37 protein-coding genes are annotated in these 40,512 nt (G+C 47.8%); 16 read left to right on the top strand and 21 right to left on the bottom strand.

All coding sequences use genetic code 11. From position 1 onward, the window contains the following. The 5 genes from EOO50_RS15435 to EOO50_RS15455 all read right to left on the bottom strand — a co-directional run. The coding region (locus EOO50_RS15435; RefSeq protein WP_290841182.1) for a class I SAM-dependent methyltransferase at positions 1-968 on the bottom strand (968 nt) is incomplete at its 3' end. Beyond that, entirely contained in the window at positions 969-1,154 is a 186-nt protein-coding gene (locus EOO50_RS15440; RefSeq protein ID WP_290841183.1) for a hypothetical protein, read from the bottom strand. A gap of 602 nt (positions 1,155-1,756) precedes the next feature. Beyond that, positions 1,757-3,034, bottom strand: a complete 1,278-nt coding sequence (locus EOO50_RS15445) for an O-antigen translocase (protein ID WP_290841184.1) — start codon at positions 3,032-3,034, stop codon at positions 1,757-1,759. Positions 3,035-3,039: 5 nt separating this feature from the next. Then, positions 3,040-4,140: a DegT/DnrJ/EryC1/StrS family aminotransferase gene (locus EOO50_RS15450; RefSeq protein ID WP_290841185.1), complete on the bottom strand. Its 1,101-nt coding sequence runs from the start codon at positions 4,138-4,140 to the stop codon at positions 3,040-3,042. Then, positions 4,137-5,114 carry a GNAT family N-acetyltransferase gene (locus EOO50_RS15455; protein WP_290841186.1) on the bottom strand — a complete coding sequence of 326 codons (978 nt, stop codon included), beginning with the start codon at positions 5,112-5,114 and terminating at the stop codon, positions 4,137-4,139. Before EOO50_RS15455 ends, EOO50_RS15450 begins: the two co-directional genes overlap by 4 nt. 219 nt (positions 5,115-5,333) lie before the next feature. Between EOO50_RS15455 and EOO50_RS15460 the strand changes: the two genes are divergently transcribed. Beyond that, the gene (locus EOO50_RS15460) at positions 5,334-7,157 is read left to right on the top strand and encodes a gliding motility-associated C-terminal domain-containing protein (protein ID WP_290841187.1); all 1,824 of its coding nucleotides are present in this window, start codon (positions 5,334-5,336) and stop codon (positions 7,155-7,157) included. A gap of 229 nt (positions 7,158-7,386) precedes the next feature. Beyond that, on the top strand, positions 7,387-7,764 hold the full coding sequence (locus EOO50_RS15465) for a hypothetical protein (RefSeq protein WP_290841188.1): 378 nt from the start codon (positions 7,387-7,389) through the stop codon (positions 7,762-7,764). Here the strand turns inward: EOO50_RS15465 and EOO50_RS15470 are convergent, their stop codons facing one another. Together EOO50_RS15470 and EOO50_RS15475 are read right to left on the bottom strand one after the other, a co-directional pair. Further along, a complete protein-coding gene (locus tag EOO50_RS15470) occupies positions 7,765-8,370 on the bottom strand; it encodes a trimeric intracellular cation channel family protein (RefSeq protein ID WP_290841189.1) in 606 nt (201 codons plus the stop codon). It abuts the gene before it with no gap. A gap of 224 nt (positions 8,371-8,594) precedes the next feature. After that, on the bottom strand, positions 8,595-9,338 hold the full coding sequence (locus EOO50_RS15475; RefSeq protein WP_290841190.1) for an RDD family protein: 744 nt from the start codon (positions 9,336-9,338) through the stop codon (positions 8,595-8,597). 20 nt (positions 9,339-9,358) lie between these two features. Here EOO50_RS15475 and EOO50_RS15480 point away from each other — a divergent pair, with 20 nt between their 5' ends. The 10 genes from EOO50_RS15480 to EOO50_RS15525 all read left to right on the top strand — a co-directional run bounded on the left by EOO50_RS15480 (position 9,359) and on the right by EOO50_RS15525 (position 20,426). Next, positions 9,359-10,330 carry a stage II sporulation protein M gene (locus EOO50_RS15480; protein WP_290841191.1) on the top strand — a complete coding sequence of 324 codons (972 nt, stop codon included), beginning with the start codon at positions 9,359-9,361 and terminating at the stop codon, positions 10,328-10,330. Then, the gene (locus EOO50_RS15485) at positions 10,323-11,102 is read left to right on the top strand and encodes a DUF4129 domain-containing protein (RefSeq protein ID WP_290841192.1); all 780 of its coding nucleotides are present in this window, start codon (positions 10,323-10,325) and stop codon (positions 11,100-11,102) included. Before EOO50_RS15480 ends, EOO50_RS15485 begins: the two co-directional genes overlap by 8 nt. Continuing rightward, positions 11,102-12,178, top strand: coding sequence for a DUF4350 domain-containing protein (locus EOO50_RS15490; protein WP_290841193.1), 1,077 nt, complete (start codon positions 11,102-11,104; stop codon positions 12,176-12,178). The genes EOO50_RS15485 and EOO50_RS15490 overlap by 1 nt, the downstream gene beginning before the upstream one ends. After that, the gene (locus EOO50_RS15495) at positions 12,178-13,224 is read left to right on the top strand and encodes a MoxR family ATPase (protein ID WP_290841194.1); all 1,047 of its coding nucleotides are present in this window, start codon (positions 12,178-12,180) and stop codon (positions 13,222-13,224) included. Before EOO50_RS15490 ends, EOO50_RS15495 begins: the two co-directional genes overlap by 1 nt. A gap of 227 nt (positions 13,225-13,451) precedes the next feature. After that, positions 13,452-14,783, top strand: a complete 1,332-nt coding sequence (locus tag EOO50_RS15500; protein ID WP_290841195.1) for a DUF58 domain-containing protein — start codon at positions 13,452-13,454, stop codon at positions 14,781-14,783. A 49-nt stretch (positions 14,784-14,832) separates the two neighbouring features. Beyond that, positions 14,833-15,405, top strand: coding sequence for a hypothetical protein (locus EOO50_RS15505; RefSeq protein ID WP_290841196.1), 573 nt, complete (start codon positions 14,833-14,835; stop codon positions 15,403-15,405). Next, positions 15,402-16,190 (top strand): RNA methyltransferase, encoded by a 789-nt coding sequence (locus tag EOO50_RS15510; RefSeq protein ID WP_290841197.1) that lies wholly within the window; start codon positions 15,402-15,404, stop codon positions 16,188-16,190. The genes EOO50_RS15505 and EOO50_RS15510 overlap by 4 nt, the downstream gene beginning before the upstream one ends. A gap of 79 nt (positions 16,191-16,269) precedes the next feature. Beyond that, positions 16,270-17,793: a serine hydrolase gene (locus tag EOO50_RS15515; protein ID WP_290841198.1), complete on the top strand. Its 1,524-nt coding sequence runs from the start codon at positions 16,270-16,272 to the stop codon at positions 17,791-17,793. Between the two features lie 221 nt (positions 17,794-18,014). Beyond that, positions 18,015-18,965, top strand: a complete 951-nt coding sequence (locus EOO50_RS15520) for a hypothetical protein (protein ID WP_290841199.1) — start codon at positions 18,015-18,017, stop codon at positions 18,963-18,965. 252 nt (positions 18,966-19,217) lie between these two features. Then, positions 19,218-20,426 (top strand): aspartyl protease family protein, encoded by a 1,209-nt coding sequence (locus EOO50_RS15525; RefSeq protein ID WP_290841200.1) that lies wholly within the window; start codon positions 19,218-19,220, stop codon positions 20,424-20,426. Positions 20,427-20,657: 231 nt separating this feature from the next. On the opposite strand, the gene EOO50_RS15530 is transcribed toward EOO50_RS15525, so the two are convergent. Next, complete coding sequence (locus EOO50_RS15530; protein WP_290841201.1) at positions 20,658-21,572, bottom strand: helix-turn-helix transcriptional regulator; 915 nt, start codon at positions 21,570-21,572, stop codon at positions 20,658-20,660. Positions 21,573-21,656: 84 nt separating this feature from the next. Then, positions 21,657-22,661 carry an aldo/keto reductase gene (locus EOO50_RS15535; protein WP_290841202.1) on the bottom strand — a complete coding sequence of 335 codons (1,005 nt, stop codon included), beginning with the start codon at positions 22,659-22,661 and terminating at the stop codon, positions 21,657-21,659. A 760-nt stretch (positions 22,662-23,421) separates the two neighbouring features. On the opposite strand from EOO50_RS15535, the gene EOO50_RS15540 reads away from it, so the two are divergent. Beyond that, positions 23,422-25,644: a RelA/SpoT family protein gene (locus EOO50_RS15540; RefSeq protein ID WP_290841218.1), complete on the top strand. Its 2,223-nt coding sequence runs from the start codon at positions 23,422-23,424 to the stop codon at positions 25,642-25,644. A 139-nt stretch (positions 25,645-25,783) separates the two neighbouring features. Here the strand turns inward: EOO50_RS15540 and EOO50_RS15545 are convergent, their stop codons facing one another. Further along, the gene (locus EOO50_RS15545) at positions 25,784-26,014 is read right to left on the bottom strand and encodes a hypothetical protein (protein WP_290841203.1); all 231 of its coding nucleotides are present in this window, start codon (positions 26,012-26,014) and stop codon (positions 25,784-25,786) included. Positions 26,015-26,110: 96 nt separating this feature from the next. Here EOO50_RS15545 and EOO50_RS15550 point away from each other — a divergent pair, with 96 nt between their 5' ends. The 3 genes from EOO50_RS15550 (at position 26,111) to EOO50_RS15560 (ending at position 28,141) form a co-directional block, all read left to right on the top strand. Further along, complete coding sequence (locus EOO50_RS15550; RefSeq protein WP_290841204.1) at positions 26,111-26,590, top strand: YdeI/OmpD-associated family protein; 480 nt, start codon at positions 26,111-26,113, stop codon at positions 26,588-26,590. Between the two features lie 101 nt (positions 26,591-26,691). Then, complete coding sequence (locus tag EOO50_RS15555) at positions 26,692-27,270, top strand: HD domain-containing protein (protein ID WP_290841205.1); 579 nt, start codon at positions 26,692-26,694, stop codon at positions 27,268-27,270. Between the two features lies 1 nt (position 27,271). After that, complete coding sequence (locus tag EOO50_RS15560) at positions 27,272-28,141, top strand: YitT family protein (protein WP_290841206.1); 870 nt, start codon at positions 27,272-27,274, stop codon at positions 28,139-28,141. Positions 28,142-28,237: 96 nt separating this feature from the next. Here the strand turns inward: EOO50_RS15560 and EOO50_RS15565 are convergent, their stop codons facing one another. From EOO50_RS15565 to EOO50_RS15615, 11 genes are all read right to left on the bottom strand, one after another. Further along, positions 28,238-28,513: a hypothetical protein gene (locus EOO50_RS15565; RefSeq protein WP_290841207.1), complete on the bottom strand. Its 276-nt coding sequence runs from the start codon at positions 28,511-28,513 to the stop codon at positions 28,238-28,240. 110 nt (positions 28,514-28,623) lie between these two features. Further along, entirely contained in the window at positions 28,624-29,667 is a 1,044-nt protein-coding gene (locus EOO50_RS15570) for an adenylate/guanylate cyclase domain-containing protein (protein ID WP_290841208.1), read from the bottom strand. Further along, complete coding sequence (locus EOO50_RS15575; RefSeq protein WP_290841209.1) at positions 29,667-30,044, bottom strand: response regulator; 378 nt, start codon at positions 30,042-30,044, stop codon at positions 29,667-29,669. The genes EOO50_RS15570 and EOO50_RS15575 overlap by 1 nt, the downstream gene beginning before the upstream one ends. Positions 30,045-30,092: 48 nt before the next feature. Continuing rightward, positions 30,093-31,412 (bottom strand): ATP-binding protein, encoded by a 1,320-nt coding sequence (locus EOO50_RS15580; protein WP_290841210.1) that lies wholly within the window; start codon positions 31,410-31,412, stop codon positions 30,093-30,095. A gap of 355 nt (positions 31,413-31,767) precedes the next feature. Next, positions 31,768-33,324 (bottom strand): ATP-binding protein, encoded by a 1,557-nt coding sequence (locus EOO50_RS15585; RefSeq protein WP_290841211.1) that lies wholly within the window; start codon positions 33,322-33,324, stop codon positions 31,768-31,770. Between the two features lie 30 nt (positions 33,325-33,354). Next, positions 33,355-33,840: a hypothetical protein gene (locus tag EOO50_RS15590; protein WP_290841212.1), complete on the bottom strand. Its 486-nt coding sequence runs from the start codon at positions 33,838-33,840 to the stop codon at positions 33,355-33,357. 1 nt (position 33,841) lies between these two features. Further along, the gene (locus tag EOO50_RS15595) at positions 33,842-34,840 is read right to left on the bottom strand and encodes a hypothetical protein (RefSeq protein WP_290841213.1); all 999 of its coding nucleotides are present in this window, start codon (positions 34,838-34,840) and stop codon (positions 33,842-33,844) included. 183 nt (positions 34,841-35,023) lie between these two features. Then, positions 35,024-36,376: an ATP-binding protein gene (locus tag EOO50_RS15600; RefSeq protein WP_290841214.1), complete on the bottom strand. Its 1,353-nt coding sequence runs from the start codon at positions 36,374-36,376 to the stop codon at positions 35,024-35,026. An 8-nt stretch (positions 36,377-36,384) separates the two neighbouring features. Further along, positions 36,385-38,529, bottom strand: coding sequence for an ATP-binding protein (locus EOO50_RS15605; RefSeq protein ID WP_290841215.1), 2,145 nt, complete (start codon positions 38,527-38,529; stop codon positions 36,385-36,387). 68 nt (positions 38,530-38,597) lie between these two features. Beyond that, positions 38,598-40,094 carry a YfcC family protein gene (locus EOO50_RS15610; RefSeq protein WP_290841216.1) on the bottom strand — a complete coding sequence of 499 codons (1,497 nt, stop codon included), beginning with the start codon at positions 40,092-40,094 and terminating at the stop codon, positions 38,598-38,600. A 1-nt stretch (position 40,095) separates the two neighbouring features. Continuing rightward, positions 40,096-40,512: HAMP domain-containing sensor histidine kinase (locus tag EOO50_RS15615; protein WP_290841217.1), on the bottom strand; the 417-nt coding region annotated here is incomplete at its 5' end.

A 40,512-nucleotide genomic window follows, 5' to 3' on the forward strand; every position in this document is an offset into this window, starting at 1 on the left:
TCTTTATTTTTGAGCGCCTTGAGATAGTTGCTTCCGACGGCGTTTGCATCGACATCGGCCGTGATCACCAAATCGGCCATCGGCAACAATTCACGTGAAAATGTGCCGTCGTTTCCGCCCATGTCGATTACGGTTTTGCCGCCAATCGACGTAAACCAATCTTTGATGTACGTTTTTTTGACCGCAAGCGCGTCGGCCGAATAATTGGCAACCGCGTAATAATCGTCCCATTCGGTCTTGTTTTTCGCGTCGAGGTTTTCGATGAAATCGTACATCGCGTCAAGCATTTTGATTTGGGCCGACTTCGATAAGCGTTTTGCCGACGCTTTGCCATCGCCCGAAAATTTCTCGTCGTAACGCGCCAAGACGTGAATATTCGCGAACAAAAACGGATTCCATTTTGTTGTCCACGGCAGCAGTTTCGACAATTTTGAAAGTGGAACCCCGTCGATGTCATGTGCCAAAGTCTTCAGGAAATCATGCCCGAAGTAACGGCTCAGCATGAGCGGCCCGAGAAAATGCATGATGAATTGTTTGTACGCCATCCACGGTTCGCCTTCAATGTAAAAATCGAACGAAAGCGTATCGATGAAGATCGGTTTCGCGTTGTAAAATGTGATGTTGAACGCCGACGCATCCTTTAACGTGAATCCGTTTTCGAGGCACGACTTCTGGATTTTGAGCGTCAACAAAGCCGCGTGTTTGTATTGCGGGAAACTCCATTCGTACGGATAACTGATGAACGGGATTTTGTCGGCTTCGAGCACGATGGCTTCATCGGATTTAGATGAAACCGAATGTGAAACCAGATATTTTTTCGAGAATAAAAGTTCGTAAAAACCGCTCGTTGAAAGCGATTCGAACTGTTTGAAATAGATTGGATTTATTTTGCGCTTGACCGAATTGCCGTCGGTAAAGACATAACCAGACGGATCGCGGAACGACGACGTGTTCCTGGTTTCGCTCATTTATTCGGGCTTGGTAGTTTGATCGTCCTCGTCCATGAAATCAGTTTGCTGCTTTGGCTTCATGCCGAAAATCGAACGTATTTTCATCGTCACGGTCTTGTAGAAAAGCAGGACGCCCGCCACGGCCGCAGCAAAGAACTGCACGATGAGCGCGCCCGTTCCGGGATCGAAATACAATGGAATCATGATTCGTGTCGTTTACACAAAAATAGGAATTATTTGCTGGGGACGGCGTTTTTTGAGTTCTTAAGTTTCGCGGCTTATTCGGACGCAAGTATGATCGCGGAGAATAGTGAATAATGAAGACAAAGGGCGAAATTGAGTTTTACGTGTTTTTAACAGTTAAGATAGTTGAGAATAGTTAAGGCTGAATGTAAACTTAAATTTTTATACAGTTAAAATAGTTGAGATAGTTAAGGCTACGCGTAAATTCAAACTTTTTAAACAGTTAAGATAGTTGAGAATAGTTAAGGCTGAGCATAAATTCAAATTCTTATTCAGTTGAGAGAGTGAGATTGTTAAGGCTAAGCATAAACTTAAATTTTTATACAGTTAAAATAGTTGAGATAGTTAAGGCTACGCGTAAATTCCAATTTTTAAACAGTTAAGATAGTTGAGAATAGTTAAGGCTGAGCATAAATTCAAATTTTTATTCAGTTGAGATAGTGAGATTGTTAAGGCTAAGCATAAACTCAAATTTTTATACAGTTAAAATAGTTGAGATAGTTAAGGCTACGCGTAAACTCAACTACTCTTAACTATCTTAATTGTCCAAAAAAATCTACCTTTTAAAATGACCTTCGAAAAATGATTTTACGGAAATAGAAAACCAGTCCCACAAAATAAAACGCATACGTCACGAAATGCGCGACGGTCAATCCTTTGATTCCCATGACCGACAGGAAAAAAACGCTCGAAACGTAAAGGATCGCAAGCGATAAGACTTCACTCACGATGAATGCGACCGTAAGACGACTCGCGAAAAAAATACACGCCAGGATCAACGACGCGGCTTTGAGGAAATCGCCTGCGAGCTGCCACAAGAACAATTCGCGCGTCTCGACGAAATCGGGTGTGAAAAGTAAGTTTATCGCGAAATCCCTGAGTAAATATAAGATGACCAATGCGATGAAAAATAACGGTAAAATTCCTTTCGAATAACTTTTGACGACGGATTTCATTTCGGATTCGGTTTGGGACAGCACCAACTTCGGAAGGAAATACACCGTGAGCAACGTCGAGATGAACAACATATAATACGTCGAGATCCGATTGATCGCTTCCCAATGTCCAGCCGCGTCGATGCCCGAAACCGCGATCGCTTTCTGCCTGATCGCGAGATATACGACGGGCACGAAAACAGCCGAAAACAATGTCATCAAAGAATACGATCCGAGGTTTTTGAGCGTCGTTTTGTCAAAAGAAGCGAACGAGATATTTTGGAGCAGATTGATTTCCCTGCCGATGTAAACGAGCGAGACGAAAAACAACGTCGTGGGCGCGAGTACGATCGCGAGCATTGCCCCGAACAGTTCGTATCGGTAAATCAAAATGACCGAAACCGCGAGCCCGAGCACGTTTCCGATGATGTTCGCCCAAATCACCTGTCGGTATTTTTCCAAACCGTTCAGTACCGAAACGATGAAAATCGACGCACAATAAAACGGGAACGCGAGCGCCATGATCCGGAAGACTTTGCCGAAATCCTCGTTTCCTGAGAACACCGACGCGCTCCAATAGTTTGAAAGCCCGAATAAAAGCAGCGAACTGACGATGGTAACGGCGGCCAGACTTATGAAAATCGTGGAAAGCACTTTTTTGAGAGCCGATTCGTCCTGCTTGGCTTCGGCTATATATTTGACGATACCGTTTTGGAAACCCAATGTCGCGATTCCTTCGGCCGATGTCAAAAAGTTTCTCAAGTTCCCGACGAGCGCCATTCCCGCAGGCCCGACGAAGATCGCAACCACTTTCGACGTTACGAATCCGATCGCGATCTTCACGATCACACTCACGCCGTTGAGCGATGTCACGCGAAACAAAGGCGACCGCATTATGTTGCCCACGATCCTCAATTCCAGTCGTTTATTTTGCCGATGACCGTGGAGATTTCATCGTCGGTCATCGCTGGACTCAGCGGCAAACTCAGGACTTCTTCGTGGATTTTTTCAGTGATCGGAAAAGACAGGTGCGAGAATTCCGATAACGCTTGCTGTTTGTGCGGCGCCATTGGATAATGGATCAGCGTTTCGATGTCGTTTTGCTTCAGATATTCGGCAAGCGCACCGCGATGTTCGGTTCGGATGACGAACAAATGGAATACGTGATCTTCATTTCGGCTGAATTTCGGGAGCGTAATCCTTGGATTTTTTATCTCCGAAAGATAGCGTTTCGCGATTCGGATTCTCTTTTCGTTTTCACTGTCGAGACTTGGTAATTTCGTGTTCAAAAACGCGGCCTGAACTTCGTCGAGCCGTGAATTCACTCCTTTTACCTGATGCACGTATTTGGTTTCGGAACCGTAGTTTCGGAGTTTGGCGATCATCGCTGCGAGCTCGTCGTCGTTCGCCGTCACGGCTCCCGCGTCGCCCAAAGCGCCCAGATTCTTCGACGGATAGAACGAAAACCCGGCGGCATCGCCCAAACTTCCGGCTTTGCCTCTACGCGATTTCGCACCGTGTGCCTGGGCCGCGTCTTCTATGAGCAAAAGATTGTTTCGGGTCGCGATTTCGCGGAGTTTGTCCATGTCGGCGAGCTGTCCGTACAGATGAACCGCGAGGATGGCTTTGGTTCTCGGAGTAATTTTGTTTGAAACCAGACTTGGATCGAGGTTGAATGTCAGGCCATCAGGTTCGACCAAAACCGGCGTCAATCCGGCTTCGATTATGGCGAGAATGCTGGCGATGTATGTGTTTGCGGGCACGATTACTTCGTCGCCTTTTCGTAATTTTCCGAGTTCGATGTAGGCGCGAAATATCAGCACGAGCGCGTCGAGGCCGTTTCCGGTTCCGATGCAGTGCCTGGTTCCGCAAAATGCCGCGAACTCCGTTTCGAAACGCTTCGTCTCGTCGCCCAAAATAAGCCAACCTTTTTGGAGCACGTCGTCGAATTTCTTCTTGAAATCGGCTTCGTACGGCGCATTGACCTTTTTTAAATCGTAAAATTTGATCATATCAAAACGTTTTCGAGCAATTTGTGGTTCGCCGTCGCGACTTCGTAGAAATCCTGTACGACGGTTTTCGCGCCGAAACTTTCCTTCCAGAAAACCAGACCTTCGTTGAGTTTCCTGCCCTGGTCTTCGTTCGAAATCCCGAAGTCGAAGAAGGGCGCGTCCTTAAAAACGTCGGTTATCAAAAAATGGTACAGGTAATCGAGCGATCCGAGTTCGTTTTTGTGATCATTGCCCGAAATATATTGCGGATGTGCGACATTCTGCGAAACGAAAACCGTCGTGCCGGCTACGATCTTTCCGTTGTCGTAGACGTTGAAATGTCGGATATTTTCGGGAAAACGTTTGTGTAAAAGTTCGATCTCGGCAATTGAATGAACGGGTTTTACTTCGTGTTTTTTGTCAAGGTTCGGAATCAGGATTTCGTCCCAAAACAATTTGAAATTGCTTTCCTCGCGGATTTCGAGGTTGTTTTTCGCGCCTCGCCTAATGCTTTCGCGTCGTGTCTTTGAAATGGAAAACGGTTTTGTCAGGTCGATCACTGAAAGTGAGTCGCGCCGGTACAATTTCGCGTCGGCAACAAAAAGCGCGTACGGCAATTCGTCCGATGAAAACAAGTGATAGATCGACGGAATCAATTTGACGCGGAATGTCCCGATTCCGTTTTCGGACAAAAACTTCAGAACCGCCTGCAACGCCCAAATCACTTCTTTCAACTTGATTTTTTCGCCGAGCACGAAACCGCCGTACGTCAATCCGAAATGCGAATGTACTTTGTCGTCGATTTTGTGCGCTGGCAACAACGCGAGCAATTCGTTTTCGTCGTAAACCAACAGCGAAAAGTCTTGAAACCTGTCCGAATGATAGTCCATAAATCCTCGATCGAACAGGAAAGTGCCGTTTTTCGATTTGGAAACGAATGCGTTCCAAACGTTTGTGTCGGACGGTTCGAATTTTTTTATGGTGTAGTTGGGCACGCGGTTGGATTTGAGTGGAAAATTAATGCTTTTTTGTTGATTCGTTTATTTGTTGATTTATTTATTTGAGTTATTGCCTCCCGCTCGACCATCGGTTTCACGGAAAATGCGATTTGAAAACCGTGCGAAAATGGAAAGCACCGACTTCAAATAAACAAGTAAACAAATCAACGAATAAACTTCTTTCCCTATCTTTAAGCACAACAAACGCATCCTCTCGTGAAGGGATTTCTACTCTTGTCTTTTCTTTTCGCCTTGGTTTTTCCGACTGCTTCGTGCGCTCAGGAAATCGCGCTGTACGGCCAATACAACGGGCGGTACGACTTCACGTTCGCGGGCAACACGATGAATGTGGCCCCGAACGGCGCGAACGATCCGTGTGTGATCCTGACGCAATCGAGCGCGACGCTTTCGCTTTCAGCTTCCGACGAAATAAAATACGCTTTTCTATATTGGGCGGGTTCGGGTCCGGGCGATTTCGACGTGCAGCTCAACGGTCAAAACATCACTGCGGAACGCGAATTCGGCCTCGTGTTCGCGAATACGGGATTGCCGTTTTTCAGTGCTTTTGCTGATGTGACCGCTCAGATCCAGGCGACCGGAAACGGAAATTACACACTGTCGGAACTCGACGTCTCGCCTTGGCTGAACGTAACCGATTATTGCATCAACGGGACGAATTTCGCGGGCTGGACGCTTGTCGTGATATACGAGAACGCTGCGCTTCCGCTGAATCAACTCAACGTCTACGACGGGCTTAAAAACGTGCCGCTACAAATTGACATCACGCTTGAAAATTTGAACGTCATCGACAACGAAGGCGCGAAAATCGGTGTCGTGGCTTGGGAAGGCGACGCGAATCTGGCGAACAACGAGAATTTGAGCATCAACGACAATCCTTTGAGCGATCCGCCGCTGAATCCCGCGAACAACGCGTTCAACGGCACGAACAGTTTTACGGGTTCGGATACGCTGTACAACATGGACCTCGACGTGTACGACATCCAGAATAACATTGCGATCGGCGATTCGACGGCCCATATCCAGTTGACGTCGGGCATTCAGGTCGGCAATCAGGTCCAGGGCGATTTCGTGATGATCAACGTGATTGTGACCAAACTCAACAGCCAATTGCCCGATGCGACGATCGTGGCCGATAATGTGACGACGGCTTGTAATTCACGTGCGATTTCGGTCGACTTTACGGTGTCGAACTTAAACAGTACCGACGCGCTTCCGGCCGCGACCGCAATCGCGTTTTTCGCCGATGGAATATTGCTCGGAACGACCTTGACCACGACCGTAATCCCTATTGGTGGCAGCGAAAACGGCCAAGTGAATCTCGTGTTGCCCGATGGCGTTCCTGATACGTTCACGCTTACGCTGTCGGTCGACAACAACGGAACGGGAATCGGTTCGGTGACGGAACTAAATGAAGACAACAACGATTTTGCGACAAGCGTGTCGTTGCCGCTGCTGCCCGATTTCAATCAGCCTGAAAATCTGGTGTCGTGCAATGAAGGCCTGACTTCGGGAACATTTGATTTTTCGAATTTGGCCGACGCGATCGCCGTGAACCCGACCGACGCCGTGACGTTCCATCATTCGCAGCAGGACGCCGAGGACAATCTTGCACCGATCCTAAACACGTCGAATTATCACGCGAACACGACGCCTGAGACGATCTGGTTCCGCATCGTGAATGACGAGTGTTATAACGTTGGGTCGTTTTTACTGACCGTTCGGAACTGTCCGCCGATCATCTACAACTTCGTGTCGAACAACAATGACGGCATAAACGATTATTTTCATATCGTCGGGTTGCGCGATATTTTCCTGGATTTCGAACTGTCGGTCTACAACCGCTGGGGCATTCTGGTCTGGAAAGGCAACAACAACCTACCCGATTGGGACGGCGTCGCGACGAAAGGCCTGCGCTGGGACGATAAGGAAATGCCTGACGGGACGTATTATTATGTGTTGGAGTTACATGACCCGGGATATCAGAAGGCGTTTACGGGATTTTTGTATTTGGCGCATTGATTTTTATTTGTTGATTTGTTGATGCGTTGATTTGTTGATTTGAGTGCATGTCTTCCGTTTGAGAATTTGTTTTTATTGACGTATTCATCTTAGAAAAAAAGTCACTGGAAAGCATTGATTCAAATAAACGCATAAACAAATCAACCCAAAACGAAACCCAATCACAATCTTAACCCAAAACCAAATCTTTCCCTCTCCGAACGCCTACCTTTAAAAAAAGCAAAAAATTATGTCAGGAAAGAACAAGAAACAGTTTGGGGTTTGGATGGATTCGCATCACGCGACCATAGTTGGAAAAGAAGGATTCGACGGCGATGAGTTTACGATACTCGGCCACGTGAGCAACGATGGGCCCGATAAGAATTCGAACGAGAATGCCGCGAACAACCAGGAAAAGACATTGACCCAGAAATTTTTTAAGGAAATTGCGGCCACGATGCCCAACATCGACGAAATCCACATCACGGGAACGGGACAGGTCCAGGAGCAGTTCATCAAGTTTTTGAGCGATTCGGCCCAGTACAAGAATGTCGTGTCGACCGAAAGCACTTCGAATAAGATGAGCGACGAGAATTTCTCGGCTTTCATCGCGAAACATTTCAATTGATTATTTCTTCTCCAGTGGTTTGAGATACCATTTATATCGGACGGCCATCAGTCGCAACACGATAATGATGGCCGAAACGATCACGTATAACACTTCGGTATTTACATTAAAGTTGTCGCGAATCAAAAAGAAAATGATGCCGCCTACGATACACAGCGTCGCGTAGATCTCGCGCCTGAAAATCACGGGGATTTCGGTGCACAATATATCTCGGATCACGCCTCCAAAGCAGGCCGTCATCGTTCCCAAGGCCACGCAGATCACGGGATGCAAACCCGTCGCGATTCCTTTTTCAATGCCGATTAAAGTAAAAAGTCCAAGCCCGATCGTGTCGAACAGGAACAACGAAACGCGCAATTTGTCGAGCTTCTTGCGGAATACGATCGACAGGAAGAACCCGAAAATGATGCAATACACGAAATTCAAATCGCGCATCCAACCCACGGGCGTATTGCCTATAAGCACGTCGCGCAAGGTTCCGCCGCCGACCGAAGTCACGAACGCAATCACGAAAACCCCGAACGGATCGAGCTTTTTGTTCATGGCGGTTAACGAACCTGAGACGGCGAAGGCTGTGGTTCCGATGATGTTTAGGAGGTAGAACATGTTGGGAGTGTCTTTGACGGGACTATTTTGTTGATTCGTTTATGCGTTTATTTGTTTATTTGAATGCTTGGCTTCCGTGGTATGTTTGTGCTTTTAATTGGCGATTCAGCACCTTGATTTGAAATAATTGTCCTTCCGAAACTTCGAAATATCGGCCCGGCAAAAAACCCGCAACGGAAGACACTGACTCAAATAAACAAATAAACGAATCAACGAATCAACCACTAAACGCCTCGCGTATAAAAATTATAATCCTTCAAAACCGTCCTAATAAAATCCGGATTGTTCCCCGATTGGTTCTTCATTCCCGTTACGGTTTCGATTTTTCGGACGAGTTTGTGTATTGTTTCAAAATCGGAACGCGCCTGCGCCGTCGTGAACGTTTCCTTTATGATGCGCATGTCGTTGTCGGACAATTTGATCACGAGCGGATAGATCGGCACATATTCGCCTCCGATTTCCTCGAGGATCGTATGGCTGATGTTGATTTTATTCTTCAATGTAATCACCGACGTTCCGGCCGCCATATCCCCGAAACGCTGGCTTTTTCCTGTCACGGCCACGCTGATGATCGCGGGAATTCCGTTGAACATCCAAATATCGACGAGCCTGAAGAACCATCGGATCATGTATTCGGCGAACGAGGCCTGGTAACCGTCGATCTTGACGACCTTGATCTTTAGCAATCTCTTTCCGAGCGTCTGCCCCTCGAACAAACTTTCCTGTACCAACGTGTAAAAAACCCACGGCAACATGAGCGTCATGTAAATCGCCCCAGCCGACCAGTTGTCGAGTTGGGAAATCCTGTCGGTGATATCCAAACCATTGAGGATCACGATGAAAACAATGACGAAATACGCGACCTTCACCAACAAATCGGCAAGCGCGGCAAGAATGCGGTCGCCCACGCTGGCAGCCGTAAAACTGATGTTCACATTTTGCGTAGTGTTTATTGATAATTGGGTCATATTTTCTATTTTAGCCGTCAATGAGAGAAGTGGCGTTCATCCGGCAAAATAAAGAAAAATGGCTCGAATTTGAACGTGCCATCAATTCAAAAGACCAAAAAAACCCTGACGAGATGTCGAGTTTGTACATTCAACTCATGAATGACCTGTCTTTTGCCCAGACGTATTACCCAAAAAGCAAGACTGTCGTCTACCTGAACCATCTCGCCGCCCAGATTTACCAAAAAATCTACAAGACCAAACGCATCGAGAAGAATCGCCTCGTTTCCTTTTTCAAGACCGAAGTTCCGCTCGCCGTCTACGCCTACCGACGCTACGTTTTATACGCGTTCGTACTGTTCTTTCTGGCGGTTGCGATCGGAGTGGTTTCGGCGCGTAACGATGAAGGTTTCATGCGGCTCATACTCAGCGACGGTTACGTGAACATGTCGCTCGAGAACATCGAAAACGGAAATCCTGTCGCGGTGTACAAATCGGGAAGCAATTGGGGAAGTTTCATCGGGATTACGCTGAACAATTTACTCGTGGGCGCGAAAGCTTACATGTACGGGATTTCATTCGGGATCGGGACATTCAAGATCGCATTGTCGAACGGCGTCATGCTGGGCTCGTTCCAGTATCTTTTCTACGAGCACGATGTGTTTTGGGAAAGCGTCCGAGGCATTTGGATCCACGGCGCGATGGAGATTTTCGGCATCGTGATCACGACCGCATGCGGATTTATTTTAGGCGCGTCGATCCTGTTTCCGCGCACGTATTCGCGCATCGACTCGCTCAAGCGCGGTTTCATGGCGAGTTTCAAGATTTATTTGAGTACGTGGCCATTCATGATTTCGGCGGGATTCCTCGAAGGTTTCATCACGAGATATTCGGTCGACATGCCGATTTGGCTGAGTTCGGCGATCATCTTATCGACACTTTCATTGATTTCCTGGTATTATTTGATATATCCGTTCGTCGTACACAAAAAACAGCAAAAAGAACGTGTATAAATTCCTGCTGATACTGCTTTTACTGAGTCCGGCCGTTTTCGCCCAGGACAGCATCGCCGTGGATACGACCGAATACGTTTCAGACGACGAATATTCGGAACCGCCGGCGATCAAATACACGATTAAAGACATCAAGGTCGACAGTTCGGCAATCACCCAAGCGCATTTCAGGAAGAACTTCAAGAAGGATTACAAAGCCGAGGAATTCGACTACGCGCCCAAAGAAAAACAAAAAACCGCCCTCGACCGTTTCAAAGCATGGCTCGCGCGCTTGATAAGCGAATTGTTCAGCATGGGCGGCGAAGGTTCGCTCTCGTTGGTTACCTGGATTTTCAGGATCGTTTGCGGGCTCGTGATCCTGTTCGTGATCTATCTTATCGTGAAGGCGATCTTGAATAAGGAAGGAAAATGGGTTTTCGGGCGCAGTTCGGCCAATCGCATTTACGGTGCCGACGAAATCGAAAAAAACCTACAGGAAGCCGATTTCGAAAAACTCGTTTCTGAAACCATGAACGCCGGAGACAAACGCCTTTCGATCCGATATTATTATCTGTGGTTGCTGCAACGCATGTCGCGATCGGGCATCATCGAATGGGACGTCGAGAAAACCAATTCCGATTATCTGTACGAGATCCGAAACGAGAAAGACAAGGAAAACTTCGCATACCTGTCGTATTTATACAACTACGTTTGGTACGGGGAATTCGAAACCGACGATGCCACGTTCGACAAGGCCGTGCGCGCGTTCCAAAAAACCATTAAATCGACATAATGGGAAAACTCAAGATACTAATAGGATTTCTCGTGCTCGTTTTCGTGCTCATGATCGTTCTCGACGGCGGACAGCCCAAGGAAGTGAACTGGAAGCCGACGTATGGCGTCAAGGATAAGAATCCACTTGGACTGTACGTGTTCGATCAGGAAATCGGGCGTTTGACCAACGACACGATCGAACGGATCCGCGTCACGCCTTATGAGTTTTTCGACACCAAATACGACACGCTCGCCAAAACCTATAAGATAAAAGGAACGTTTTTGAACATTTCGAATGCCGAAAATCTGGACAACGAATCGCTCAAGGAGGTTTTCTATTTCGTGAGCCACGGGAATTCGGCCTTTTTGAGCTTGTCGAATTTTCTGGTCGAAGGCGTGAACCCGATCTATTTTTCGAGCATCGACACGGCGAGCACGACGATTCTGGGTTATACGTCTCTCGACAGTTTGCGCGCGAATTTCGTAAAAGTCGATTACAGGGGCGGGACTTTTTATCTGCACACGGCTCCGGCTGCGTTCACGAACTTCCATTTGCTTAAGGACGATCATCACGAATACGCCGAGAAATTGCTGTCGTACCTGCCAAAAGGGAAAATCTATTGGTTCAATAAACAGCCCGGGGACGAATCGATTTCAGAGTCGGAACTTCGCTACATTTTCTCGCAACCGGCGCTTACCTGGGCGTGGCTGATGTTCTTGTTTGGCATGCTCGCATTCATGATTTTCCAGGCGCGACGCAAGCAACGCATCGTCCCGATATTGGAACCGCTGCCCAATACGACCGTGGAATTTGCGAAAACCATCGGAAACTTATATTATCAGGAAGGCGACCATCACACTGTAATCGACCGAAAAATCATATATTTCCTCGAAAAGATCCGAACCGATTATCTGATCGACACGACCAAACTCGACGATGCGTTCACGCGTAAGCTGCAACAGAAATCAGGCAAGCCGATGGCCGACATCGAACACGCACTTTTCCTGATCCGGGCACATCGCAACAGTCCGCATACGGCCGTCGAGGAAGATCTCATAAAAATCAACACCGCATTGGAAAAAATCATACACTGATGGAAAACGACAACAGTTTTACAAATGAAGAGCAGCAATCCGCGCAGCCGCAACAGCCGCAACAGGATTCCGACAACGTCCGCTTCGACAATCGCCTCAATCTCGCGCCGCTGACTGAAGGGATCGCAGCCGTGAAAAAGGAACTTTCGAGCGTGATCGTCGGACAGGAAAAAATGATCGATCAACTGCTCGTCGCGATGCTGTCGAACGGGCACGTTTTGCTCGAAGGCGTTCCCGGAATCGCCAAGACGATCACCGCGAAATTGCTTGCCAAGACGCTCGACATCGGGTTTAGCCGTATACAGTTCACGCCCGATCTGATGCCATCGGATATCCTGGGAACATCGGTCTACGATTTGAAAAAGACCGAATTCGAATTCAAGAAAGGGCCTGTTTTCTCGAACCTTATCCTGATCGACGAGATCAACCGCGCGCCCGCCAAAACACAGGCCGCGCTTTTCGAGGTCATGGAAGAACGTCAGGTCACGATCGACGGCAACCGTTACGTGATGGACGCGCCTTTCCTGGTCATCGCGACCCAAAACCCTATCGAACAGGAAGGAACGTATCGTTTGCCTGAAGCGCAGTTGGACCGTTTCCTGTTCAAGATTTCGGTCGATTATCCGAAGCTTGAGGAAGAAATCGCGATCATCACACGCGAACACGAATTGCAGGATCACGACAAGCTCGGCAATATCAAAGCCGTATTGACGTCTCAGCAGATCCGCGATTTCCAGTCGACCGTAAAACAAATCATCATCGAACCGCAACTGGTCGCTTACATCGCGAAAATCGTGATCAATACTAGAGAAAACGCGTTCCTCTATTTGGGCGCTTCACCTCGTGCGTCGATCGCCATATTGAACGCGGCGAAAGGTTTTGCGGCTTTGAGAGGACGCGATTTCGTGACGCCTGAAGATATTAAGGAATCGGCTATTCCGGTCTTGCAGCACCGCGTGATCGTGTCGCCCGAGCGTGAGATGGAAGGTTTGACGGGAACGGAGATTATCAGGCAGATTTTGGAATCGGTGGAGATTCCGAGGTGATTTTTTATCTTTTTTTGCCACGAAGGCACGAAGATTTTAATTAGTTAATTGAGTCGTTCAATAGTGCACGTATTTCAAATTAAACATTCGAAGCTTGGAAACTTCGTGTCTTCGTGCCTTCGTGGCAAAAAAAAGAAATAGTGCAAGCATTTTAAATTAATAAACAAAAGCTGAAGTTCGTGTCTTCGCGCCTTCGTGGCGAAAAAAACAATCATCGGCAAACGAACATGAAAAGACTACGCGCGCTTTACATCAACAACTTATTCTTCTACACCTTGATCGGTGTGGGCGTTTTCTTCGTGCTCGCGTTTTTCTTCCCGACGTTGTTCACCGCCGCGCGCTACCTTTTTTTCGTGCTGATGGCGTTTCTCGTGCTCGATATTTTCGTGTTGTTCGTATCGGACAAATCGATCGAGGCCGAACGCGATCTGCCCGAAAAGCTATCGAACGGAGACGAAAACCCTGTAATCATCAAACTTCGCAACTTCTATACGTTTCCGGTTTGGGCGAAAGTCGTCGACGAAATTCCGATCCAATTCCAGATCCGAAACTTTGAGATCGCACGAAAATTGAAGCCGACATCAACCGACGAATTCAGTTATGCATTGCGCCCGACGGAACGTGGAGAATATCATTTCGGAAAACTGAACATCTATATTTCATCGCCGTTGCGCTTGGTTTCAAGGCGTTTCGCGTTCGACGACAACCGCATGGTACCGACATATCCGTCATACATCCAATTGCGCAAATACGATCTGCTCGCGTTTTCGAACCATCTGTTCCAATACGGCGTGAAGAAAATCCGTCGCATCGGCCACACGATGGAATTCGAACAGATCAAGGAATATGTTTCGGGCGACGACATCCGCACGCTCAACTGGAAAGCGACCGCCAAGAAAAATATGTTCATGGTGAACCAGTTCCAGGACGAGAAATCCCAGTCGGTATACATGGTGATCGACAAAGGGCGCGTGATGAAAATGCCGTTCAACGGGCTCAGTCTGCTCGATTATGCGATCAATGCGTCGTTGGTTTTGGCGAATGTGATCCTCAAAAAACAGGATCGCGCGGGCATGTTCTCGTTCTCGAAAAAAGTCGGGAATCGCGTGATGGCCGAGAAGCGTTCGTCCCAAATGCAGAAAATCCTCGAAAACCTGTACAACGTCACCACCGATTATTTCGAGAGCGATTACAGCCGTTTGTACGCCGACATCCGCAAGAGCATCAACAATCGCAGCCTGATCATTCTGTACACGAACTTCGAGACGCTCGAGGGTTTGCACCGACAGTTGCGCTATCTAAAAGGAATCGCAAAACAACATTTGCTCGTCGTGGTCTTTTTCCAGAACACCGAACTCGATACGATCATCAATACGAAATCCGAGAACATACACGAGGTTTACGACAAGGTCGTTGCTGAAAAATTCATGTTCGAGAAGCGTCTGATCGTGAATGAATTGAAGAAATACGGCATCCATTCGGTGTTGACCAAGCCTGAGAATTTGACTTTGGATACGATTAATAAGTATTTGGAGATTAAGTCGAGGGGAATTTTGTAGGGAGTGCCTGAGAAGCTGAGTGCCTGAGTGGTTTGACGCAGTTATAAGTATGATTGAAGATTTGGATTTTTATCAGATTACGAGGCAGTTGTTCGCTGATTTCCAGAGCGGGTTTTTCTTTTATACGCTCGTTTATTTCGGATTCAGGTTTTCGAAACGGAAAGAAAAATTGCGTGAATTCGATCGGTGCGCGACGATTTGCATTTGTATCGGTTCGGTGCTTTTCTTTCTTTTTTGGGCGGGCACGATCGCGTATTATCGGATCTTCGAAGACGAATCCTGGCGTTCTTTTTACGACCGATTGACCGGCCCATACGGTTTTTCGATCTGGGTTCCGATGATCATGTATATGTTCCTGCCGCAATTGCTTTGGGTCAACAAATTGCGCGAGAACTATTTATCGCGATTCGTAATCGCATTCCTGCTATTTTTCAGTTTTGAGAAATTCGTGATCATCGTGACCTCGTTCCATCGCGATTATCTGCCGAGTTCATGGTCGATGGAAGCCAATTCGTATTTGCCGTACATCTTGCTCGGCATCCTATGGAAATTCGGGATCTTCACGGCTCCGACGGCGATTTTGTTTTCGGTACGCGCGAAAAAAGATAACTTCGCAGCATGAAACAAATCACATCGGTCCAAAATCCATTCATAAAAGAACTCGTGCAATTGCAGGAAAAAGCAAAGGCGCGCAAACAATCGGGAACGTTTTTGATCGAAGGCAAACGCGAAATCGAACTTGCGATCAAAGGCGGCTACGAAATTGAGACCGTTTTGTTCGTTCCTGACTTGAACTCGAATCAACGCATCAACGAATCAACACATCAACCCGAATACGTCGAAATTTCAAGGGACGTCTATCAAAAACTGGCGTATCGCGACACGACCGAAGGAATTATCGCGGTGGCGAAATCGAAAACTTTGTCATTATCCGATTTGGAATTGTCCGACAATCCATTGATTCTCGTCGCCGAAGCACCCGAAAAACCCGGAAACATAGGCGCGATGCTGCGAACCGCTGACGCCGCGAACCTCGACGCCGTGATCATCGCGAACCCGAAAGGCGATTTGTACAACCCGAACATCGTGCGCTCGAGCGTGGGCTGTTTGTTTACGAATCAGATCGCGACGGGCACGACATCGGAAATCATCGCATTTCTAAACGAGAAAAACATCTCGATTTACGGCGCGACGTTGCAGGATTCGATCGCTTATCATGAACAGGATTTCACCTCGCCTACCGCGCTCGTCGTCGGAACCGAAGCTACGGGTTTGACTCAGGAATGGCGAGATGCGGCTGCGCAAAATATTTTGATTCCGATGCAGGGCGAGATTGATTCTATGAACGTTTCGGTGGCGGCGGCGATTTTGATTTTTGAGGCGAAACGGCAAAGAGGATTTACTTAAATTAGGTTTAGAGTTTAGAGTTTCGCGTTATAACGATCGCGTTAACCCTAAACGCTAAACCCTAAACAAAATACATATTATGAAAAAAATAGTGCTCTTCTTTATCCTGAGCGTTTGCTCGAACCTCTCGGCTCAAATCTCCGAACAAAAGATCGACGCCACCGTCGAAAACGCGCTCAAAGCCTTCAACGTTCCCGGAATCGCCGTCGCCATCGTAAAAGACGGGAAAGTCATACACGCCAAAGGTTACGGCGTAAAATCGATCAAGACGAAGCAAAAAGTCGATGCGAACACGCTTTTCGGCATCGCATCGAATTCGAAAGCGTTCACATCGGCGGCGCTAGCGATCTTGGTCGATGAAGGCAAGATTTCGTGGGACGATAAAGTCGTAAAGCACATTCCCGAATTCGCGATGTACAACGATTACGTGACCAACGAGTTTACGATCCGTGATTTGTTGACGCATCGCAGCGGACTTGGTCTTGGAGCGGGCGACTTAATGGTTTGGCCCGACGGAAATGATTTTCAGGTTCAGGATATCGTCAATAATTTAAAGTTTTTGAAGCCGACATCGGCGTTCCGAACCAAATACGATTACGACAATCTGCTGTACATCGTGGCCGGAGAAGTCGTGCATCGCGTAAGCGGCCTGAGTTGGAACGACTTCGTCGAACAGCGCATCATGAGTCCGATCGGCATGAAGAACAGCGCGTCGTCGTTTTATCGGTTGAAGGACACGACGAACGTGATCGATCCGCATGTTCCCATCGACGGAAAACTCAAGATCATTTCGCGTTATAAACTGCACACCTTCGACGCCGCGGCCGGTTTGTATGCGAGCGTGAACGACTTGTCGAATTGGCTGATCCTGCAAATGGACAAAGGAAAATTCAACGGAAAGCAGATTTTTTCGGAAAAAGTCGCCAATGAAATGTGGACGCCACAAACGATACAACCCAATAAACCCGCGCCTCCGTATTTTTCGAACTTCAAGAATTATGGCCTCGGCTGGGGATTGACCGACGTGAAAGGCAAATTGCAGGTGTCGCACACGGGCGGGCTCGAAGGCATCGTGACGCAGACGCTCATGATCCCGGAACTCAAACTCGGCATCATCGTCTTGACGAACCAACAGGCCGGAGCGGCTTTTACGGCCGTGAGCAATACGATAAAGGACAGTTATCTTGGGCTACCCGAATTCGATCACGTGACCGATTTGGCCAATAAGATGCGCCAACGCGAATCGGACGCCGATAAGGTTACCGATGAAGTTTGGGCGACCGTAAACAAGAATATCAAGGACAAAAAAGTGCCTGACATGAAGCAATTCGTGGGAACGTTCAGGGACAATTGGTTCGGCGAGGTGACGTTTTCGATGAAAAAAGGAAAGTTGTATTTCGCTTCGGCTCGCTCGCCTCAATTGTCGGGTGAAGTGTTTTTTTATAAGGACAACAATTTGGTCGTGAAATGGGATAACCGATATTTCCATGCCGACGCTCACATTTTCATCGATGGCAAGGATCATTTTACGATGAAGCCGATTTCGCCGTTGACTGATTTTAGTTATGATTTTCAGGATTTGGATTTTGTGCGCTTGAAGTGAGAATGGACGAGATTTTCACAATTAAGATAGTTGAGATAGTTAAGGGTTCGCGCTAATGAGGAACAGTAGCTTTTCACGGGCAGTTTGTTTTGAACCATCGAGGGCATTAAGTTCATTAAGAGGATAACCTCAATGCTCTTAATGAACTTAATGCCCTCGACGGTTAAAAAAAGAACTCGTATTTTAATGTTTCGTACTTTCAATACTTCAATCGCACGAACATGAAACGCAGTCAACTTCTCTTTTTCCTATTTATAAGTTTTGCATCGGTTGCACAAACGAAACCGAAGTTCGAAACGCCCGAAATCTCCGGCAAACCCATCCACATCTACAATCCCAACGATTATAAATTCGCCGAGGACACGACCTGGTACACGAACGACCATTGTTTCGCAAAAGGTCCCGATGGAAGTTGGCACGCCTACGGTATCATCGGCCACAAACCCATCGATCCGTGGAAAGGCGAAACCAAGTTCTTCCACGCCTCGTCAAAATCGTTGACGCAAACCAAATGGGCCGACCACGATTACGCGCTCACGGCCTTGCCCGGAAAGGAACGCGTGCTTTGGGCTCCGACGATTATCAAGGAAAAAGACACGTATTACATGTTTTACAACATCGGCAACCAACAGGAAAACGCACCCGATTATTCATCTTGGGGAAATTTGTGCCTCGCGACGAGCAAGGACATGTTCATGTGGACGCGACACGAAAACAATCCGTTGTTCAGCGACGCCGGACACGCGCGCGATTCGTATGTGATGAAATATAAAGGCAAATTTTTCTTTTATTACACGCGGACCTTCACCGAGGTCGATCAGCGTTCATCGGTCGCATTGCGCACCGGGCCTGACTTGTTGCATTGGAGCGGACCTGAAGTCGTGCACGTGCAACCGCTCAAAAACCATTATGGAGGCGACGCCGAATCGAGTTTCGTGATCGAAAAAAATGGTTTGTTTTACATGTTCATCTGCCGCGCGAACACGAATTACAATAGAACCGACGTGTATTGGAGCGATAATCCCGAGAACTTCCCGATTGAGAATTTCGTGACGCAATTGCCGATTCACGCGGGAGAGCTTATTTTCGATGAGAAGGACGGTTGGTTTATTTCGAATACGGGTTGGGATAAGAAGGGTTTGTATTTGGTGGGTTTGAGTTGGAAACGTTGATTCTGGGAAGTTTTTTTTTACAGTTAAGAGAGTTAAGAGAGTTAAGGGTTTGTGCTAATGAGGAACGGTAGCTTTTCAAGGGCAGTTTGTTTTGAACCGTTAAGAGCATTAAGTTCATTAAGCGCATAATCTCAATGATCTTAATGAACTTACTGCTCTTAATGGTTAAACTTTTCAAGATTTCATTTAAAAACAAAATACCTAGCGTAAAAAAATCGAACGAAAATTCGCACTTTTACAAAAATCAAATCCATGAAAGATTTTTTACTTTTCGCCTTTTCGGTTTTTTCGACGCTGGGCTTTTGCCAGACAAAAGACGAAATCAAGAAATCCACAAAAAACCGCGATACATATTTATTTGCCGTCAAGGCCGAACCCAAAAAGTTTGACGAAACGATTCCGTCAGAATATGTGACCGACGAAATCCTGATTCCCGTCGAGATCAACGGCAAGACCTACACGTTTTTGTTCGACACGGGCGCGATCACGGTCCTGTCAGACGATATAGTCAAGCAAATGGGATTGCAACCCGTGACGTCGAATCGCTTCATCGACTCGGCCGGAAACACGACCGACGAAAATTTCTATATGGTTCCCGAAATCAAATTGGGATCGGTCGCATTCAAAAATGTCGGCGTCGGATCGTTTGACCTCGACACGTTTTCCAGGCTTTTGTGCCGACCGATCGATGGGATTTTCGGGTCGAACATCATGCGCGTCTGCAATTGGGAAATCGATTACGAAAAGCCGTCGCTGCGTTTTTCGTCGGATAAGATTGCGTTGCCCGACGCGAATTCGGTCCCGTTCACCCAAAATTTCTCGGGAAGTCCCGACGTCATCATCACGACGGGCGGCTTCAATTTCAGGACGTCGGTCGACACCGGGAATAACGGCAGCCTCGACATCCCGAACAGTTTGTTCGAAAAAAGCCGGCTCAAGAACGTGCCCAGGATCGCCAAGAGCCGCGGCAAAGGGTTTTATTCGCTGCTGGGAAATGCCGAACAGGACGAACATACGGTCATGGCCGACTCGGTTTACATCGGGAACGTATTGCTCCAACGCCGCATCCGAGTGTCGCCGAGCCCGATGTATCTGCTCGGAAACGACTTCCTGAGCCCGTTCGGGAGATTCGTGATCAACTACAGGAAAGGCGAATTGTTGCTTCCGAAAAGACAAAAGGAATTGCCGCCTGAAAACACGTTCGGATTCACGCCTTTGCGCGAGAACACGAAGACGGTCGTGGGCGTTATCTGGGAAAATTCCGACGCGCAAAAATCGGGGCTGGAATTGGACGATGAGATCATCTCATTGGACGGAACCGTGCTTTCAGGTCTGTCGGACATGGATTGGTGTGAGTTTCGACAAAATTTAATCAAGAACGAAAAACTCAAAGTCGTCGTTAGAAAACCCGATGGGAGAGAAATTTCGGTGGAATTGGACAAGTATGATTTGTTCAAATGAAAAACGAAATAGATTTTTTTGAAACATTAAGAGCGTTTAGAACAGTAAGGTCATTAAGATTGGTGAAATAATACGTCTTAGGACAATTTTGTTTTAAGCAACATTTTTCCTTTCAGAGCTTCTGAAAACGAAAACGCCCATTATTAAAAGCGCTCCAACACAGCAACTGAATGTTCTTAATTCACTAAATAGTAAAATCACCTAAAAGTTAACCGCTTCTCTATAATGCAGTTAGTTAAAACTCGCGCGATATTCCAAAGGCGTCACATCCATCTTCAACTTAAACAATTTACTGAACGACTGCGAATGCTCGAATCCGACCTTAAACGCGACTTCGCCCACCGATAAATTCGTCGTCGACAGCAGTTCCTTCGCCTTTTCAACGACGGCTTCCTGTATGTGCTGTCGCGCGTTTCGTCCCGTGAGGTTGCGCAACAGGTCACTCAAATAATTCGCGGAGAAATTGAGTCTTTCTGAAAAATAATGCACTGATGGAAAACCATTTTCCTGTGGCAAGTCCGAATTCAAATACGATTTGAGCAGGCGTTCGAAATCGGCCAATACGTCAATGTTCCGGCTCTTCCGCGTGATGAACTGGCGGTTGTAGAATCGGTCGGAATAATTGAGCAGCAGTTCGATGTGCGACAAAATCACGCTCTGTGAAAACGCGTCGATCGTGTTGTTGATCTCGCGTTCGAGGCTTTCCATCATGCCGAAAATCATTTTCTCCTCAGGTTCCGACACGTGCAACGCTTCATTGGCTTCGTACGAGAAGAAACCATAATCGGGAAACTTCGAAGCGAGCGCGTTTCCTTTGAGGAAATCCGGATGCAGCAACAGCATGAAGCCACCCATTTTCTGGATGTTCTCAGATTCTACTCCGATTACCTGAAGCGGCGAGACGAACGTCATCACGCCTTCGTCGAAATCATAATAGCTGCCGCCGTATTTGAGCTTCAGGTCGACGTTCTTTTTGAGCGCGATCGAATAAAAACCATACGTGATCGTCTTCCCGACGAGATCGACGCAACCGATTACGTCGTCCATTCGAACCACCGACACCAATGGATGCGTGGGTTTCGGGACAGACATGAGCTTGTGCATGTCGGCGATTGTTGGGATGTGGATTGGCGGGGTGAATTTCATAATGAAGTGCAAAAGTTCAAAGTACAACGCGCAAAGTCGGGCGTTTCACTTTGCACCCTGAACTTTGCACTTTGCACAATTTAATCAATAATCCTGATACTGCATCACGTCATCCCAATAGGAATTCCCGGTATCGGTCGTAATCGGGATGATGCTTTCGAGTTGTTCGATGTCTTGGGCCGACAAAACGATGTTCGAGGACTCGAGGTTTTCGTTTAAGTATTTCCGACGTTTCGTGCCCGGGATCGGGATCGCACCTTTTGCGATGGTCCATGCGATGGCGAGCTGGGACGGTTTGATGCCTTTTTGTGCTGCCATTTTTTCGATTTCCGATAACAGGTCGAGGTTTTTTTGGAACTGTTCGCCTTGGAATTTGGGGATGTTGCGACGGAAATCGTCTTTCGGCAAGTCGTCGATTGATTTGAATTGTCCGGTTATGAATCCGCGTCCGAGCGGCGAATATGCGACCAGACCGATGCCGAGTTCCTCAAGCGTCTGCTTCACGCCTGCTTCCTCGACGCGTCTTTCGAACAACGAATATTCCGATTGTACCGCAGTCAACGGATGAACAGCGTGCGCCTTCCGGACTTGCTCCGATGCGACTTCGCTCAAGCCGATGTACTTGACTTTTCCTTCTTTTACAAGGTCGGACATCGCGCCCACGGTTTCTTCGATTGGGATGGTTTTGTCGCGTCGGTGCAGGTAATACAAATCGATGTAATCGGTTTTGAGGTTTTTTAGCGAGCGTTCCACGGCGAGTTTGACATAGTCTTTTTTGCCGTTGATTTGCCAGGTCAGTTTGTTGTCGTCGTCGATTTCCCACCCGAATTTAGTGGCGATTACATATTGGTCGCGTTTGCCGTCGATGGCTTTTGCGATCAGTCTTTCGTTGTCGAACGGGCCGTAAAGGTCGGCTGTGTCGAGGAAGTTGAAACCTTGGTCGAATGAGGCGTGGATCGTGGCGATGGATTCGGCGTCGTTAGTTTTGCCGTACATGTCGCCGCCTTGGAAACCGGACATTCCCATGCAGCCGAGGCCGAGAGTTGGCACTTCGAGGCCTTGTGAGCCTAGTTTTTTTGATTGTGTCATTGTTTTGATTTTTTGTTGGGACAAAGTTCGTTCAACATTTAAGTTGGTTTGTAGGTGAATGAGGTTTGGTTGTAGTTGGATGCGGGAATTTTTTTTTAGGTTGTGTTTTATTTTTTGCCACGAAGGCACGAAGACACGAAGTTCTTTTTTTGAAGGCGCGAGGTTTCGAAATTGATTTTCGGTTTTATAGTTTAACCTGTAAGGTTTTTTCAACTTTGTAGGTTTGTTTTTTGAACCATTAAGGGCATTAAGTTCATTAAGGTGTTTGAGATGAAGATTTGATTCTTTTGTGAATTTTGTCCGATTGGAACCTGCAAGATTTTTCAACATTGTAGGTTTTGTTTTGAACCATTAAGGACATTAAGTTCATTAAGGTGTTTGATACGAAGTGTTGGGAACTTGCAAAGTTTTTCAGTTTGGTAGGATTCGATTTGGACTAGTAAGATAGTTAAGGTTAGTTAAGCGATGCTTTGGACATACTGTCATCAATCGTGAAACTTCGTGCCTTCGTGTCTTCGTGGCAAAAGCCAGACGTCAACCAAAACAAAGGCGCGATTTTTGACGGGTTCGCGTTAGGGATGGTCGCTTTGTTTGAGCTCATTTTTCGCTTCTTTCAAGCGCAAAATAGCGAGTGCGACCAGCCCGGCGACGGCCAGACAAAACTTCAATAACATCGATATTTCCCGGCCGACGAAACGCCCAAAAATCAATTATTCATTGTTGATTATTAATTATTAATTCCTAATTTACCGACATGGAGTTGACCGATGAATTCATAGAAAAGGAAAATAAGGCGATCGCGCAGGAATACAAGGAGTTGCTGCGGATTTCGTACCAAACGCTTTCAGACGCCGATAAAAAAATGATCCGAAAAGCGTTCGATGTCGCTGTCGATGCGCACAAAGACCAGCGCCGTAAAAGTGGTGAAGCGTATATTTTTCACCCGATCGCGGTCGCGAAAATCGTGGCGTCCCAGATTGGTTTGGGCGCAACGTCGATCGCGGCGGCCTTGATGCACGATGTCGTCGAAGACACCGACACGACGGTCCAGGATATCGAACGCATGTTCAACCCGAAGGTCGCGCAGCTTGTTGAAGGTTTGACGAAAATAGCGCAGGTCAAAAAGGATCTGAACATTTCGATGCAGGCCGAGAATTTCCGCAAGATGCTGCTCACGCTCAACGACGACGTGCGCGTGATCATCATCAAGATCGCCGACCGTTTGCACAACATGCAGACGATGGATTCGATGGCCGAATACAAACAGGTCAAGATCGCGAGCGAAACACTTTACATTTACGCGCCTCTCGCCCACCGTTTGGGGCTTTACAACATCAAGAACGAGCTTGAGGATTTGGGTTTGAAGTACACCGAACCTCAGGCGTACAAGGATATCGTTTCGAAAATCAAGGAGACGAAAGAGGAACAGGACAATTATATCAAGGAAATTTCGGACGTTCTAAAAGCGTCCCTCGACGCGGAAGGCGTGGATTACATCATCAAGGGCCGACCGAAATCGGTGTATTCGATCCGACGCAAAATGAAAGTGCAAGGTGTTGGTTTCGACGAGGTTTACGACAAGTTCGCGCTCCGGATCGTGTACAAATCCGATCCGCACGATGAGAAATTCCTCGCGTGGAAAATCTATTCGATCGTGACCGACCATTACCGTCCGTCGCCGAGCCGTTTGCGCGACTGGATCTCGTCGCCCAAATCAACGGGTTACGAGGCGTTGCACATTACGGTCATGGGGCCGAAAGGCCGTTGGGTGGAAATCCAGGTTCGGTCGGAACGAATGGACGAGATCGCCGAAAAAGGGTACGCGGCCCACTATAAATACAAGCAAGGCGGCGGCAATGAGGAATCGGGGCTCGACGTCTGGCTCAATCTACTCAAGGAAGCGCTTGAAAATTCCGAGACGAACGCGGTTGATTTCGTCGAGGATTTCAAGATGAATTTATACGCGAAGGAGATTTTCATCTTTACGCCCAAAGGGGAAATAAAATCATTGCCCAAAGGCGCGACGTCGCTCGATTTCGCGTTTTCGATCCACTCCGAGATCGGGATCAGGACGCGAGGCACGAGAGTCAACGGGCGATTGGTTCCACTGAATCACGAATTAAAAAGCGGCGACCAGGTCGAAGTGATCACATCTCCGAACCAAAAACCGACGACGCACTGGCTCGAATACGTGACGACGTCTCGCGCCAAAAATAAGATTCGAAACGTACTCAACGAGAACACGAAGAAAATCGCCGAAGACGGAAAAGAACTGCTCGCACGCAAAATGCGCCATCTCAAAATCACGATGAGCGAAACGGTCGTGAACGAATTGGTCAATTTCTTTAAGCTCAAGACGAGTTTGGATTTGTTCTACCGAGTCGGAATCGGGGCGATTGAAAACCAGCAGCTTAAAGATTACGCGGCCCAGAAAAGCAACACGTTCATCAATTTCTTCAAGTCGAAGATCAAACGCTCCGACAAACCGATTCCCGACGAGGATCTACACCGTCAAGTGCTTACGAGTAATTTCGACATGCTCGTCTTCGGGCCTGAACACGACAAACTCGATTATAAACTTTCTACGTGCTGCAACCCGATTCCGGGAGATGAAGTGTTCGGTTTCGTCACGATAAACGAAGGTATAAAAGTGCATAAAAAAGATTGCCCGAACGCGATTTCACTTCAGTCAAATTACGCGTATCGCATCATGAGCGCCAAATGGATCGACTCGACCCAGCAGGAATTCAAGGCGATCCTGAACATCACGGGAATGGACACGATGGGTTTGACGAACCAGATCACGAAGGTCATTTCGAACAATATGCACGTGAATATCCAAAGCATCGCGCTCAACGGCGAGGCCGGGATTTTCAATGGCCAGATCGCGGTGATCGTCCAGAACAATACGATCCTGAAGAAGTTGATGGAGAATATTAGGAAGATTGATGGGATTGATAAGGTGACGAGGGTTTATCATTAAGAGTGCAAAGTGCGAGGTGCAAAGCGCAAAGTTTAGAATAATAAAAAAACGCGACTTAACTAGGGTCGCGTTTCGTCTATGGGATCATTTTTTTGAGTGCTGCGAGGCGCTTTGCACTTTGAACTCTGCACTTGAGCACTCAAACCGCACTTCCCGGTCCGCTCGGATCCATCGGGCCCGCCGGTTGCCTCGGGTCGTGTGTCGGGTCGACGTCGCCCCAGTTGGCTGATTCTTCTTCATCTTCGTCTTCGTCCTTGTCGTCATCGGGATCGTCGTTTGACATTTCATAACCGATATCTTCAGGATTTCCGAACATGTCATTTGGCAATTCGGTTTCAGCGCCGTTGAGGCTTTCGCTTGCATTTTTCATAATTGTTGTGTTTAATCGTTTGTGATAAGTAAATTAGCATTTCGATTTGAGCGGACGGTTATGGAATTCGCGCAAAAGATTATGCAATTTCATCCCATGGAAAAACCGATCATCGACGATACTTTCATCCTAAAAAAAGGTCAGGAAAAAGGCGCCTGGACATTCATCGAAATGCCAATCCTCGAAACCGTTCCCAAGAAACGCAACAGCACCGTTCGCGTGCGCGGGTTCATCGATGCGTTCGAGATCGTCGATTTCAACATCTGGGCGATGAAAAAAGGAACATTCATGGCAGTCAAGGCCGATATCCGCAAAGCGATCAAAAAGGAAGTGGGCGATTCGGTCAAACTTGTCCTGTATTTGGACGAAGCGCCGATGGTCATTCCCGATGACTTCCTGACGTGCCTGAAGGACGAACCGAAACTGCACGCGAAATTCCTCAAATTGACCGACGCAAAAAAGAAAGAAACCATCGATTGGATCTTCTCGGCCAAGACCGACGATGCTGTCGTGGAGCGCATGGGTAAAGTCATGGACAAACTCGAAAATGCCAAGACCTATTCGCTCCCGAGCTAAAAAAATCACGTAATCGCAGGTTTGAAAATCTGTCTTTAATCTTCCTATGCATTGCGCCACGAATCGCGAATATCCTTATATTAGTCGCACCAAAAACAGGTATGACCCAATTCCCCGAATACACGATTATCCTTGACCGGCTCGAAAACGACCTGCCGTCCTATTTGCATTATCATACGATTGCGCATACGTTGGACGTGTACGAGTGTTCGAAACGCATCGGCATGCAGGAAGGAATTTCGCCCCAGGAAATGCGATTGTTATTGACGGCCGCGATTTACCATGATTCGGGTTACATTTACCTGACGAACGGGCACGAGGAAAAATCATGTGAGATCGCGCGCGAAATTTTGCCGAAGTTTTCGTATTCAAGCGAAGAAATCGACGTCGTCTGCGGCATGATACAAGCGACGCGCGTTCCCCAGGAACCCAAAACGCTTCTCGAACAGATCATCTGCGACGCCGATCTCGATTATTTGGGACGAGACGATTTTTATGAACTCGGCGAAAAACTGTTTATCGAGATGCAGGAGATCGGAAGTATCGACAACAAAAAAGACTGGAACAACCTTCAGGCGCAATTTTTAAAGGAGCACCGCTATTTCACCAAAACCGCGATCGATTTACGGAAAGCCAAAAAGCTCGCGCATCTCGATGAAATACTGAACAAAATAAATTAGAATGGAAAGCAACAATTTTGCGAAAAGTACAACCGATATTCTTTACACCGTAGCCGGAATCCTGTTTTGCGGATTCGCGCTCAAAGGTTTCCTCGTACCGAACCACTTCTTTGACGGAGGCGTCACGGGAATCTCGCTCTTGCTGCACGAAGTCTATCATTGGAACATCGCGATCGTAATCGTATTGGCGAATTTGCCGTTCATCATTTTGGGCGCGTTCCAGGTCCATAAACGGTTCGCGATCCGAACGTTCGCGGCCGTGATCGGATTGGCGCTCTGCCTGTTGTTTATCCCGTATCCTCAAATCACGTCCGACAAATTATTGGTATCGGTATTCGGAGGCGTTTTCATGGGATTGGGCGTCGGATTGTCGATGCGCGGCGGTTGTGCGCTTGACGGCATCGAGGTCTTGGCGTTGTTCACGGGAAAGCGCGTGAGCTTTACGATCAGCGAGATCATACTCGGGATCAACATCCTGATCTTCCTCGTCGCGGCTTTCAAATTGGGATTGCCGACGGCTTTGTACTCGATTCTCACATATTACGCGGCGTCACGCACGATAAATTTCGTAGTCGAAGGTCTTGAAGAATACACAGGCGTGACGATCATTTCGCCTGAAAGCGAAAAAATAAAAGAAGCCTTGGTCAAGGTTTTGGGCCGAGGCATCACGGTTTACAAAGGCGAACGCGGATTTTTAAAAGACAGTTTCGATATTTCCCAACCCGTCGATATCGTGTTCACGGTCGTGACGCGCATGGAATTGCGCCGACTCAAGAACATGGCGCACGGCATCGATCCGAAGGCGTTTATTTTTACGAGTATCATTAAGGAAGCCGCGGGTGGCGTTTTGAAACGTCGGGCGGCGCATTGATTAGATTTTAGACTGCAGATTTGCAGAATTTAGATTTACAGAATTTAGAATTTAGATTTACAGAATCTAGATTTACAGAATTCAGACTTTAGGACGTTAGGGATTTTTCTTTTTCATCGGATTGAGAAGCCGCAAAAGCGCCAAAATCAGCAGGTAACCCAAAAGGAACTTAAAAGAATTCGAGCCGAATTTTCGGATGACCAGAACGGTCGAAACGACAACCGTAATGAATACCAATACGTTGATTGCAAGATTGGCTTTGCTGTAAAACCGAAAGCGATGAATCAACGCGACGGAAAGCGTCGGAACTAAAATCACGAGAGAAATCGCGCACGCGAGCAATTCCCCGAAACCGAAATCCACACCAGTCATTTTTTTGTTTTGAGTTTTGAGTTTTGAATTTTAAGTTGGGTACGAATACCTGGAACGTTTTGTTCACCGATATTCAACATTAAAAATTTAAAACTCAAAACTCAAAACAATCATTCAATTACTTCAAACGTATTCACGGGAAGCGCTTTATTCTTAAGTGTCAACTCACCGTTTTCGACGCACTTGAACGACTCTTTGGCTTTTTGGTACACGTCTTCGGTAATCAGGATTTGTCCGGGTTTCGCTGCCGATTGCAGTCGTTGCGACAAGTTCACAGCATCGCCGATCACGGTATAATCCAATCGTTTCAGCGAGGCCGATCCGATGTTTCCCGAAACCATTTCGCCCGAATTCACGCCGATGGAAATCTCAGGCTTGTACGAAATTCCGCCCGTTTCGATCCCGTCGAGTTTAGCGACCGCATGTTTGATCGCCAGCGCCGAATCGATTGCGCGGTCCAAATGGAAATCGCCTCGAAAAACCGCCATTACGGCATCGCCCATGAATTTATCGACGTGTCCGCCCTGCCCGATTATCTCTTTGACGATCTTGTCGAAAAGCCCGTTGAGCAGGTTTACGACTTCGTTCGGTGCAATTTTTTCGGTGATCGACGTAAAGCCGCAGACGTCAATGAAGATCACCGACGCTTCCATGAGTTCGTTCTTGAGCAAAGTATTTTCAAACTCCTTGTTGTTCATGAAATTGAGCACGTTCTCGTCGACGTACATCTTGAGGATGTTGTTTTCCTTGATCGCTTGTATGGTCGCCTGCGTCTGGCGAACGTGTTCGATCGTCTTGAGCATCGTGACGTCGAGATCTTCGAAATCCACGGGTTTGCACACGAAGTCGAACGCGCCGCGGTTCATTGCCGTGCGGATGTTCTGCATGTCGCCATAGGCCGAAACGACCACGGCACGCAACATCGGATTGGCTTCCGGAAGTCGGCTCAATAATGTCAGGCCGTCCATCACGGGCATGTTGATGTCGCTGAGTACGATGTCGATATCGGGATTCTCGCTGATCTTAACGAGCGCTTCTTCGCCATTGTGCGCAAACACAAACTCGTATTCGTTTTCGCGGATCTTGCGACGGAACTTCTGCTTCACGAGCATTTCCAAATCTTCTTCGTCGTCAACAACCAATATTTTCGCCATTATTCGGTAAAATTTTTGAGTTTTTCCTTGAGTAAATTAAAGTCGAGCGGCTTGGTCAAAAAGTCGTTCGCTCCTCTCTGCATCGCCTGCGTATGATTTTCCTCGTCCCCGTAAGCCGTGATCATCATGACTACGGGAGGCGGCGCGCTGTATTCGCTGCGGATTTTCGACAGCAGTTCCAATCCGGTCATTCCGGGCATGTTGATGTCGCTCAGGATCAATACGACCTCTGAATGGTTCGCCTTCAAATAATCGAGCGCCTGCTCGCCTGAAAGCGCGAAATCAAACTCGATCTCATGCTCGCGGATCTCCTTGCGGAAGCGTTGCGTGAACAGCGGTTGCACGTCGGCTTCATCGTCTACTACCAGTATTTTCATAATGCGTGTTTGGGATTTTAAATATACGTCTTTTCATTTTTTCTCCTACTATGTAATCGGCAATAGCACTGAAAATAACGTGAACTCACCTTCTTTGCTGTCGATGCGTATCGTTCCGCCGTGCGCTTTGACCACGATGTCGTAGCTCAGCGAAAGCCCAAGGCCCGTTCCTTCGCCCGTCGGCTTGGTCGTAAAGAACGGCTGCAGCACTTTTTCGCGAATCTCGTCGGGGATGCCGATGCCGTTGTCTTTCACGAAAATCTCTATCGAATCGCCTTGTATGCGCGTGAGCACCTCGACCGTCGGATAGTATTCCTGTTCCTTCGATTTCGCGCGTTGTTGGGTCGCATAGAATGCGTTTGTGAACAGGTTGAGCAAAACCCGGCCGATGTCCTGCGGCAATATGTTCGCCTTTGGCAGGTTTTCATCGAAATGCGTAATCAGTTCGGCGTTGAACGACTGGTCTGTGGCGCGCAATCCGTGATACGCCAATCGCAGGTATTCGTCGACGAGAACGTTTATGTCGGTCAATTCCTTTTGTCCCGTAGAGGCGCGGCTGTGCTGCAACATTCCCTTGACGATGCTGTCGGCGCGGCGGCCGTGATACGCGATCTTTTCGAGATTTTGTTTGATGTCCGATGAAATCGCTTTCGCCTCATCGGTATCGCCTTTTTCAATCTCGGCGTCCATTTCATCGAGGAGTTCGATGCTCACGTCGCTGAAATTGTTCACGAAATTGAGCGGATTCTGTATCTCGTGCGCTATGCCAGCCGTCAATTCGCCCAGCGACGCCATTTTCTCAGACTGTACCAGTTGGGTTTGGGTCGCTTTCAACTGTTCCAGTGCATTTTCGAGTTCGCGGTTCTTTTCCACAAGATCGGCCGTGCGTTTTGCTACGAGGATCTCGAGGTCGGCATTGCGTTTCTTCCAGTCGTCGATGCCGTACGTGTCGTCCTGGCTCGAAACATTCTCGGGTTTGGACACGTGCCAACTCACGATTTTCCAGCCGTCGGGTCTGTGAAGGAATACTGACGTGGCGCGAACGTACACCTCGATGGTTTCAGACGTCGAGCGGATGTGCAGATAAATATCGTCTGAGAACACGGCCGTATTCCCGTCCTCTGAGACGAAGTGTTTCATCGGGTCGGTCGTGCAATCGAAATGAAATCCTACACTTTGCTGTTTCTGACGCATCAACATGTCGCGCATTTGGGTGAAACCTTGCAATTTTTCGTCGAACGCCGTGCCGTAACAAGTGAATTCGGCATCCAATATCGGCTCGATACTTTCAATGTCGTCCATGTAAAAAACCTGGTCGAGCAGTTGGCGGTACGTAGTATCCAGTGAGATTCGTTTTTCGTCAGTCATGATTGTGATGTGTCGGTACTCGTAAGGTGAATGTTGCGCGCTGGCCTTCCGATTCGAGATCGAGCGCCGCATCGTGCAGATTATCGCAGACTTTCGCCTTTTGCAGATAAGCGAACGCACTGTACCGATTCCGCAATGCCGGATGCGACTCGTACGAAAACGACCTTTTCCGGCGAACTGCTGCGGAATGGCGCAGGTTTTTCATATCCGACGATTGGACCATGGGGAAACGACTACAACTTGGTCGTCCGTAAACGCGAACAGGGCGTGCCCAAAATATTCCGCGACGGTTTTTTCCCCGAATGACGCTTTCGTCGGCCCGCTCTTCAAACCTTGTTCCCGAAATCATCGCTAATTAATCGACAGGTAATTCTATATGGAATTCTGAACCCTCGCCCATTTTGGTTTCCACCGACAATTTGCCGTCGTGCGCCTTGACGATGTCGTATGCCAAAGATAAGCCCAAACCCGTTCCCTGGCCCGTTGGCTTTGTCGTGAAAAACGGTTGGAAAATCTTGTCGATGACCGTTTGCGGAATGCCGTCGGCGTTGTCTTTCACTGAGATCGTAATGAAATCGCCGTGGCTTTTGGTCGACAGCGATACCGTCGGTTCGTAACCTTCGATTCCACGTTTTTTCTTTTCATCGACCGCATAAAAAGCGTTCGTGATCAGGTTGAGTACGACGCGCCCCATGTCTTGGGGAACCATGTTTACGGTCTTGATCGATTTGTCGAAATTCGTGACGAGTGTCGCATTGAACGATTTGTCTTTCGCGCGCAAACCGTGATAGGCGAGCCTCAGGTATTCGTCAGACAATGTGTTGATGTCGGTCGGTTCCTTTTCAGACGATGTCGTGCGCGAATGTTGCAGCATGCCTTTCACGATTGCGTCGGCGCGTTTGCCGTGGTGCGTGATCTTTGCGAGATTCCTTGAAATGTCGTCGAGGAGTTCCACTTCAAGCGATTCGTCGCGTTCCTGGGCCGGCTTGTCTCTTTCTTCTTTGATTTCGCCGATGAGTTCGATGCTGACTTCTGAAAAATTGTTCACGAAATTCAACGGATTCTGGATTTCATGCGCGATTCCAGCCGTGAGTTCACCCAACGACGCCATCTTCTCAGACTGTATGAGCTGGGCGTGCGTGTGCTTCAACTCGACCATCGTGCTGCTCAACGCCTCGTTCGTGTTCGATAACGCGACGTTTTTTTCATTGAGATCGCTCGTGGTCTTGGTAAGGTCGTCAAGCATTTTATTGAACGCCTTCTCGAGTTGCCCGATCTCATCGCGATGGATGCGTTTTATCTTTTGGTTCAGGTCGCCCTCGCCTACTTTCCGGGCCGCGTCGCGCAAAGCCAAAACGGGAACTGAAATTGTCTTGGCGAGCCAAAACCCGATGAGTATGCCGAACAGCAGCACCAAACTGCTCACGATGATCGATGTATGCTTGATCTTTTCCTTGCTCGCTTCGATGCCTTTCGTGTTGAAACCCAGCAAAATCGCGCCCGACATCATTCCTGTCTTGAAGTCGGATTTCTTCACGATCAATGAATCGTTCGACGTTATTGAAGCGCCTAATTTTTGATTCTCGGGAAATGTCTTGAAGACGGTTTGTTTTATTTCGAATTTGTCGTGGGTCGCGTTCCACACCGTATCCGATTGCAGCATGCTGATGAACTGCAGCCGCTGGTCGCCTTTCACGAATTCCATCGCGGTCTGCACACCTTCGAAGTTTTGCTCGTTGATCGCGATCTTAACGCCGAGCGCTACCGTGTTTGCGAGATTCTGGACCTCGTTCTCGTAATTGCTTACGAGCAGATCGCCCTGCTGTTGCGGAAAGTAAAACAGCGTGAAAAACGAAAACATAAACACGATGGAACAGATGGTGAGCCAAATCTTTGTCTTGAGATTTATCATCGTGCCTTGCTTATTTGAACGTGTGCTGCATTACAATGTCGTTTTTCCATCGATTACCAGGGCCTTGATTTCGGCGTTCGCGACGGGTTTGTCGATTACTCCGATCGCTCCGGGATTCTGGGCCACGAAATTCTGCAATTCGGTTACCGACGTGAAGAATACAGGCGCCTGGGCCTTGCCTTGGAAAACCAGCGAAAGCCAGTATTTATTGAGTTCTTCGCCCGACATGTCGTAGATTTTCGCCGACGTCGTCCTGCCTACGGCCGTGTTCGTCTTCATGAGCGCTATCAAGATGCGTTTGCCGCTTTTCCAACGTTGGGTTTCGCCCATTAGCACGGCCTTGAGTTCTGATTGTTTCAAATTCTCGGGAACTCCTGAAACGTTTCCGATAACCGTCAACGGTGTTTGCTGCGCTGTTCCTGAAAGCGCGAAAAACAAACAGCCCGCAAATAAGCTGAACCTGATGAATTCGCTTTTGCCCGCTAAAACATATATGAGTTTGCTTGTCCTTTCCATATCAAAAACCAATAGCGAATTGTGCAGTTATTTTATCCACGTTACTCCCGAACTCATAGTCCAGGTGTTGATATTCAAGCTTTACCACAGCAAGGTAATTTATTTCATACCTAAAACCAACCACAAAAGACTGTGTGTTGTTTTTCATGTAATACATTTCCCCGTTTTGGTATTTCACGTTGTCATATCGTACATAAGGTACGTATTTCTCCTTGATTTTATAACCAGCGTACGCATAACCCGCAAAAGTGGTTTTCGTTCCGGTCGTGTCGGTGTGGTTGATGCCCGACGTGGCTTCGGCAAGGATTTCAAGCTTTTTCCCGAATCGCGACACCGAGGCTGAAATCAAGTGCTGGTTCACGCGGTGGTCCACAATCATGCCGTGCACGTCGGCTCCGGCTGAAATCACGTCGTAATAGTAGGACATTCCCAATCGCAACCTGTCGGCGGGTTTTATGTGAACGGCGGCCGTGACCGACTTGTTCTTGTCGTTGTCCGAAACCTCGGACGAACCCAAACCGTTGCCTACAAAAAGATTGTATCCGAACTTCATCTTACCCAAATCGCGTCCTTCAAAACCTAGTCCGACCGTGTGCAACGGAATGATGTTCTGTGAGAAAAGCAGCGGCCTGTCGATCGTCGGGAACAAAACGCGACCGTGATGATAGGTGTCGTTCCAATAGTTCAACGGCGTGTGGATCTTTCCCATCACGAGATTGTGGTTGCCTTCCAGATTGTACGTGATGATGACGCGTTCGATGCTGATCGCAAACTCGGTATGTTCGGTGGAATCGTACTTGAAAACCGTTTCTCCCAAAAACGATATCCTGTCGCTGATCGCCGATGTGATGTAGAGATCCTGCTCTCCAAAACCAAAGGTTGCTTTTTTGTTGTATCCGCCGGTTACGTCTATAAATCCTCTAATTTGCGTAGACTGGCCGAAAGAAAATGCGCCGATAAAAACCAGCAGGGAACTGGTCAATAGTAATTTTACTTTCATTAAAAGATGCGTTTGTCTGGTTGCAGGCGAAAACCAAGTCGTGTTTTTGCCCGCCGAAATATACTCGAATTTCGCGAATATTTAAGTTTTTTTTAACGCATTTCGTCGATAAAATTATGGTAACGCATTAAGTGTCGGCAATTTCACTTTTGCGCCATTTTTCGCCCGATGGAAATTTGATATTCAAACGGCCAGGCTTACAACGAACGTCGAACCCAAGCCGATCTGCGAATCGACCGCGATCGAACCGCCGTGCACTTTGGCGATGTCGTACGCCAGACTCAATCCCAATCCCGTTCCTTCGCCCGTCGGCTTGGTCGTGAAAAACGGTTGGAATATTTTCTCTTTTATAGCTTCGGGAATGCCGTTTCCGTTGTCTTTCACTTTGATTTCGACCGTATTTCCGACGGCCGAAGTGCTGATTTCCACTTTCGGTTTGAAGTTTACGCCTTCAGATTTCGCGCGTTCCTGCGTGGCGTAAAAAGCGTTCGTGATCAGGTTCAATAAAACGCGCCCGACATCCTGCGGAATGACTTTTACCACAGGCAAATCGGTTGCGAAATCCGTCACGAGCTCGGCGTTGAAACTCTTGTCTTTGGCGCGCAAGCCGTGATAAGCCAGTCGCAAGTATTCGTCGGCCAGGGCGTTGAGATCGGTCGGTTCCTTCTCGCCCGACGTCGATCGCGAATGTTGCAGCATTCCTTTTACGATGTTATCGGCGCGCTTGCCGTGGTTTGCGATTTTTTCGAGGTTTTGGTCGATGTCCGACAGCATTTCGTTTACGAGCTCATCATCGCGTTCGTCATTTGGCTTTTTTCTTTCGTCCAGGATATCCGCGATCAACTCACGGCTCACGTCGCTAAAATTATTCACGAAATTCAATGGATTTTGGATTTCGTGCGCGATTCCGGCCGTGAGTTCACCCAACGACGCCATTTTTTCAGATTGGACCAACTGCGATTGCGTGGCCTTAAGTTCATTGAGCGCGTGTTGCAATTCCTCCTTTTGACGGATCAATTCGGCCGTGCGTTCCATGACTTCTATTTCAAGTTCCGCCTTTATTTTCACGGTGATAAGGTGTTCTCTTTCTTTTTCTTCAGCCTTGAGCCTTTCTTTTGCGAGCGCCTTTCGTTGTCGGCTCGTAAAAATCAACACGACGATCATCCAAACGAAACCGACGAGACCCGCGATATTGAAATAATCTCCCCATTCATCATAAAAGTCTGGGTCGGCGGCCATGACGACGTCCTGAATGAAATCTACCGCCAGCATGGGTGAAAAAGCAACGAGAAGTGATTTCGCCTTCGCAAAGTCATTCCGGGTCAAAATAAAATATAAAAGGACCGCGACCAGGAAATGCGCTACCCAATTCAGCCCGTAATCTTCCTCGTCCAACGTTACAAAAGCCGCGATCAATAGTATGCAAAGGACTATAGCGGCCAGCAATTGTTTGTTTAACCGATTAAACGCATCGGTTCCTTTCAGCGATTTTCGGACATTGCCTAAAAGTATGGTTGCCAATATTAGTTGTAACATGATTCGTTTTAAATTAATTGATGGAAAGTTATCGTAAATTCAGTGAACTCGCCGTCTTTTGACGTCAATCCCAATTCACCTCCGTGCGATTTTATGATATCGTAGGCCAGCGACAATCCCAATCCCGTTCCTTCGCCCGTTGGTTTGGTCGTGAAAAACGGTTGGAATATTTTCTCTTTTATAGCTTCGGGAATGCCGTTTCCGTTGTCTTTTACTTTGATTTCGACCGTATTTCCGACGACCGAAGTACTGACCTCGACTTTCGGTTTGAAGTCTACACCTTCAGACTTCGCGCGTTCCTGCGTGGCGTAAAAGGCGTTCGTGATCAGGTTCAGAATCACGCGCCCGACATCTTGCGGAATGACCTTCACCACAGGCAAATCGGTTGCGAAATCGGTAATCAGTTCGGCGTTGAAACTCTTGTCTTTGGCGCGCAATCCGTGATAGGCCAGTCGCAGGTATTCGTCGGTCAAGGCGTTTAGATCGGTCGGTTCCTTATCGCCCGACGTCGATCGCGAATGTTGCAGCATGCCTTTTACGATGGCGTCGGCGCGCCTGCCGTGGTGCGAGATTTTTTCAAGGTTTTGGTCGATGTCCGACAGTAATTCGTTTACGAGTTCGTCATCCCGTTCGTCATTTGTCTTTCGTCGTTCGTCCGAGACTTCGGCGATCAACTCACGGCTAACGTCTGAAAAATTGTTCACGAAATTCAACGGGTTTTGGATCTCATGCGCAATTCCCGCCGTCAATTCTCCGAGCGACGCCATTTTCTCGGATTGTATGAGTTGGGATTGGGTCGCTTTCAAATCTGACAGCGTGTTGCGCAGTTCGGCGGTTTGTTTGTCGACCTCGGCTTCCAGAACCTTTTGCTGGTTCAGGGCTTGTTCGCGTTTCTCCTCAGACAACTGCAACACCTGCTGTGCATTGGTGCGCACTTCTTTTATCATTTCGCCGAATCGGTTCGACACGTACATCAACATTCCCAATGGCGGACTGATCGAATACGCGAGCACGAAAATGATGGCGCTGTCGAACTTGTCCAGATAATTAACACCGAGGACAAATAAAATCAAACAGATGAACGACGCCAAAAACCCCACGACGATCGGCATTTGCGAACGGCGCATCGAATTCCAAGACGACAAAAGGTAATAACAGGCGATAACGAGCGGAATGACCACCAGCGTAAGCACGATTCCATATTGCAAAACGGCGGCACCGACCAATACCAAGTACGTGACGATCATTACGATACGCGTAAACTTCGATATTTTTCGTTCGAATACGCCTGCGAGGATGATCGGGATATAACATGCGTACGATACTGCCGCGACAATGCCAAGTATGCCGAACGAAGCGTTCCCTACGTAACCTATGTTTTTCGAGGTAGCGATCGCCGAGGCTATTGACAATAGCGCCAAAAACGTACATCCGACTGCGAAACGCCTTATATTTTTTTCCCTCCTGTTGAGTCCGAACAACACCCAGAACAACAGTGCGAAAGTTGCCGATACGGTGGAACGCAGCCCGTCATAAAACGTTTGGGATGCCCAGTAATCGATGATGCGTTCGTTGCCTTCCTTGTTGATAAACCGCAAAATATCGGCGTTGTTGTTTCCTTTTTTCAACTTCGGCTCTATCGTGAACGGATCGTCATATTCGATGACATGAAGCGCCAGGACGTAGGTGGAATCGGGTACGAAGTTTGTCGGGACGGGCAAACGCCTGTTGAATTTGTTTTCCTCGAAAGTAGCTTTGTCGGTTCCGAATTTACCGAATGTCGCTATTTTTTTACCGTTCGCAAACAGTTCCGAAGCGTTCCAGGTCGCGTTCAAAACCCCGGGCGGCGTAAAGTTCGGGCTGTCGGCGAATCTCACCTTGATTCGGAACCAACCTTCGAAGCGCCCGTTTTCGTCGAAATCTTCGCCCGAGAGTTCCGATGGCTTGAATTTCGTCCAACCTTTCGTATCAAGGTTTACATTTTGACCGTCTTTGATGTCGCCGCGCCTGAAAACCCAGGCGTCATTTTCACTGATATTGAACGATTTTACGGTTCCTTTATAATTGGAGTCGGAAATAATCACCGTCGTTTCCTGCGCATTGGCAAATCGTCCGAAGAACAATGACAGCAAAGTCAATAGAAATAATCTCATGTGGCAGTTTTATGCTTGGAATTCGATCGTGAATGTAGCTCCTTTTTGGGAACCGGGCCACGACTATTTTACAGGTTAACCCCGATGACCAAAGCGATTATACAAATAACCGTGATCGCGATCAGGAACGGTGTGATGAACTTGAACCACGCCTTGAGACTTACGTTGACCATCGCGAGAGATGGCAATATCAGTCCCGTGGGCGCGAGAAACGACATCAGTGACATGCCGTACATATAGGAATTCACGATCTCGCGTCCCGGCAGATTCACGATTACGGCTAAAGCTCCGATGATCGGCATCGTAAGCACCGCCATTCCCGACGACGATTGGATGAACAGCGAAAAACCGAAATAGAATAACAGCAGTAATAAGATAAACAGTTCAGGCGACATTCCCTGGACCGCGTTCGCCGTAAAGAAAAGTATGGAATCGGCGATGTGGCCTTCGTCCAAAATCACCGTAACGCCTCGCGCGACCCCGATGATGAACGCGACCGAAAGCAAACTTTTGGCACCTTCGATGAACTCGCGTACGAAGACTTTCTCGTTTATGCCCGTAATGATCGCGACCAGAATGGATGAGGCAAGGAAAAGCGCCGACATCTCGAGCGTCCACCAACCCAGGAACACCACGCCGCCTATCATCGTGAGGAACGTTGAAATATAAATGAACAGCAACAATTTTACTTTCCAACCCAAGGCCACGGGATTCTCAATTTCTACATGCAATTCATAAGGAGACGCGACGTTTCCATCGATTTTCAGCACGAGGGATTCCAACGGGTTTTTCTTGACCTTGGCCGCATAACGCAAAATATACCAGACCAACCCGGCGGTCAAAATTGCCCACAGAATCAGCCGTCCGTATAAACCGTCCATCCAGTTTATGCCTGCCGCGTTCGATGCGATTATCGTCGAAAACGGATTCGAGAATCCCGACAGGCCTCCAATCATCGTCCCGCCGAAAATAACGGCCAGCGGCACGAGCAGATCATATCCCGCAGCGAGAAATACGGGAACGAGAATGGCGTAGAAAACAAAGGCTTCCTCAGCCATCCCATACGATCCGCCGAGAAACGAAAACATCGTCGTCAGGATGATGATGAGCCAGTGTTCGCGGCCTTTCATCGAATGCGACAAAGACGATACGCCTTGCAGCATCGCGCCTGTTTCATTGAAAACGTACATGAATCCGCCAATGATCAACACGAACAGGATTATGTCGATACTGTCGACGATGCCCTTTATCGGCGCCTGTAAAATCTCGAGCGGACCTTGCCCATTCCGAGGTTGCGATTTAAATGTGCCCGGAACTGAAACGGGCTTCTTGATTTCCCCGTTTTTGAATTTCGCGACCGCGATCCTGATGTTTAAACTGTCGAGCGTTTTTTGCGTGAGCGGCAACGCAACCGTCGTCGTGTCGCTCGTCATCTCGAAAGCATTCCCTTTCAATGAGAGTTTCGAATATTGTCCGGCGGGTAATATCCACGTGAGAACGGCGGCCAATACGATGACAATCATCAAGATACTTATCGGGCCGGGCAGAGCAGTTTTCTTTGACATTTTAGTTTGTTTGGTAGTCGGAAGGTAAAGAAATTATAAATTCGGAACCATGGTTTTCTTTGGAGTTTATTTTTAGTTCGCCTCGATGCGCTTTCACGATATCATACGCCAAACTCAATCCCAAGCCGGTTCCTTCTCCGGTTGGTTTCGTCGTGAAAAACGGTTGGAAGATTTTCTCTTTTATCGAATCGGGAATGCCGTTTCCATTGTCTTTTACCGAAATTTCGATGTTGTTTCCGACCGATGATGTCGAAACCTCAACAGTCGGCTTAAAACTTTCACCTTCAAATTTTGAACGTTCTTGCGTCGCGTAAAAAGCGTTCGTGATCAGATTCAATAAAACGCGTCCGATGTCTTGAGGAATGACTTTTACCTTTGGAAGATTTTCGGCGAAGTTCGTGATCAATTCGGCGTTGAA

This window comes from Flavobacterium sp., from assembly GCF_004211145.1.
Lineage (GTDB): Bacteria > Bacteroidota > Bacteroidia > Flavobacteriales > Flavobacteriaceae > Flavobacterium.

Bases quoted from the DNA above. Each gene is read 5' to 3' on its own strand.
- EOO50_RS15440 (WP_290841183.1), bottom strand. From the start codon at position 1,154: ATGATTCCATTGTATTTCGATCCCGGAACGGGCGCGCTCATCGTGCAG.
- EOO50_RS15450 (WP_290841185.1), bottom strand. From the start codon at position 4,140: ATGATCAAATTTTACGATTTAAAAAAGGTCAATGCGCCGTACGAAGCC.
- EOO50_RS15465 (WP_290841188.1), top strand. From the start codon at position 7,387: ATGTCAGGAAAGAACAAGAAACAGTTTGGGGTTTGGATGGATTCGCAT.
- EOO50_RS15470 (WP_290841189.1), bottom strand. From the start codon at position 8,370: ATGTTCTACCTCCTAAACATCATCGGAACCACAGCCTTCGCCGTCTCA.
- EOO50_RS15475 (WP_290841190.1), bottom strand. From the start codon at position 9,338: ATGACCCAATTATCAATAAACACTACGCAAAATGTGAACATCAGTTTT.
- EOO50_RS15480 (WP_290841191.1), top strand. From the start codon at position 9,359: ATGAGAGAAGTGGCGTTCATCCGGCAAAATAAAGAAAAATGGCTCGAA.
- EOO50_RS15490 (WP_290841193.1), top strand. From the start codon at position 11,102: ATGGGAAAACTCAAGATACTAATAGGATTTCTCGTGCTCGTTTTCGTG.
- EOO50_RS15495 (WP_290841194.1), top strand. From the start codon at position 12,178: ATGGAAAACGACAACAGTTTTACAAATGAAGAGCAGCAATCCGCGCAG.
- EOO50_RS15500 (WP_290841195.1), top strand. From the start codon at position 13,452: ATGAAAAGACTACGCGCGCTTTACATCAACAACTTATTCTTCTACACC.
- EOO50_RS15505 (WP_290841196.1), top strand. From the start codon at position 14,833: ATGATTGAAGATTTGGATTTTTATCAGATTACGAGGCAGTTGTTCGCT.
- EOO50_RS15510 (WP_290841197.1), top strand. From the start codon at position 15,402: ATGAAACAAATCACATCGGTCCAAAATCCATTCATAAAAGAACTCGTG.
- EOO50_RS15515 (WP_290841198.1), top strand. From the start codon at position 16,270: ATGAAAAAAATAGTGCTCTTCTTTATCCTGAGCGTTTGCTCGAACCTC.
- EOO50_RS15520 (WP_290841199.1), top strand. From the start codon at position 18,015: ATGAAACGCAGTCAACTTCTCTTTTTCCTATTTATAAGTTTTGCATCG.
- EOO50_RS15525 (WP_290841200.1), top strand. From the start codon at position 19,218: ATGAAAGATTTTTTACTTTTCGCCTTTTCGGTTTTTTCGACGCTGGGC.
- EOO50_RS15530 (WP_290841201.1), bottom strand. From the start codon at position 21,572: ATGAAATTCACCCCGCCAATCCACATCCCAACAATCGCCGACATGCAC.
- EOO50_RS15535 (WP_290841202.1), bottom strand. From the start codon at position 22,661: ATGACACAATCAAAAAAACTAGGCTCACAAGGCCTCGAAGTGCCAACT.
- EOO50_RS15545 (WP_290841203.1), bottom strand. From the start codon at position 26,014: ATGAAAAATGCAAGCGAAAGCCTCAACGGCGCTGAAACCGAATTGCCA.
- EOO50_RS15550 (WP_290841204.1), top strand. From the start codon at position 26,111: ATGGAAAAACCGATCATCGACGATACTTTCATCCTAAAAAAAGGTCAG.
- EOO50_RS15555 (WP_290841205.1), top strand. From the start codon at position 26,692: ATGACCCAATTCCCCGAATACACGATTATCCTTGACCGGCTCGAAAAC.
- EOO50_RS15560 (WP_290841206.1), top strand. From the start codon at position 27,272: ATGGAAAGCAACAATTTTGCGAAAAGTACAACCGATATTCTTTACACC.
- EOO50_RS15565 (WP_290841207.1), bottom strand. From the start codon at position 28,513: ATGACTGGTGTGGATTTCGGTTTCGGGGAATTGCTCGCGTGCGCGATT.
- EOO50_RS15570 (WP_290841208.1), bottom strand. From the start codon at position 29,667: ATGGCGAAAATATTGGTTGTTGACGACGAAGAAGATTTGGAAATGCTC.
- EOO50_RS15575 (WP_290841209.1), bottom strand. From the start codon at position 30,044: ATGAAAATACTGGTAGTAGACGATGAAGCCGACGTGCAACCGCTGTTC.
- EOO50_RS15580 (WP_290841210.1), bottom strand. From the start codon at position 31,412: ATGACTGACGAAAAACGAATCTCACTGGATACTACGTACCGCCAACTG.
- EOO50_RS15585 (WP_290841211.1), bottom strand. From the start codon at position 33,324: ATGATAAATCTCAAGACAAAGATTTGGCTCACCATCTGTTCCATCGTG.
- EOO50_RS15590 (WP_290841212.1), bottom strand. From the start codon at position 33,840: ATGGAAAGGACAAGCAAACTCATATATGTTTTAGCGGGCAAAAGCGAA.
- EOO50_RS15595 (WP_290841213.1), bottom strand. From the start codon at position 34,840: ATGAAAGTAAAATTACTATTGACCAGTTCCCTGCTGGTTTTTATCGGC.
- EOO50_RS15600 (WP_290841214.1), bottom strand. From the start codon at position 36,376: ATGTTACAACTAATATTGGCAACCATACTTTTAGGCAATGTCCGAAAA.
- EOO50_RS15605 (WP_290841215.1), bottom strand. From the start codon at position 38,529: ATGAGATTATTTCTATTGACTTTGCTGTCATTGTTCTTCGGACGATTT.
- EOO50_RS15610 (WP_290841216.1), bottom strand. From the start codon at position 40,094: ATGTCAAAGAAAACTGCTCTGCCCGGCCCGATAAGTATCTTGATGATT.